The organism is Pseudaminobacter soli (ex Li et al. 2025), from assembly GCF_029892515.1.
Taxonomy (GTDB): Bacteria; Pseudomonadota; Alphaproteobacteria; order Rhizobiales; family Rhizobiaceae; genus Pseudaminobacter; species Pseudaminobacter soli_A.
Genome location: NZ_JARXVF010000012.1, coordinates 57672 through 100441 on the forward strand (window position 1 = coordinate 57672; position 42770 = coordinate 100441).

The 42770-nt window shown below is 61.9% G+C and carries 43 protein-coding genes (1 of these 43 only partly in view); 27 read left to right on the forward strand and 16 right to left on the reverse strand.

Features of this window, described 5'->3' with window-relative positions; translation table 11 throughout:
- Positions 1-539, reverse strand: partial view of an NCS2 family permease gene (locus tag M2281_RS27580; protein ID WP_280824406.1) — the beginning only. Its footprint begins 865 nt before the window's first position; the window shows 539 of its 1404 coding nt (coding positions 1-539); it begins with the start codon at positions 537-539; its stop codon lies beyond the left edge, outside the window.
- A gap of 44 nt (positions 540-583) precedes the next feature.
- A complete protein-coding gene (locus tag M2281_RS27585) occupies positions 584-2383 on the reverse strand; it encodes an adenine deaminase (protein WP_280824407.1) in 1800 nt (599 codons plus the stop codon).
- 121 nt (positions 2384-2504) lie between these two features.
- Between M2281_RS27585 and M2281_RS27590 the strand changes: the two genes are divergently transcribed.
- The 6 genes from M2281_RS27590 to M2281_RS27615 all read left to right on the forward strand — a co-directional run bounded on the left by M2281_RS27590 (position 2505) and on the right by M2281_RS27615 (position 8222).
- Positions 2505-3443: a LysR substrate-binding domain-containing protein gene (locus M2281_RS27590; RefSeq protein ID WP_280824408.1), complete on the forward strand. Its 939-nt coding sequence runs from the start codon at positions 2505-2507 to the stop codon at positions 3441-3443.
- Between the two features lie 255 nt (positions 3444-3698).
- Positions 3699-4559, forward strand: a complete 861-nt coding sequence (locus tag M2281_RS27595; RefSeq protein ID WP_280824409.1) for a cytochrome c oxidase subunit II — start codon at positions 3699-3701, stop codon at positions 4557-4559.
- Positions 4560-4619: 60 nt separating this feature from the next.
- Positions 4620-6392 (forward strand): cbb3-type cytochrome c oxidase subunit I, encoded by a 1773-nt coding sequence (locus M2281_RS27600; RefSeq protein ID WP_280824410.1) that lies wholly within the window; start codon positions 4620-4622, stop codon positions 6390-6392.
- Entirely contained in the window at positions 6389-7093 is a 705-nt protein-coding gene (locus M2281_RS27605; RefSeq protein WP_280824411.1) for a cytochrome c oxidase subunit 3, read from the forward strand. Before M2281_RS27600 ends, M2281_RS27605 begins: the two co-directional genes overlap by 4 nt.
- A gap of 13 nt (positions 7094-7106) precedes the next feature.
- The gene (locus tag M2281_RS27610; protein WP_280824412.1) at positions 7107-7829 is read left to right on the forward strand and encodes a heme-copper oxidase subunit III family protein; all 723 of its coding nucleotides are present in this window, start codon (positions 7107-7109) and stop codon (positions 7827-7829) included.
- 9 nt (positions 7830-7838) lie between these two features.
- Positions 7839-8222 (forward strand): cytochrome C oxidase subunit IV family protein, encoded by a 384-nt coding sequence (locus M2281_RS27615; RefSeq protein ID WP_280824413.1) that lies wholly within the window; start codon positions 7839-7841, stop codon positions 8220-8222.
- A gap of 24 nt (positions 8223-8246) precedes the next feature.
- Here M2281_RS27615 and M2281_RS27620 read toward each other — a convergent pair whose 3' ends face one another.
- On the reverse strand, positions 8247-9167 hold the full coding sequence (locus M2281_RS27620) for a LysR substrate-binding domain-containing protein (RefSeq protein WP_280824414.1): 921 nt from the start codon (positions 9165-9167) through the stop codon (positions 8247-8249).
- Positions 9168-9290: 123 nt separating this feature from the next.
- Here M2281_RS27620 and M2281_RS27625 point away from each other — a divergent pair, with 123 nt between their 5' ends.
- From M2281_RS27625 to M2281_RS27680, 12 genes are all read left to right on the forward strand, one after another.
- Positions 9291-10331, forward strand: coding sequence for an aromatic ring-hydroxylating dioxygenase subunit alpha (locus tag M2281_RS27625; RefSeq protein WP_280824415.1), 1041 nt, complete (start codon positions 9291-9293; stop codon positions 10329-10331).
- Positions 10328-11443: a 2Fe-2S iron-sulfur cluster-binding protein gene (locus M2281_RS27630; protein ID WP_280824416.1), complete on the forward strand. Its 1116-nt coding sequence runs from the start codon at positions 10328-10330 to the stop codon at positions 11441-11443. The genes M2281_RS27625 and M2281_RS27630 overlap by 4 nt, the downstream gene beginning before the upstream one ends.
- A 55-nt stretch (positions 11444-11498) precedes the next feature.
- A complete protein-coding gene (gene hisC, locus M2281_RS27635) occupies positions 11499-12626 on the forward strand; it encodes a histidinol-phosphate transaminase (RefSeq protein ID WP_280824417.1) in 1128 nt (375 codons plus the stop codon).
- Positions 12623-12781 (forward strand): hypothetical protein, encoded by a 159-nt coding sequence (locus M2281_RS27640; protein ID WP_280824418.1) that lies wholly within the window; start codon positions 12623-12625, stop codon positions 12779-12781. Before hisC ends, M2281_RS27640 begins: the two co-directional genes overlap by 4 nt.
- Positions 12774-14735 (forward strand): DUF2817 domain-containing protein, encoded by a 1962-nt coding sequence (locus M2281_RS27645; protein ID WP_280824419.1) that lies wholly within the window; start codon positions 12774-12776, stop codon positions 14733-14735. The genes M2281_RS27640 and M2281_RS27645 overlap by 8 nt, the downstream gene beginning before the upstream one ends.
- Positions 14736-14807: 72 nt before the next feature.
- A complete protein-coding gene (locus M2281_RS27650; protein ID WP_280824420.1) occupies positions 14808-15605 on the forward strand; it encodes a transporter substrate-binding domain-containing protein in 798 nt (265 codons plus the stop codon).
- Positions 15606-15718: 113 nt separating this feature from the next.
- Complete coding sequence (locus tag M2281_RS27655; RefSeq protein ID WP_280824421.1) at positions 15719-16426, forward strand: ABC transporter permease; 708 nt, start codon at positions 15719-15721, stop codon at positions 16424-16426.
- 4 nt (positions 16427-16430) lie between these two features.
- Positions 16431-17117 (forward strand): ABC transporter permease, encoded by a 687-nt coding sequence (locus M2281_RS27660; RefSeq protein WP_280824422.1) that lies wholly within the window; start codon positions 16431-16433, stop codon positions 17115-17117.
- A gap of 332 nt (positions 17118-17449) precedes the next feature.
- Positions 17450-17830, forward strand: coding sequence for a GtrA family protein (locus M2281_RS27665; RefSeq protein ID WP_280824423.1), 381 nt, complete (start codon positions 17450-17452; stop codon positions 17828-17830).
- A complete protein-coding gene (locus M2281_RS27670) occupies positions 17827-18807 on the forward strand; it encodes a glycosyltransferase family 2 protein (protein ID WP_280824424.1) in 981 nt (326 codons plus the stop codon). Before M2281_RS27665 ends, M2281_RS27670 begins: the two co-directional genes overlap by 4 nt.
- A complete protein-coding gene (locus tag M2281_RS27675) occupies positions 18788-19528 on the forward strand; it encodes a ChbG/HpnK family deacetylase (protein WP_280824455.1) in 741 nt (246 codons plus the stop codon). The genes M2281_RS27670 and M2281_RS27675 overlap by 20 nt, the downstream gene beginning before the upstream one ends.
- Positions 19525-20931 carry an ArnT family glycosyltransferase gene (locus M2281_RS27680; protein WP_280824425.1) on the forward strand — a complete coding sequence of 469 codons (1407 nt, stop codon included), beginning with the start codon at positions 19525-19527 and terminating at the stop codon, positions 20929-20931. Before M2281_RS27675 ends, M2281_RS27680 begins: the two co-directional genes overlap by 4 nt.
- Positions 20932-20941: 10 nt before the next feature.
- Here M2281_RS27680 and M2281_RS27685 read toward each other — a convergent pair whose 3' ends face one another.
- The 4 genes from M2281_RS27685 to M2281_RS27700 all read right to left on the reverse strand — a co-directional run bounded on the left by M2281_RS27685 (position 20942) and on the right by M2281_RS27700 (position 23145).
- Positions 20942-21295: a hypothetical protein gene (locus tag M2281_RS27685; RefSeq protein ID WP_280824426.1), complete on the reverse strand. Its 354-nt coding sequence runs from the start codon at positions 21293-21295 to the stop codon at positions 20942-20944.
- Positions 21296-21485: 190 nt separating this feature from the next.
- Positions 21486-22202 (reverse strand): MgtC/SapB family protein, encoded by a 717-nt coding sequence (locus M2281_RS27690; RefSeq protein WP_280824427.1) that lies wholly within the window; start codon positions 22200-22202, stop codon positions 21486-21488.
- A 134-nt stretch (positions 22203-22336) separates the two neighbouring features.
- Entirely contained in the window at positions 22337-22804 is a 468-nt protein-coding gene (locus M2281_RS27695) for a DUF2493 domain-containing protein (protein ID WP_280824428.1), read from the reverse strand.
- Positions 22805-22836: 32 nt separating this feature from the next.
- Positions 22837-23145, reverse strand: a complete 309-nt coding sequence (locus M2281_RS27700; RefSeq protein WP_280824429.1) for a hypothetical protein — start codon at positions 23143-23145, stop codon at positions 22837-22839.
- Between M2281_RS27700 and M2281_RS27705 the strand changes: the two genes are divergently transcribed.
- A complete protein-coding gene (locus M2281_RS27705; protein WP_280824430.1) occupies positions 23144-23272 on the forward strand; it encodes a hypothetical protein in 129 nt (42 codons plus the stop codon). The genes M2281_RS27700 and M2281_RS27705 overlap by 2 nt on opposite strands.
- Here the strand turns inward: M2281_RS27705 and mgtA are convergent.
- Together mgtA and M2281_RS27715 are read right to left on the reverse strand one after the other, a co-directional pair.
- Positions 23269-25983 carry a magnesium-translocating P-type ATPase gene (gene mgtA / locus M2281_RS27710; RefSeq protein ID WP_280824431.1) on the reverse strand — a complete coding sequence of 905 codons (2715 nt, stop codon included), beginning with the start codon at positions 25981-25983 and terminating at the stop codon, positions 23269-23271. The genes M2281_RS27705 and mgtA overlap by 4 nt on opposite strands.
- Positions 25984-26993: 1010 nt before the next feature.
- Positions 26994-27602 (reverse strand): transglutaminase-like cysteine peptidase, encoded by a 609-nt coding sequence (locus tag M2281_RS27715; protein ID WP_280824432.1) that lies wholly within the window; start codon positions 27600-27602, stop codon positions 26994-26996.
- Between the two features lie 259 nt (positions 27603-27861).
- Here M2281_RS27715 and M2281_RS27720 point away from each other — a divergent pair, with 259 nt between their 5' ends.
- The 5 genes from M2281_RS27720 (at position 27862) to M2281_RS27740 (ending at position 31884) form a co-directional block, all read left to right on the forward strand.
- The gene (locus tag M2281_RS27720) at positions 27862-28485 is read left to right on the forward strand and encodes an undecaprenyl-diphosphatase (protein WP_280824433.1); all 624 of its coding nucleotides are present in this window, start codon (positions 27862-27864) and stop codon (positions 28483-28485) included.
- Between the two features lie 307 nt (positions 28486-28792).
- Entirely contained in the window at positions 28793-29296 is a 504-nt protein-coding gene (locus M2281_RS27725; protein WP_425537817.1) for an iron transporter, read from the forward strand.
- A 4-nt stretch (positions 29297-29300) separates the two neighbouring features.
- Entirely contained in the window at positions 29301-29645 is a 345-nt protein-coding gene (locus M2281_RS27730; RefSeq protein WP_280824456.1) for a cupredoxin domain-containing protein, read from the forward strand.
- 5 nt (positions 29646-29650) lie between these two features.
- Positions 29651-30487: an FTR1 family iron permease gene (locus tag M2281_RS27735; protein WP_280824435.1), complete on the forward strand. Its 837-nt coding sequence runs from the start codon at positions 29651-29653 to the stop codon at positions 30485-30487.
- On the forward strand, positions 30484-31884 hold the full coding sequence (locus M2281_RS27740) for a 4Fe-4S binding protein (protein WP_280824457.1): 1401 nt from the start codon (positions 30484-30486) through the stop codon (positions 31882-31884). The genes M2281_RS27735 and M2281_RS27740 overlap by 4 nt, the downstream gene beginning before the upstream one ends.
- A gap of 6 nt (positions 31885-31890) precedes the next feature.
- On the opposite strand, the gene M2281_RS27745 is transcribed toward M2281_RS27740, so the two are convergent.
- The 7 genes from M2281_RS27745 to M2281_RS27775 all read right to left on the reverse strand — a co-directional run bounded on the left by M2281_RS27745 (position 31891) and on the right by M2281_RS27775 (position 38962).
- The gene (locus M2281_RS27745) at positions 31891-32496 is read right to left on the reverse strand and encodes a manganese efflux pump (RefSeq protein WP_280824436.1); all 606 of its coding nucleotides are present in this window, start codon (positions 32494-32496) and stop codon (positions 31891-31893) included.
- 267 nt (positions 32497-32763) lie between these two features.
- The gene (locus tag M2281_RS27750; RefSeq protein ID WP_280824437.1) at positions 32764-34053 is read right to left on the reverse strand and encodes a TadE/TadG family type IV pilus assembly protein; all 1290 of its coding nucleotides are present in this window, start codon (positions 34051-34053) and stop codon (positions 32764-32766) included.
- 152 nt (positions 34054-34205) lie between these two features.
- Positions 34206-34826, reverse strand: a complete 621-nt coding sequence (gene kdpC / locus M2281_RS27755; RefSeq protein ID WP_280824438.1) for a potassium-transporting ATPase subunit KdpC — start codon at positions 34824-34826, stop codon at positions 34206-34208.
- Between the two features lie 11 nt (positions 34827-34837).
- The gene (gene kdpB / locus M2281_RS27760) at positions 34838-36931 is read right to left on the reverse strand and encodes a potassium-transporting ATPase subunit KdpB (RefSeq protein ID WP_280824439.1); all 2094 of its coding nucleotides are present in this window, start codon (positions 36929-36931) and stop codon (positions 34838-34840) included.
- Between the two features lie 29 nt (positions 36932-36960).
- On the reverse strand, positions 36961-38694 hold the full coding sequence (gene kdpA, locus M2281_RS27765; RefSeq protein WP_280824440.1) for a potassium-transporting ATPase subunit KdpA: 1734 nt from the start codon (positions 38692-38694) through the stop codon (positions 36961-36963).
- A gap of 39 nt (positions 38695-38733) precedes the next feature.
- Positions 38734-38820, reverse strand: coding sequence for a K(+)-transporting ATPase subunit F (gene kdpF, locus M2281_RS27770; protein ID WP_425537818.1), 87 nt, complete (start codon positions 38818-38820; stop codon positions 38734-38736).
- Between the two features lie 16 nt (positions 38821-38836).
- Positions 38837-38962, reverse strand: coding sequence for a hypothetical protein (locus tag M2281_RS27775; RefSeq protein ID WP_280824442.1), 126 nt, complete (start codon positions 38960-38962; stop codon positions 38837-38839).
- A 274-nt stretch (positions 38963-39236) separates the two neighbouring features.
- Here M2281_RS27775 and M2281_RS27780 point away from each other — a divergent pair, with 274 nt between their 5' ends.
- The 3 genes from M2281_RS27780 (at position 39237) to M2281_RS27790 (ending at position 42492) form a co-directional block, all read left to right on the forward strand.
- Positions 39237-39974 carry an SIS domain-containing protein gene (locus tag M2281_RS27780; RefSeq protein WP_280824443.1) on the forward strand — a complete coding sequence of 246 codons (738 nt, stop codon included), beginning with the start codon at positions 39237-39239 and terminating at the stop codon, positions 39972-39974.
- A gap of 143 nt (positions 39975-40117) precedes the next feature.
- Positions 40118-41161 carry an AI-2E family transporter gene (locus tag M2281_RS27785; RefSeq protein ID WP_280824444.1) on the forward strand — a complete coding sequence of 348 codons (1044 nt, stop codon included), beginning with the start codon at positions 40118-40120 and terminating at the stop codon, positions 41159-41161.
- Positions 41162-41286: 125 nt separating this feature from the next.
- On the forward strand, positions 41287-42492 hold the full coding sequence (locus M2281_RS27790; RefSeq protein WP_280824445.1) for an HPP family protein: 1206 nt from the start codon (positions 41287-41289) through the stop codon (positions 42490-42492).
- The last annotated feature ends 278 nt before the right edge of the window (positions 42493-42770 follow it).

The window sequence follows — 42770 nt, forward strand, 5'->3', positions numbered from 1 at the left end:
TCGGGGTTGGAGACGATGAACTTGGCATTCTCCAGGCCGATCAGCGCGATGAACAAGCCGATGCCGCAGGCAATGCCGTAGCGCAGGTCGGCAGGGATAGCTTCGATGACCGCCGTGCGCAGGTTGAGAAGGGCGAGGATCGTGAACAGAACGCCGGCCCAGAGAACGCAACCCAGTGCGATTTCGAGCGGCACCTTGGCGCCGATCACCATCGTGTAGGCGAACAGCGCGTTGATGCCCATGCCGGGTGCCACGAGAATCGGGCTGCGCGCATAGAGCCCCATGGCACAGCTGCCGATGAAGCTTACGAGAACGGTCGCGGTCACGCCGGCCGAGAACGGAATCCCGGCGTGCTGCAGAATCGAAGGGTTGACGACGATGACGTACGATGCCGCCAAGAACGTCGTCAGACCTGCAAGAATCTCGGTGCGGACCGTCGATCCGTACCGGCTGACTTCAAAAAAACGGTCGAGAAAGCCGTGAAGCCAGGATTGTTCCTGGCTTCGAGCGCTCACCGCAACATTCGACTGATAGTTCATTTCTCCTCCCATTAGTGAACTTCATCGAGTTGGGCAACAGGTGCCTACTCCGCTGCGGCGGCCCTGCCCTCGCCGATCCCCTCGAGAAGCGGCGAGATGATCTTGAGATTGACGCAGTCCACAACGCCGAGATCGGTGATCGCATAGTCTGGAATCGCGGTGATCTGCAGCACGAACATATACATGAACGGCCACGGCAAATCACAGCCCAGAGTGCGCGCAGCGTCGTCGAGCCGGGTTTCCAGCTCGGCCATCTCCTGCGGGTCGATGTCGGAGACGATGCCGCCGATCGGCAGGTGCAGGAATTCTATGACCTTGCCATCCTTCACCACCACCTGGCCGCCATTGTTGGCGATGAGGTGGTTGATGGCGACGGCCATGTCCTCGGGATTGGCGCCAATACAGATGATGTTGTTGTCGTCCGGCGCGGTGGAGCTGGCGATAGCGCCCGTCTTCAGGCTGAAGCCGCTAGTGAAAGCGACCGGGCGATTCTGCGTCTTGCCATAACGCTCGACAACGGTGACGTACTGGACGTTCTGGTCGAGATCGGCCAGCACCTTGCCGTCCTTGACGGGCAGCTTCACGTCGCGGCGCGTGCGTACGAAGATCTTTTCCGGCGTGACTGCGATGGCCAGCACATCGGCGGTGTCGCCGCTGCCGGTGTAGGGCACAACGATGTCGTTGGCGCTGACCGGCTTCACTTTCACCGACTTCAGCAACCCCTCGCTGCGGGCCGGAGGCGTCAGTTTCACCGCCATCTTGCCGTCGCGCGCGGCAACCGCGCCATTGGCGATGACGGCCTCGATACCGAAATTACGCAGGTCGTCGACAATCAGGATGTCGGCAATGCGGCCGGGCGAGATCGAGCCGACCTTGTGGTCAATGCGCAGCGCCTCGGCGCCGTTGATGGTCGCCATCTGGATCGCCGCCATCGGCGAGATGCCCATGGCGATCGCCATGCGCACCATGTTGTCGAGATGACCACGCGAAAGGATGTCGCTCGCCACCACGTCGTCGGTGCAGAAGCTGATGCGGCGCAGCGCCTTCACGCCCATTTCGGTGACGATGCGCAGATTGTCGTTGAGGAAGTGCGAGATGGAAGATTCGCGCACCACGACATGCATGCCGGCGCGCAGCTTCTCCAGCATTTCCTCGGGCGTGTAGCTTTCATGGTCGGCGCGCACGCCCGACTGCATGTAGCCGTTGAGGCGCGCGCCGCGCGTCATCGGGCAGCAGCCGAGCACCGGCAGGCGGCTCGCCTCGCCGATCTCCAGCGCCTTGAGCACGTCCGCGTCCTCTTCCTGGATGAACTCGCGAACCGTTTCCCAAATGCCGACGCATTCTGGCCAGTGATGCGTGGCCAGATGGTCTTCGGGGCCGAAATAATGGCCGACGGTCGAACGCGGCATCGTGTAGGGCGTCTTGCACGGCGCGCCCCAGAACACTTTCAGTGGCGTCTGCTTGGCTTCGTCCAAAAATTCGCGCGCCGCCGCCGGGCCGCCCACGACGATGATCTGGTCGAGGCCAGAAACGATGGAAGTAGTGCCAAGCGGCACCACGGCCTTGGCGAAGCTGGTCAGCGAAAGCTTCGAGCATTCGACATGCAAGTGGCCGTCGATCATGCCGGGGGCGAGATATTTGCCGGTGGCGTCGACGATCTTCGTGTCAGGTCCAATGTGGTCGGAAATGTCGCCCACCGCGATGATGCGCTCGCCATAGATCGCGATGTCGGCCTGATAGATTTCTTCCGATACGACACTCACCAACCGCCCGCCGCGGATTGCCAGCGTGGCCTTGGCCTCCTTGCCCGATGCCGCACGAATGAATTCCCGAATATCCGTCACTGAGAGTCTCCCTAGTTTGGCCGGGAGTATTTCGACTGCGGATCGTTTGCACAACTGGCCGAAATTGGATATTTGTCGGACAGATCGTCCAACTTCTTGAACGAATGGAGGGCCTCTCCACATGGACCTTTCCGTCATCGATTGCTTCGTGAAGGTTGCCGACGCGCGCTCCATCTCGGCCGCAGCGCGACTGCATCGCCTGCCTAAATCCACGCTGAGCCACAGGATCAGGCAGCTGGAAGACGAGTTCGGCGTCGAGCTCTTCGTGCGCGAGGGGCACAACCTGCACGTCACAGACGCCGGCTCCGAATTGCTGCGCCATGCCAGGCGTATCCAGGCAAGCTGCGACGACGCCGCGACCGCGATGGCCGAGATGCGCCAGGAGGTTGCGGGCACGCTGCGCGTCGGCTCCACCGGCGAATTCGGCACCACGATCACGTCGGAGCTGCTCTACGCCTTCCGCCAGCAATACCCCCAGGTTGCGCTCGACGTGATGTTCCTGACTTCGCGTCAGCCTTTCACCGATGTCACGGAAATGGCACTGGACGGCATCTTCCACTGGGGCGAACCGTCGGACGTCGACTATATCAGCCGGCGGCTGGCAACGGCCTCATACGGCCTTTATGCAAGCCCGGCCTATCTGGCCCGCCACGGCACGCCGCAGACGCCTGACGATCTTGCGACCCATCGCGGCCTGATCTTCCGCCAGCCGACCCGGCCGCAATCCTGGTATCTCGCAAAAGACGAACGCTCGGAGGTGGATGTCCTGCCCCCCGTCACCTGCACGGCCAACGACTACTGGACGCTCAAATACTTTGCCGTGGCCGGCGAAGGTGTAGCCTATCTCCCCGGCTTCTTCGTCGAGACCGAGTGCCAGAGCGATCTCCTGGTTCCCGTATTGCCGCAATGGCGTTCGCCCGAGACGGCGATCAACCTCATCTATTCGCGAAGGCGGCACGTTTCCCGCCGTTTCAAGGCATTCGTGGAGTTCTGCGTCGAGTTCTATCGTGGGCGGGAGAACAAGCGCATTCCAAGGTACTATGTGGAGAAGGTGGGGTAAGACAAACTACGTCGAATGCAGCAGTCACGACATGTTGAGGCACCGTCTCCGTTGTGACTTTTTTGAATGACAGCCGAGGAAATCTCGGCATGTTCTAGGCCGCGGCATCTTATTAGAGCCTGCGGCATATTGGCGACAGCGCGTTACCACACGCGCGCTCGGTTCTTTCTCTAGTACATCCGCGCCATATCAAGCTATAATGCCTCTGGCTTTCCTGCGGGGACGGTGTCTCCGGGATCGCCGGAGGAAGCGAGGATGGCCATTGCGCTTGTGCTCGTTCTGGTCGTAGTTGGCTCAGTTCTTTTCCATGTGCTGAGCCCCTGGTGGTCGACGCCGATAGCTTCCAACTGGAGCTATATCGACAATACTCTTGTCATAACTTTCTGGATCACCGGAACTGTCTTCACTGCAGTTGTGCTGTTCATGGCCTATTGCGTCTACCGTTTCCGCCACAAGGAAGGGGCCAAGGCGGACTACGCGCCTGAAAACCGGAAACTTGAATCCTGGCTGACGATCGTTACGGCAGTTGGCGTGGCAGCGTTGCTGGCGCCTGGGCTCGTCGTCTGGAGCCACTTCATCACCGTCCCCAAGGATGCCACCGAAGTGGAGGTCGTCGCCCAGCAATGGCAGTGGAACTTCCGCCTGCCGGGCGTTGACGGCAAGCTTGGCACATCGAACACCCGTCTGGTCAGCGCCGACAACCCGCTCGGCATCAATCCCGACGACCCAGACAACAAGAACAACATCATCGTTATCGCAGCAGACCTGCATCTGCCGATCGGCAAGCCGGTCAATATGGTGATGCGCTCGATCGACGTTCTGCATGATTTCTACGTGCCGGAGTTCCGCGCCCGCATGGACCTGGTGCCCGGCATGGTCACCCATTTCTGGTTTACGCCGACCAGGACCGGAACATTCGAAGTGCTGTGCGCCAAGCTTTGCGGTGTCGGCCACGCCTTCATGCGCGGTGTCGTGAAGGTAGATACCGAGCAGGACTACCAGGCATGGCTGCAACAACAGCAAACCTTTGCCCAGATGACCGCCGCCGCGCAGAAGACCGGGGCGCTCGAGCACCCGGCAGGATCGACAAACGAGGTGGCGGCAAAGGCGAACTAGCCGTGTCGGCCGAGAGGCGGCCGCGCCGGAAGCAGGATCGCGACAACGAAGAGGTGTTCAATGACCGATGTCACGCCTCAGGAAGCAGAGTTCATCCCGCCCGCAGAAGTGGCCGAGGTCGAACTCTACCATCCTCACAGCTGGTGGACGAAATACGTATTCTCGCAGGACGCGAAGGTCATAGCGATACAGTACGCCAGCACGGCCATGGCCATCGGCTTTGTCGCGCTTGTCCTGTCCTGGCTGATGCGGCTCAAGCTCGGTTTTCCGGACACTTTCTCCTTCATCACGCCTGACGCCTATTACCAGTTCATGACCATGCACGGCATGATCATGGTCATCTACCTGCTCACCGCGCTGTTCCTCGGCGGCTTCGGCAACTACCTGATCCCGCTGATGGTCGGCGCGCGCGACATGGTGTTCCCCTATGTCAACATGCTGAGCTACTGGATCTATCTGCTGGCGGTGCTGGTTCTGGTCGGCAGCTTCTTCGCTCCCGGCGGACCTACCGGTGCGGGCTGGACGCTCTATCCACCGCAGGCCATCACCTCGGGCACGCCGGGCGGGCAAAGCTGGGGCATCATATTGATGCTGATTTCGCTGATCCTGTTCATCATAGGCTTCACCATGGGCGGGCTCAACTATGTGGTGACCGTGCTGCAGGGGCGCACGCGCGGCATGACATTGATGCGCCTGCCGCTGACGGTGTGGGGCATCTTCACCGCGACCGTCATGGCGCTGCTCGCCTTCCCGGCCCTGTTCGTGGCCTGCGTCATGATGCTGTTCGACCGGCTGATAGGCTCGAGCTTCTTCATGCCCGCGGTCGTCGACATGGGCACGCCGCTGGACCATAACGGCGGCAGCCCGCTGCTCTGGCAGCACCTGTTCTGGTTCTTCGGGCATCCAGAAGTCTACATCGTCGCGCTGCCCGCTTTCGGCATCGTTTCCGACCTCATTGCCACCCATGCGCGCAAGAACATCTTCGGCTACCGCATGATGGTGTGGGCGATCATCATCATCGGCGCGCTCAGCTTCGTCGTCTGGGCGCACCACATGTATGTCAGCGGCATGTACCCCTATTTCGGCTTCTTCTTCGCCACCACCACGCTGATCATCGCGGTGCCTACGGCGATCAAGGTCTACAACTGGGTTCTCACGCTGTGGCGGGGCAACATCCACCTGACCTTGCCGATGCTGTTTGCCCTCGCCTTCATCGTCACCTTCGTCAATGGCGGGCTGAGCGGCCTGTTCCTGGGCAATGTCGTGGTCGACGTGCCGCTGTCGGATACGATGTTCGTGGTGGCGCATTTCCACATGGTGATGGGCGTCGGACCGGTCCTGGTCGTTTTCGGGGCGATCTATCACTGGTATCCGAAGATCACCGGCCGAATGCTCAATGAGACGCTCGGCCGGATACACTTCTGGGTCACATTTATCGGCACCTACCTGATCTTCTTCCCAATGCACTACATCGGCCTGATCGGCATTCCACGCCGCTATCCCGAGCTTGGCGACACGGCCTTCATTCCGCCGTCGGTGTACACGCTGAACGAGTTCATCACCGTGGCCGCGCTGGTGGTCGGCGCCGCGCAACTGGTGTTCCTGTTCAACCTCTTCTGGAGCCTGCGCTACGGCAAGGAGGCCGGCGACAACCCCTGGCGGGCGACGACGCTTGAATGGCAGACGGCAGGCACGCCTCCGCCGCATGGCAATTTTGGCAAGGAGCTGCCGGTTGTCTATCGCTGGGCCTATGACTACAGCGTGCCCGGCGCGCCGGAGGACTTCATTCCGCAGAACGATCCCCGCCCGCTGACCCAAGGCGGGCCGGCATGACCGCGATCCTCATTTTCCTCGCCGCCATACTCGCCATTGTCGGCTGGTGGTTGTCGCGCCAGAGGCTGATGTCAAAACCCTGGCTCGAGGCGGGGCCCGTCACGGCCTTTCCGGAAACAGAAGCACCCGACACGCACCCGGCAAAGATCGGGCTCGGCGTATTTATCGCCGTGGTCAGTGCATTGTTTGCGCTGCTGATCGGCGCCTATCTCATGCGCATGGCCTATGCCGATTGGCAGGCGCCGCCGATGCCGCGCCTGCTTTGGCTCAACACCGGCACGCTGATACTGGCGAGCTTTGCGATGCAATGCGCGGTGGTTGCCGCCCATAGAGGCGAGCTCGACAATCTCCGGCTTGCCCTGCTCACTGCCGGCCTGACCTCGATCGCCTTCCTGGCCGGGCAGTTGCTGGCATGGCAGGACCTCGCCGCGCAGGGCTATTTCGTCACCGAAAATGCCGCGGTCACTTTCTTTTATCTGCTGACGGCGATGCACGGCCTGCACGTCATTGGAGGGCTGGTGGCACTGGGCCGGACCAACATCCGCGCGTGGCAAAGCGAAGGGACCGCGGGGCTCGTTCTGTCCACCGAACTGTGCGCGGCCTACTGGCACGCCCTGCTCGTCATCTGGCTGATACTGTTTGCCGTGCTCATGGGCTGGGCGAGCAATTTCATCGACATTTGCCATCGGCTGCTGAGCTAGAAGGAGACGTGGGATGGTCGACACAACGCCTGAACATGCCCCCCACACCGCGTCGCGGCCGCCGGGGCTGCGCGGCATAGCCGCCGACTGGGCGTCGGACCAGCGGGCGTTCAAGAACGTCTCCTGGGGGAAGGCCATGATCTGGATCTTCCTGCTCAGTGACACCTTCATCTTCGGCTGCTTCCTGCTCGGCTATATGACGGTCCGCATGTCGACCACGGTGCCGTGGCCGAATACCGCCGAGATCTTTGCGCTGCATATCGGCGGTCATTCCGTGCCGCTTCTTCTGATCGCCATCATGACCTTCGTGCTCATCTCCTCGAGCGGCACGATGGCGATGGCGGTCAATTTCGGTTACCGCAAGGACCGCCGGAAGACCGCGGCGCTGATGCTTGCAACCGCAGCCCTCGGGGCGACCTTCGTGGGCATGCAGGCCTTCGAATGGACCGAGCTGATCATGAAAGGCGTTCGGCCCTGGGCAAACCCGTTCGGCGCGGCGCAGTTCGGCCCGGCCTTTTTCATGATCACCGGTTTTCACGGCACGCACGTCACCATCGGCGTGATCTTCCTTTTGATCATCGCGCGAAAGGTGCTGCGCGGCGACTTCGATCGCGGCACGCCGGGGTTTTTCACCAGCCGTCGTGGCCGCTACGAAAACGTAGAGATCATGGGGCTCTACTGGCACTTCGTCGATCTGGTTTGGGTGTTCATTTTCGCGTTCTTCTATCTTTGGTGAGGTGGAGCGATGGCACAGGCAGAGGCGCAAGATCAGGGGCTTCAGGCACAGGTGGCTCACGCACCGACGGCAGCGCACGCCGACGAACAGCAGCATCCGATCAAGCTCTATCTCGTCGTCTGGGGCTGGCTGTTCATATTGAGCACCTGCTCCTACCTGGTCGACTACTTCAACCTGCAGGGCTATCTGCGCTGGGCGCTGATCGTCACCCTGATGCTGCTGAAGGCCGGACTGATCGTCGCGATCTTCATGCACATGGCGTGGGAGCGGTTGGCACTTGCCTATGCGATTCTGGTGCCACCGCTTCTGATGATGGTTTTCCTGGTCATCATGGCGCTGGAGTCCGACTACACCTGGCTGACCCGGATTCTGTCGTTCAGCCCGGTGCAATAGCTGCCAGCCAAAGCCGTTATCCGGTCAAACCTGAACCGGGAGCGCTTCCTGGCGGCTGGCGATCGCAACGATCCAGTTGCGAAGCTCCGACCCCAGCGGCTTTTGCAACGCCGAGCGATCCCAGGCGAGAAAATAAGGAAAAGGCAGCCGCATCGGCAGGTTGAAGGGCACCACCAGGCGCCCCGAGGCAATGTCTTCAGCCGCCATGGACAATTGCGCCAGCACGAAGCCGCGGCCATTGATTGCTGCATCAATGGCCGCGCTCGACAACGAGAAGGCCACCTCCCCTGCCGCCCGGCGGTATTTTTCGCCAATGCTTGCCGCCCATTCGGCCCACGCCGGCGGCGAGCGGTGGTCTTTCGCCCATTCGATGCCGAGCAGCGGGCGATCCAGTATGTCGGCGGGCCTGCGCAGCGGCTGCCGTTCCAGCAATGCGGGCGAACAGGCGGGAACCACCCAGTCCGTGAAGAGCTCCGTATAGTGGGCGTAGTCGCGGATCTTGGTGCCGTAGGAGATGCGGAAATCGACCTGCTCTTCACCGAGTTGCGGTTCGACTTCGGCGCCGATCAGCCGTACGGTCGCGCCGGTATGGCGTGCTTGCCAATCGAAAAGCTGCGGCGCCAGCCATTTGCTGGCGAGCGAAGGCAAGCACGAAATGGTGAGCGCTCCCTCGGACCGCGCACGCTCCAGCGCCTCCTGCGCACCCCTGATATGATCGAAGCCGACCGAAATGTCGGCGTGATACATGCGCCCCCAGGACGTCAGCTTCACGGTCCGACCGCGCCGCTCCAGCAATTGCAGGCCGAGCGCCTCCTCCGCCTTGCGAATCTGCTGGCTGACCGCACCGGGCGAGACGCCGAGCTCCTCCGCCGCACCCGTCACGCTGCCAAGCCGGCCGAAAGCCTCGAAAGCTTGTATTGCGCGCAAGGGAGGCGATTTCGTCATGACATTCCAAACTGATTTGCTTTAGTTTTTCTAAAATAGAACGCAGGTGCAAGCCCTTTTTGCGCGGCCGCCGCGACATTAGCCTTTCCCCACTTAGACCAGGTCTCGAGGGAGGAAGCGGCCATGTATCTGAGGAATTGCTGGTACGTTGCCGCGTGGGACCACGAGGTCGGCCAAAACGAGCTGAAGCCCGTGAAGCTATTGGGCGAGGAGATCGTCCTCTACCGCAAGTCGGACGGCGTCGTGGCCGCGCTCGAGGACGCCTGCCCGCACCGCAAGCTTCCGCTGTCGATGGGCCGCATCAAGGGCGACAATGTCGAGTGCGGCTATCATGGGCTGACCTTCGACTGCACCGGCGCTTGCACCCGCGTTCCCGGCGCCGAGAAGATCCCGCATGTGGCGCAAGTGCGCAGCTATCCAATTGCCGAGCGCTACGGCCTGCTCTGGATCTGGATGGGCGACGCCGCGAAGGCAGATCCGGCGAAGATCTTCGAAGTCGAGCATTGGGGCGACCCGGCTTGGGGCGTCAATCGCGGCGAGTCGATGCTGCTCGAATGCAATTACCTCTACATGACCGACAATCTGCTCGACCCATCGCATGTGGCCTGGGTCCACCAGAGTTCCTTCGGCAATGCTGCGGCCGGGGAAGCCCCGCTCGAAACCACGGTCGGCGAGGACGGCGTCACCGTCTGGCGCTGGATGATCGACGTCGAGCCCGCTCCGTTCTACGCGCCCTACCTCAAATTCTCCGGCAATTGCGACCGCAAGCAGCACTATGAGGTGCGCTACCCCAGCGCCGCCATCATCAAGGCGATCTTCGTGCCGGCCAACACCGGCGGCGAAGGCAAGCCCCGCCATAAAGATGTCTTCCTCATGGACAGCTACAACTTCATGACGCCGGTCGATGAGAGCCACACCAGATACTACTGGTTCCAGATGCGCAATTTCGCGCCCGACGACGAGGAGGTCTCGCGCCAGTTCGCCAAGTCGGTGCGTGGCGCCTTCGACGAGGACCGTGTCGTACTCAATGCCGTGCAGAAGGGCATGGCCAACATGCGCACGCCCAATCTCGACCTGAAGATCGACGTCGGCCCGCTCCGCTTCCGCCGCAGCCTGGCCAAACTGATTGCAGCCGAAGAACAGCAGCTGGCGGCCGCCGAATGAACGCCTTCGCCACGCCGGCCAGCGCAAGCAAAAGCCGGTTTCGTGAGCTGAAGGTTGTGACGAAGGTGCGCGAAAGCAGCATCATCACGTCCTTTCACCTCGAACCGGTCGAGCCGGAAGGCTGGCGCCCCTTCGAAGCCGGACAGTTTCTCGTGTTCCGGTTTCCGGTGCGGGAAGGCAAGGATTTCGTTCTGCGGAATTACAGCGTCTCCAGCTCGCCGGAGCGCAAGGGCAGCTACCGCATCACGGTTAAGCGCGAGGCGGCGCCGCGTGCCGACGTGCCCGGCGGCGTCAGCTCCTGCCATCTGCACGACCACGTCGAGGTTGGCGATGTGCTTACGGCTGAAGGGCCGCGCGGCGACTTCGTGCTCGACCGGCAAAGCAGCCGTCCCGTCGTTCTGCTCAGCGGTGGCGTCGGACTGACGCCGCTTGTCTCGATGCTGCATGCGCTCGCAGGTACCCAGCGCCGCGTATTCTTCATCCACGCCTGCGAGAATGGCGAGGTGCACGCACTACGTGATGAGGTCGAGGCGCTGGCAGCATCGCGGCCAGGGATGGCGGTGCATTTCTGCTACCGTTTTCCGACGGACGCGGATCGAGCCGCCGGATGCCACCACAGCGAGGGCGTTATCACGCGCGAGTTGCTGCAAAGCTTGCTGCCGCTCGACGACTACGACTTCTATCTGTGCGGCCCTTCGCCTTTCATGCAGGCCGTGCACGGCATACTGCGCGGGTTGGGTGTTCCGAGACAGCGCATTTCCTACGAGTTCTTCGGTCCGGCGACCCTGCTGGAAGCGCCGGCCGAGCCAGCGCCGGTTCAAACGCCGCCCCTGGCACCGGCGGCGGTTCTGGACGGGGCAATGACGGTGGAATTCCGCAAATCCGGCCGCAAGGGCGTGTGGAATCCGGCAGCAGAGTCGCTCCTCGCCTTCGCCGAGGATCAGGGTCTCGAGCCCGAATTCAGCTGCCGTGCCGGCGTCTGCGGCACCTGCAAGTCAAAACTGCTCGCCGGCGAAGTCGCCTATTTCGAAGAGCCGCTCGACGATCTCGCCCCAGGCGAGGTGCTGTTGTGCTGCTCCAAGCCGCAAGGGCCGATCGTCTTGGACATATGACGGTCTGCACGCAACACGAGCTCCAGGCAGAAACCCAGAGAACGGAAGCATTGGCGTGGACAAATCGGTCGATGAAGCTTCGAAGCACGGGCTTGCGTTCAATCCGCATGTCGCCGCCCTGCCGCCTTACAATGCCGGCATGAGCATTGCGGTCGCGCGGTCGATCTCCAGCCGCGACGACATCGCCCGCCTCGCCAGCAACGAAAACCCTGATGGCTGCTCGCCGGCGATTCTAGTTGCCCTCGCCTCGCCCGGCTTGGAGCCTTGGCGCTATGCCGATCCCGCCTGCACCGCGTTGCGTGCTGCGCTTGGCCGCAAACTGGATGTGGCACCCGACACCATCGTCGTCGGCAACGGCTCCGAGGAAATGATCGCCGCGATATCACGCGCCATGCTGGTGCCGGGATCGTCCGTCGTCACCGTGGTCCCGAGCTTCGGCCTGCATGAGATCGAACCACTGGCGCAGGGTGCGAAGGTCACCAAGGTGGCGATGACGGAAGATCTGGGCTTCGACCTCGACGCCCTTGAAAAGGCAATTGCCGCCGCTCCGCAAATCGTCTTCCTGTCGTCGCCGTGGAACCCGGTCGGGCCGGCGCTCGACAGGCCATCCTTGGAGCGGCTGGTCGCGGCGGTCAGGCCGGGCACGCTGTTCGTGCTCGACGAGGCCTATTTCGAGTTCGCCGATGCCAGCTGCCCGAACGGGCTGGAGGTGTTGCGCTCAAGCGGCATTGCCTTCGCCTTGCTGCGCACCTTCTCCAAGGCCTATGGACTCGCCGGTCTGCGCGTCGGCTATGCCGTCTGCTCGCATCCCGAGCTGGCGCGGGTGATCGCCGCCGCCAAGACGCCCTTCAACGTCAATGCCGCCGCCCAGGCGGCGGCCCTCGCCGCCCTCGGCGATGAGGCATGGATGCAGGCATCGGTGGCCCGGCTGCGGACCGAGCGCGGGCGAGTCGCAGCGGCCCTCGAAGCGCTTGGCTTCAAGGTCGCCCCCTCCCAGACCAACTTCCTGTTCTTCGATTGCGGCGGGGACAGCTCCGCCCTTGCAGCCAAGCTCCTGCAGGAGGGAATCATCGTCAAAGCGTGGCGCGAGAGCGGAAACGAGCGATACCTGCGTGTGACCATCGGAACGCCCGCCGAGAACGACCGCCTGATCTTTGCGCTCAGGAGGGTGACACCCCGATGAAACGCACACTGCGCGCCTTTTCCCTGCACGATCACGCCTCGCTGCTGCGGGCGTTGTGTGCCCTCAACGCATCCACGAAATCGGGAAAGGTGTCGGCCCTTGCTTCACTGCCTGCCGACGACCGCAACCAGCGCGGAGCCGAAGCCCATGCGTGACGTGTCCGCCCCCCGGTCCTACTCCGTGGGCTTTGCCGAGCTCAGGCAAAGGTTTCGCAATGCCGCCGAGAGGGCCGGCGCGGAACTGACCGAATATGTACATCCGCTCCATGGCCCGGCCGGCGAAGTCCTCGCCACCGACGTCGCCTTCATCGGTCGCCGCAACGCACCCAAGCTGATGGTGCTTGTCTCTGGCACCCACGGCGTCGAGGGCCAGTTCGGTTCAGCCTGCCAAACGGCCTGGCTCGAAGAGAACACGCCTTGTCGACTGCCGGAGGACACCGCGGTCCTCGCGATCCACCTCATCAATCCCTGGGGGACGGCGTGGTCGCGGCGGGTCAACGAGGACAATGTCGACCTCAACCGCAATTTCGTCGACTGGCAGGCCGGCACGCCGAAAAACGAGAAATATGCGAGCCTGCACGAGGCGCTTGTCTGCCGCGAATGGGAAGGCCCGGTCCGCATCAAGGCCGACGAGACATTCGCCGAAGCCAAACGGAAGCTCGGCGGTCATGCCGGGCTGGCACCGATCGTCGAGGCCGGCCAATATGAGTTTCCGGACGGGCTGTTCTACGGCGGTTCCGGGCCTGTGTGGTCGAACCGTACGCTGCACGCAATCCTCGAGAGCTTTGCCGGACACGCCCGCCATGTCGTCGTCTTCGACCTTCATACGGGAGCCGGGCCCTACGGCTATCCGGCACTGCTTTCGGTCGGCGAAAGCGAGCACCCGGGGCTGGCCTGGGGCCAGTCGATCTTCGGCCCCGCCCTTTCGGTCGTGCTCACCGGCACGGACGCCACCACCGATACCGGAATTGCCGCCACCGCTACCGGCTACGTCTCGGCGGCGGTCCGCAAGGCGATGCCCAACGCGCACGTCCTGCCTTTGGTGATCGAATGCGGCACGCTCGACGGCACCGCCGTCATGGACGCCGTGCAGGCAGACAACTGGCTGCATCTATACGGCAAGGTCGACTCCGCGCTCGGCCAGCGCATCAAGGCGACTTTGCGCGCGGCCTTCATACCTGAGGACCCGGACTGGCAATGGAATTGCCTGGCGACCAGCCTGCGCTATTTCGACCGGGCGCTGAGCGACCTCAAGGCGGTCGACGCAGCGACGGACGGGAAACAGCCAGCGCAGCGGGATGTGCCGGTCGCACCGATCGTCCAAGCCGAACCGGCACCGACGCGGTCGATCCCGGCCATCGAAGTTGTCGATCTGCACAAGCGTTTCGGCCAGCTTGAAGTGCTGAGCGGGGTCGGCCTGTCGGCGAGTGCCGGTGAGGTCGTGTCCATGATCGGCTCGTCCGGTTCAGGCAAAAGCACATTCCTGCGCTGCATAAACCTGCTCGAACAGCCGAACGACGGGCGCATCATCGTCGACGGCGAAGAGATTAGGATGAAACGAACCCCGGACGGCGGTGCGCTGCCGGCCGACATGCGCCAGGTCGAGCGCATTCGCGCCCGCGTCGGCATGGTGTTCCAGAGCTTCAATCTCTGGCCGCACATGACCGTGCTTGAAAACATCATCGAAGCGCCGGTGCATGTGCTCAAGGAGCACCGCGACGAGGCGGTCGACCGCGCCCACGCTCTGCTGAAGAAGGTCGGGCTTTCCGAGAAACACGGCCAATATCCGGGCCAGTTGTCAGGCGGCCAGCAGCAGCGCGCGGCCATCGCCCGCACGCTCGCCATGCGGCCGAAGGTCATTTTGCTCGACGAGCCGACATCGGCCCTCGATCCCGAACTCGTGGGCGAAGTGCTGCGCGTCATCCGCCAGCTCGCGGAGGAAGGCAACACCATGATCCTCGTGACGCACGAAATGCAGTTCGCGCGCGAGGTGTCCCACAAGATCCTCTTCCTGCACCGCGGCAAGGTGGAGGAGGAGGGAGCGCCTGCGGAGATGTTCGCCAATCCACGGTCCGAACGTCTGCGTCAGTTCCTGGCAAGGACGTTGTGAGGCGCAGCCAAGAAGCAAACGGGCCAATGGCCCGATGCAAACCAATAAAGTTCAACAAAGGGGAACATATAAATGAAACTAAAGGTATTTTCGCTGCTCGCCTTCCTCGCCGCAGGCGTCAGCGGCTCGCTCGCTGCGGAAGGCGAACTCTCCATCGGCACCGAGGGAGCCTATCCGCCCTGGAGCATGTCCGACGCCGCAGGCAACGTCACCGGCTTCGATGCCGATGTCGGCGCCCTGCTCTGCGCCAAGCTCGACAAGAAATGCCACTTCGTGGTGCAAGCCTTCGACGGGCTGATCCCCGCGCTGAAGGCCAAGCGCTTCGACGTCATCATTTCCGGCATGTCGATCACGGCAGACCGCAAGAAGGAGATCAATTTCTCCGTCGGTTACGCTGAACTGGCCAACATGTTCGTGGCACCCAAGGATTCCGACCTCGTCGGCATCAAGGACATCGACACGCTGCTTAAGTCGCTCGACGGCAAGAAGGTCGGCGTCCAGGCCGGCACCACCCATGCGCACTTCCTAGAAAAGCGCGTGCCCGGCGCTGACCTCAGAACCTACGACACTCTCGACCAGATGCAGATCGACCTGGCTACCGGCCGCATCGATACGGCCTTTGCGGATCTGTCGGCGCTGCAGGACTTCCTCGCCAAGCCGGATGGCCAGAACTTCCAGCTCGTGGATGTGAAGATCCAGAGCACCTTCGATCCGTCGCTCGGCGAAGGCATCGGCGTCGGCATCGCGCAGGACAACACGGCACTCAAGGCCGATATCGATAAGGCGCTGTGCGAACTCGTTGCCGATGGCTCGATCGGCAAGGCGAGCGAGAAGTGGTTCAAGTCAGACATTTCTCTTCCCTGCCACTGAACACCTGACCTGGGCGATCGCCTGCGCGGACGCGCCGGCGAGCGCCTGACCGGCTTCGGGCGGCGGCGTGCCGCCCAAGCCACACAAGCATCAAACAGACTTGGGCAGTTCCGATGGAATTCGGTCTCTTGCAGGTATGGGAAGGCGGCTGGGTAGGCGCCATCATGCGTGGAGCGGCGATCACCGTTGCGGTGGCCGTCGCCAGCATGCTGGGCGGCTTCGTCGTCGGCGTCGTCTGCGGTCTCATCAAATGGGGTCGCGTCCGCCCGCTGACCTATCTGGTGGACGGCTATACCGCCGTTGTGCGCGGCGTGCCGGAGCTTCTCATCATCTATCTCTTGTTCTTCAGCTCGGTCGAGTTCGTCACCAGGGTAGCGACGGCCTTTGGCTACGCGGGGTTCGCCGAAAGCGGCTATGCCTTCGTGATCGCCGTAATCGCCATCGGCGCTATTTCCGGCGCCTATTCCACAGAGGTGGTGCGCGGTGCCCTCGCTGCGGTTCCGCGCGGGCACATCGAGGCTGCACGCGCGCTCGGCATTCCGGGCTTGCGCATCTTCCGACGCATCATCCTGCCGCAGATGCTGCGCATCGCCATCCCCGGCATGAACAACGTCTGGCAGGTTACCATCAAGGACACCGCGCTGGTCTCGGTCGTCGGGCTCCAGGAGCTGATGCGGACAGCGTTTGTCGGCTCCAACACGACCCGCCATCCGTTCATCTTCTATCTCATTGCAGCCGTGGTCTATCTCGCGATCACGCTGGTCAGCCAAGCCGGCATCGACCAGGCCGAACGCCTGCTCAGGCTCCGTTCAAGGAAGTAGCCCGATGGATATCGAACTCTTCTGGCAGGCGGTTCCGGTCCTGCTCAAAGGCTTGAAGATCACCGCGATCCTCACCTTCCTTTCGGTGCTGATCGGCTTCAATCTCGGCCTTGGGCTGGCCATCATGCGGCTGTCGTCGAACCGGATCGTCTCCGGCTTTGCCAAGGGCTACAGCACCGTGTTCCGTGGTACGCCGCTTCTGGTGCAGATATTCCTGCTCTATTACGGTCTGGGGCAGCTCTCCTTCATCAAGGACAACGCCGCCCTGTGGTGGGTGGTCAGCGACGGCGCCCGCTGCGCGGTTCTGGCACTGGCGCTGAACACTGCCGCCTACACCTCGGAAATCCTGCGCGGCGGCCTGATGTCGGTGCCGGCGGGCCTTGTCGAGGCAGCACAGGCCTGCGGCATGTCGCGTGCCCTGCGTTTCCGCCGCATCGAGTTTCCGCTCGCCATCCGCCAGGCGCTGCCTGCTTACGGCAATGAGCTCATCTTGACGGTGAAAGGTACCAGCCTGGCTTCGACGATTACCGTGCTGGAAGTGACCGGCTACGCCAAGCGGCTGATGAGCCAGACCTATGCGGTCTTCGAGATCTTCGCCATTGCCGGCGTGCTCTATCTGGCGACCAACCTGGTGTTGATCACCCTGATCCGCGGTCTTGAGCGCCACCTGACGCGCTACCAGGCTCGCTAGAACTGCAGTTCGCGCATTCTGCGATTGCGGTGCCAGCCACAATCACTTCGGCAGGGCCCTTTGCTCTCATTGGCCGCGCCCAAATAGCGCCTGAAATTCGCAGGATTAGTCCGCGTCCGCAGCTCCGACCCTTCATGGCGGCGGCTCGAGCGTGAAACCGATTTGACCTGCCCGAACCACGATCTGAGGCATTCGGCTTCGCATCGGGTATGACCTCCACAGCCAATTCGTGGTGAAAAAGCTAAATGAAGTCGGAAACGGGAGCCTCAGCCTCTCCAAGGAACCGACGGCAACTGGTATTGCAGGTGTAGAAAACCAGATTCAGTCAGGCCATGCTAAAACGCTTTTCCATCTTTGCTGGCGGCTCCACCATTGGCGCGGCGATCGATTACGTGGTGACGCTGGCCGCGACCAGTTGGTTGAAACTTGATCCGGCCTTGGCACTGGGGCTGGCGATGATCATCAGTGCATCGGTCGTGTTCTTCTTCCACGACCGCGTCACTTTCCGGGGCGCAACGAGCAACGTCGTCCGGCGATACGTCATGTTCATGGGCTGGAGCGGCCTGATCTACATCCTGCGTGCTTTTCTGCTGAAGGCGTTCCTGTATATAGGCCTGCCCCTGGCGCTGGCGCTTCTTGTCGCAATCGGGTTGGCCTCGATCATTAATTTCGCCATTTCGTCGGCGGTGATTTTCGCAAAGAACCCATCATGACCGCAAAGACCCTCTGCATCATCATTCCGGTATACAACGAGGCCGAGGGCTTGCCGCATCTTCTCGATCGACTGAATTCGATCGCAGACCGGATTTCAGCCGAATTTCCTCTCGAGGTCGGCTACATCTTCATCGACGACGGCAGCAGCGATGACAGCTTTGCCCTGCTGAAGGGCCATGATTTCGGCGCGCGACCCGTTCGGCTTCTGCAGTTTTCGCGCAATTTCGGCAAAGAGGCGGCACTGTCCGCGGGTATCGACGCCGCGGGTAGCGCCGATGCGGCGGTCCTGATGGACGCTGACCTCCAGCATCCGCCTGAAATGATCCTCGATTTCGTTCGCATCTGGCTGACCGCCGGGGTGGACAGCGTCTATGCCTACAAGGCAAGCCGCCGCTCATCGGAAGGATTTATGAAAGCCGCCTTTGCACGGCTGTTCTTCTGGACCATCAATCGTGATCTTCGCTACGAGATCCCGCCGGGTGCAGGCGATTTTCGCCTGATCAACCGTCGCTTCATGACCGCTCTGCGCAGCCTGCCCGAGAGCGACCGGTTCATGAAGGGTCTCTACGGCTGGGTCGGCTTTCGCCAGAGCGGCCTCCCGCTCGATCCGCCTCCGCGCACGAGCGGCAGGAGCAGCTTCAATCCGCTGCGCCTGTTGACGATGACGCTCGACGCGTTCACGAGCTTCACCACGACCCCGCTGCGTCTGATGGCTCTGGCGGGCATCGCCATTGCCATGCTCGCCATCGGATATGGCATCTATGTCGTGGTCCAGCATTTCTTCTTCCCAGGCGTCCCCACCGGGATCGCCTCGGTCCTGGCGCTGATCTCGTTCTTCGGCGGCATGCAGATGATATTTCTCGGCCTGTTGGGCGAGTATGTCGGCAAGGCCGTTTTGGAGGCCAAGAAGCGTCCCCCTTACATCCTGGCCGAAGACATAAGCCGCAAGGGGGAGCCTGGTGCGGATCGCGGATGATTTCGGACTGGGCCGCAGGCACGACAAGGTCATCCTCTCATTACTGGAGGCCGGACGGCTCGACAGCACGTCCGTCATGGTCAACGAAGGGATCGACCCCAGCGACATAGACCGATTGCGGGAACTGCGTGAAGCAGGTGTACAGGTCGGACTGCATCTGAACCTGACGCAGGCATTCCCCAAGCAGGGGCCGGTCTGGCCTCTGGCCACGCTGATGGGCGTTCGTTTGCCCGATGGCGTCGCTGCTTCGCTCGATCGGCAGGTGAATGAGTTCGTCGCGCTCTTCGGCAGCCTGCCCGACTATTACGACGGCCATCAGCACTGCCATAGCTTTCCGGCAATCTCGCCGCTGGTGACGCGTTTGCCATACGGACCCCAGACATGGGTGCGTGTGCCGCTGCCCGCCACCTGGGCGGGACGCTGGACCAATCTTCGAGCAGGCGGCGCCAAGGTATTGGCGATCATGGCGTTTGCGGCGCGCGCGCGAAAAGTTTTCGCCCGCGCGGGGCTGCGAATGAATGTCGACTTTTCAGGTTTTCTCCGCCTCGATGATCCGACGAAGGTTCGACTGTGGCTCCCCCGCCTGCTATCGGCGGCGGGACCGGACTGCCTGATGATGCTGCATCCGGGCGACGCCACAGATTTGATGCAATGCTCCGGCCATGCACCTGAAAGCCGTGCAGCCGAAACCGAAATCCTGATGGAAAGCGCAAAAGCATGACCAGAAATCGCGCCATCCTCTGGGGCTTGATCTTGCTGCTGGCGGTGCGACTGCTCGCTATGATCTGGGTGCCGCTGACCGACCCGACCGAGGCGCGCTATGCCGAGATCGCCCGCAAGATGGTCGAGACCGGCAACTGGATCACGCCGCAGTTCGATTATGGGGTTCCGTTCTGGGCCAAGCCGCCGCTCCACACATGGCTGTCCGCGGCGGGCATCCTGATCCTCGGCCCGACGGCGTTTGCCGCGCGACTGGGAATTCTGCTCTCGGCCGTCGCCACGCTGGCGATCCTGTGGCTTTGGGCATGCACTGTGACCGAACGCTGGATCGCCGCAGCCGCAGTGCTGATTGCCGCCAGCTCGGTGCTGTTTTTCGGCTCCGCGGCCTTCGTTCAGACCGATATGGTGCTGGCGCTCGGGGTCACTGCCTGCATGGCCGGTTTTTACGGCGGTTTGCAAGGAGACCGGCGCTGGGGGTGGCTGTTCTTCCTCGGGCTTGCCATCGGGCTTTTGGCAAAGGGACCTGTGGCGACCGTCCTGTCGCTCATGCCAATCACGGTATGGATGATATGGCGCGGCGGATGGAAAGACCTTTTGCGCTTGCCGTGGATTGGCGGCGTCGCCTTGGTCCTAGTGCTGGTCATCCCCTGGTACGTTGCGGCAGAGATCGCAACGCCGGGTTTCCTGAACTATTTCATCATCGGAGAGCACATCCAGCGCTTCCTGCAGCCTGGCTGGACAGGTGACCTTTACGGTGCAGGACGTGCCCATCCGAGGGGCACGATCTGGCTGTACTGGCTTGCGGCCACCCTGCCCTGGAGCCCGCTGCTGCCTGTGCTGATCTGGCGGCTGCGCAAGGGCATACCCGACGGCGGCAGCGGCGGGCTGTACCTCTACCTGTTCCTGTTTGCGCTTTCGCCGCTGGCGCTGTTCACCCTGGCGGCGAATGTGCTGTGGGCATATGTGCTGCCCGGCCTGCCGGCTGCCGCACTTCTGGCCGTGATGCTATGGGCCCGGACCGGCCCGGCGCGTGACTTCTGGCTGAAGATAGGTATAGCGGAAGTTGTGGTTGTCTCGGCCGGCATAGTGGTTGTCGCCGCGTTCGGCCTGGACCGTTCGGCCCTGCCTTCCGAAGCCCGCCTGATCAAGGCCTTCCCGGACTCGGGCCGTCTGGCCATCCTGGATTCGCGCAGCTTCTCGGCCGAGTTCTACACGCAGGGCAAGATCGCCAGGATGAAAACCCTGGAGACGCTGGCCCCCTGGCTTGCTCCTGGCGATGGCGTTCTGGTGCCCAAGGGGCAATATGACGGGTTCCTCGCCCGTTTCGGAGAAGCGGTCAAACCCATAGCCGAGGACCGAAAATATATGCTTTTCGTTCCGATACCGGCAGATCCGAAGACCTAGCGGAAGGCGGTCAGGCGCGGCCTGACACGACCTCGACCGGGCCGTGGTCGTCGCAATGATCGCCGTGTGGATGTTGAAGTCGCCCTTCAACGATGTAGTCGACATGATCGCCGTGCGGAACTGCCTCATGGCCGCAGCCGGGCCCGTGCACGTGGCCGGCAGCGCCGGAACATCTGTGCTCTGGTGAGCACCGGTCGGGATTGCGCTCGCTGACCTCGATCACATGCTCATCGTTGCTCTTTCCGTGCGGGTGCTCGAGATGCCCTTCGCGTAGATAGTCGACATGACCATGGTGGCGGATCGCGGTGTGGCCGCAGCCCGGTCCGTGCCGATGCGGCTCGGCATGAGAGGCTTGGTTTGGCATTGTTTTTCCCTTTGCGCTTGCCTGCTCGTCACGGTTCGCAGGGTCATTGAGGGGAATGGCGGCAAGTCCGCCTCGGGTCGCTGCTGGCTTGTCCGCTCCGGACAAAAGGCGACCAGAGGATATCTATCGCCCCCCCTCCAGCCGACAAGAGGCGCGCCTTGGGAAGAACTGTGCCGCACCGATCGATGGGCTAGTCCTTCGTGCTCCCCTCCCAGGTCGCATTGGCGATTTCGGGCCGGGTTTCCATATAGGAGGTAACGGCATCGATCTCCTCGGGATCGACAGCGGTGCTGACGAGCGTGGCGACGATCTCTACGCTGTCTCCGCTTCGATCGGTAATCTCGACGTCACCGACCGGATAATCGGCATCTTCTAGCCGCTCGACCAGAAGGTCGCGCATTTCCGGCATCGCGTCGCGGCTGGTAATGACCTTGACTTCATAGGTTGCTTCCGCTGCCTGTTCGTCGATCGGGATGCGGTTGATGACGTTGACCAGCGGCCGCAGCAAGGTGTTGCCGGCAAGGACGAACACCGTAAGCAGCGCTGCTTCGGCGAGCATGTCCGTTCCGGCACACGCACCCACTGCCGCCGAGCACCATAGGGTGGCGGCGGTGTTGAGGCCGCGGACATTCATGCCCTCCTTCATGATCACGCCGGCGCCGAGAAAGCCAATTCCCGAAACGACGTAGGAAATCACGCGAACGGCTTCGGCGGTCCCCGCGATGCGCTGCGCCAGATCCACGAAAGCCGCAGAGCCGACCGCCACCAGCACATTCGTGCGCAGGCCCGCCGTGCGTTGGCGATACTGACGCTCGGCGCCAATCAGCGTGCCGAGGATGAAGGCGGCAGTAAAGCTGACGGCAGTGTCGAGGAACGGGTAGAGCTCGAACGTATGGACGAATTGCATGAAAAGAGCTTCCCCAAAGGATGCTTAGCCGGAATTTCCGGGGCAGCTAACATGCGGCTGCCAACGGGAAGATGACAGGCCGATCTACCTGGGTGGTCGGGGACAAAGCCCGGTCGGAGGAGCGAGTCCGACTTTCAGTGAAACGCCGCAACCGCGGTGCCCGACCTGGGCGTCATGCACCACCGTTTGTCCCCCTCCGGATCATCGACGCAATCGCTCGCCATCGAGGAATCCGAGGTTTCAGCGTCCCGGCTGGTGGCCTTTGCCACGATGACAGGGACATTGATGCTGCGAGCCCGTAGGAGCATGTCAGTGGTATGCCTGCCGCCGGGAAATGCCAGGAGCATGTCCGGCCGGCTGTCTTCGAGCATGAACAGGTTGCGCCTGGTATCTGCCTGCTTGCCAAGAAGTGTCCAGTTGGCGGGATAGCGGATGACATGGACGTCGTTCTGCCGAGCCCATGCCTCTGCCGGCGTCCCGATCAGGGGCAAGCCGCCGTGGATAAGCACTGTGATTGGTCGGTGGGCGTGAAGACGGTTGAGTTCATCGAGAATGGTGGCGGTTTCGTCGAAATGCCGACCACCGCAAATCAGAAGACGCATGGTTTTGCTCCTCTTCAGATGTCAAATCGAATTTAGCCGCGGCCGCTGCGAAGCAGGCGCATGGCGGCCTGGTCGAGCCAGGACGAGCGGCGAACGAGGCGCCCGGCGTTGTGCCAGCTGACGACGCCCCAAATTGCGAGCCTGACCGAGACCTTGAGCAGCAGCGCGGAAAAGGCTCTGAGCAACCAGCTCGCGTAACGCAGCGCCTGCTCCTTCAGCCAAGCACCCGGCCGTCCCCGCCAGGAAGGCGGATGGCCGGAAAGCCGCGGATTCGACCTGCCCCGCCGGCGATTGACTGAAATGCATGGCGGCCAGCGGCGAATGGAGATGGGAAATGCCATGAGAATTCTCCTTCGGTCTCTTCCCCCCAGCCGTGCCGGCGGACCGGCCACGGCGCAGGGCATGATCCAAAACCCGGACGTGATGGGCGGCCCCGACGGGCCACCCATCCTGTCCGGCAGTGCTTAGAACCATTGGCCGAAGCGACGGATGTAGAACGACTTCATGGTCTGGGCGACGACGCAGTAGCCGAAGAGCGTCGCGACCAGCCAGGGGAAGTACTCCCACGGCAGCGGCTGCAATCCGACCATCGCGCCCAGCGGCGAGAAGGGGATGTAGATGCCGAGCGCGCAGATCAGCCCGGTCATCAGCATCACCGGCAGCGCCGCAGCGCTCTGGATGAACGGAATCTTCTGGGTGCGCAGCAGGTGCACCACCAGCGTCTGTGACAGCAGCCCCTCGATGAACCAGCCGGACTGGAACAGAGCCTGATGCTCGGCCGAGTTCGCACCGAAGACGTACCACATCAGCGCGAAGGTCGTGATGTCGAAGATCGACGACGTCGGCCCGATCCAGAGCATGAAGCGACCGATGTTCCGTGCGTCCCACTTGCGCGGCTTTGCCAGGAACTCCTTGTCCATGCGGTCCCACGGCAGGGAAAGCTGCGAGATGTCGTACATCAGGTTCTGGATGAGCAGGTGGATCGCCAGCATCGGCAGGAACGGAATGAAGGCGCTTGCCACCAGCACCGAGAACACGTTGCCGAAGTTCGAGCTGGCGGTCATGTTCAGGTACTTCATGATGTTGCCGAAGGTCTCGCGTCCCTTGATGACGCCCTCCTCCAGCACCATCAGGCTCTTCTCCAGGAGGATGATGTCAGCCGATTCCTTGGCGATGTCCGTCCCGCTGTCGACGGAGATGCCGACATCGGCGTCGCGCAGGGCGGGTGCATCGTTGATGCCGTCGCCCAGGAAACCGACCGTATGGCCGTTGGCCTGCAGGGCCTTAAGCACGCGCGACTTCTGCAGCGGCGTCAGCTTGGCAAAGATCGTCCTTTCCTCGACGGCGACGCACAGCGCGGCATCGTCCATCTGCTCGATCTCCCGGCCCAGGACAGGAATACCCGGCTCAAGCCCCACCTCGCGGCAGATCTTGGTGGTGACGACCTCGTTGTCGCCGGTCAGGACCTTCACCGCCACACCATGTTCGGCAAGTGCTGCGATGGCGGGGCCGGCCGTCTCCTTGGGCGGATCGAGGAAGGTGAGGAAGCCCTGGATGACCAGCTCCTTCTCGTCGCTGATGCCATAACGAGCCTTGGACTGGACGCCGGGGATCTCGCGCGTGGCCACGACCAGGACGCGGAAACCGTCGGCGTTGTAGGCGCGTGCCATGGCCGCCAGCCTCTTGCGCTCGGCATCGTCCAGATCGCGGGTCACATCCCCTTCCCGCACGCGGTTCGAAATTGACAGCATTTCCTCGACGGCGCCCTTGCAGACGAGCAGATGGTCGCCCTTGTCGCCCTCGACCACCACCGAAAGCCGGCGGCGCACGAAGTCGAACGGCAACTCATCGACCTTGCGATAGGCCGACGCCAAGCGAAGCGTCTCCGGCGCCTGTTCGGCAAAGCGGACGACGGCCTGGTCCATCAGGTTCTTCACGCCGCTCTGATGATGGCTGTTCACCCAGGCCAGCCGCAGGACGCTGTCGTCGCGATCGCCGCGGGCGTTGACGTGATGCTCGAGGATGATCTTGTCCTGGGTGAGCGTGCCCGTCTTGTCGGTGCACAGCACGTCCATGGCACCAAAATTCTGAATTGCGTTGAGACGCTTCACCACCACCTTGCGACGCGCCATCGCCACCGCGCCCTTGGCGAGGTTGGACGAGACGATCATTGGCAGCATTTCGGGCGTCAGACCCACGGCGACCGCCAGCGCAAAGAGCAAGGCATCCATCCAGTCGCCCTTGGTGAAGCCGTTGACCAGCAGCACGATGGGCACCATGACCAGCATGAAGCGGATGAGCAGCCAGCTGACGCTGTTGACGCCGCGGTCGAAAGCCGTCTCGGCGCGCGAGCCGACGATCGCCTTGGCGAGCGAGCCGAAATAGGTGCGTGCGCCGGTGGCGACGACGATGGCCGTCGCCGTGCCACTGACCACGTTCGTGCCCATGAAGCAGACATTCGGCAGATCCAGCAGATCCATCTGGTCGCCAGCGACGACATTGGCCGACTTCTCGGAGACGGCGCTGAGCGCGTCGTATTTCTCGACGGGCAGAGCCTCGCCGGTCAACGCTGCCTGGCTGACGAAAAGGTCCCGCGAGTCGAGCAGTCGGATGTCGGCCGGAATCATGTCGCCAGCAGAAAGCCGGACGATATCGCCGACCACGATCTGCGACATCGGCACTTCCAGCACGGCCGGCTGCGAAGCCGAGCTGGCACGGCGCAGAACCGTTGCCGTGGTGCGCACCATGGCTTTCAGCGCCTCGGCCGCCTTGCCCGAGCGATATTCCTGCCAGAAGCGCAGCAGACCGCTGAGGATCACCATGGTGACGATGATCGTAACGCCGGTGTAATCAGGATCCTCGCCATCGCGAAGCGGCAGTATGATGTCGGTGATGGAGCTGACCGCCGCCAGCGTTAGCAAGACGGCAATGAAAGGGTTCTTGAAGGCCAGCAGGAGTTGAACAAGCGCATGCGGCCGCTTGTCGTGCGCAACCTGGTTCGGGCCTTGCTCTGCGAGGCGGATACCTGCCTCTGCCGTCGTCAGGCCCTTGAGGCTTCCTTTGACGCTGGCGAGCGTCGTGTCGACGCTGTTACGGGCTTCCTTGACCGCCCGCATCGAAAGTTTTCTGTTGTCTTTCCGCTCAGTGCTGAGAGCGGAGTCCTTGATCATGACATTCATCGTCTTGTCCTCCTGCCGTGCAACAGCGGCAGAGGCACAAGACTTCGGTCACCCCAAGCGAGGGCGCAGAAACCCGTGCCGAGCCGTCATGTTCACGGTCGGTTTGTTATGAATTGCGTTGAAATCGATTGCCCGCTGCACCCTGCCATCGCTGAAGGGCACAGCGGGCCTACTAGGATAGTCGTCCATGATGTTGCTCCCTCGGCTTGGGCATCGCCCGCCCTTGCGAATGAAATGGAGGCACAACTGTCCGTCGAAAGCTCACTATGCGAGCGGGAATCGATGCGGATGATTGGCCGGAAATGGAAATCTGGAACGGAAGGTCATGCGACGGGCTGCTTTAGGCAGCCGCGTATTCGCTCAACTTCGCTCTGGAAACAGGCGTGACAGAAGCCGCCCCGAAGCGGGGTCGAAATGCCAGGTCAGATAATGGCTGCGCGTGAAGCCGCCGCTTGCATAGATCGGCGTGCCGCGAACGCGGGAGGTCCAGACAAGCTTGCCCGGTCGAGTGGCAGCCCGTCGCTCCGTGCGTATCGGACGGACGCGAGCGCCAAGAAGCTTTGCGAATATGAAGTTCATAACTCACCTCACCGATCGGACCACTGCCGACCGAGGGCGAGCAACGAAGGAACTAGGCCCGAACGTCGCCCATCCGAAGGATCGGATTGAGTCCTGTCTCGTCAATCATTTCTGACGCCCGGTCTGCCGCGTTGCGGGCAGTCCAGGCGCAGCTAGAGCTGCTGTCCATCGTTTGCTTCGTTTCTTGAAAAATGACTCGACCAAGCCGAGCTTTTTGGAATTGGATCACTTCTTGATCCTTGTCAACCCGCAAGCGCCTGCCAGCCGAATTAACAATGCCTAGAGCATTTTGCAGCCAGACGGAATCGTCTGGCGTCGCAAAAATGCGGCTAAGAAACGGCTAGAGCGGCGGAATAGCATTCGTCAGAATGCCCGTCGCTCTAGCCGGCGGGCTTCAGGCCCGCCACCGTGCATATCGTTCCGAGAGCGGCCTATTTGACACTGCCGACATATTCATCCGGGCGTTCCTTGATCGACACCCAGCGCCCGGTATGGAGTTCCGACTGGCGCTTGAGGTACTCGTAGTCGGTATCCGTCCACAGCAGGATTCGCGGCTCGAGATTGTCGAGGATGAAGTCGCCAAGATCAGTCGTGACGGTCAGGATGGCATGGCCCTCCCCGTTCTGCAGCCGAACAACGGTGATCAGGAGATCGTTCACCGGTATGCCGCGCTCGAGCAGGAGCCGGCGCTTTTCCAGCACCATGTCGTCGCAGTCGCCTTCGCCCTTAACCGGATAGCCCCAATATTCCTCCTGGCCCCACACTTCCATGTCGGTCTTGGGGATGATGGTCGTGTTGACGTGATTGTTGACGTCCACCAGCGTTTTCCACACGCTTCTGGTCAACTCCAGCGGACGAGCATGAGCGGTGCGGATGGCGCACTCGGCAGGAAGACGCTGACAAAACTCATAATGCCCGATCGGCTGCGACGTGTATCCGCCCGTCGGCATGAACAACTGCTTGGCATTCGCCTGGCCCGCCAGGCAGGCCGCAAAAATTATTACTAACGAAATGAAAAGATTGATCTTATTGTTTTGCATGATGCCGTCCCTAAGTGACGACACCATTGCATGCGGCGATTTCGGTCAGGCAAAATCGCGAAGCTACATTTGACCTAAAAACTGCTCAATTTTTTAACGAATTCCCATTGTCGGCAAATCGATCTGTGCCGGCCATAATTCCGCTAAAGCCGGCTTTTACGGCTGAAATCCCACGTTTCGACGAGTGGCATCCACCGCTTGATTGAGCGAAACGCGGACGCCAAATTAGTTGGTCGATTAATGAATTGTTGAGCATCCGGTGACGATCATCGCCGGAGCCTTGGGAAACCGCGCTGCCAAAGACATGCTACAACTCGACAACGATCTCTTCCTGCTCCTGAACGCGGGACCGAACCCCAGCGCAATCGTGGCTGGGCTGGCGCTTTTCGCCACCAAGTTCCTGATGCTGCTGATTCCGATCTACCTCGTTTGGCTGTGGGTAAGCGGCGGGCGTCGGAACCGGTTGACCGCAATAGCCCTGTGCGTCGCGCTCGGGATCGCCATAGTCATGAGCTTCATGATCGGCTTGGTCGCTTTCCGGCCCCGGCCCTTCATGGTCGGCCTCGGCAATGCCTTGGTCGAGCATCGACCCAACTCTTCCTTCCCCAGCAATCATGGACTCGCATTTGCCGTCTGTGCGGTTTTGCTCTTCATGGTGCGGCGCAAGGGAGCTGCCTGGTCGGCAGCCGCAGTGGGCGTCATCGTCGCCTGGTCGCGAATCTATATCGGCGTCCACTACCCGTTCGACATGGTGGGCTCCATCGTCGTCGGCACGATCGCGGCCATGGCCTCGCTCTGGATCATGGATAGATATGGCGCCCCGTTGCTGATGCTCGCCGAGCGCGCGCAAGACCTAGTCCTGGCGCGATTTGCCAAGGCATAGGCCAGCCGAGCCGGATCGGCTGCCCGGTGCTGGCAGGAGACCTTGCGGAAGGACTCTCTGGCCCGCCTCTCACACCTGTCCTGACGGCAACACCTCTAGTTTAGAATTGATCTAAACTACTGTTTTTACTTGACTCATCGCCGGCAAACGAGGAAAAGCTGCATAAACCTGACCGTTTGAGGCAGGTATTGAACCGCCTCAGACCACCGAGGCGAAGCCTCGAACACGAAGAAGCTGACCCACTCCAATAGCGAGCATGCCGATGAGAATCTCGATCAACAGGGGCGCACTCATTCTCCCCCTCCTCATGCTTGGTTCCGGCACCGCTCTGGCGAAGGAAATTCCGGTGGGAAAGCCACAAACCGTTTCCGGCATGGAAATCGGCGCGGTCTATCTGCAGCCGATTGAGATGGAACCGGAAGGCATGATGCGGGCCGCCAAGGATTCGGACGTCCATCTGGAAGCGGATATCAAGGCCGCCAAGGACAACACCAACGGCTTCGCAGAGGGCGACTGGATCCCTTACCTCGTGGTTTCCTACGAGCTGACCCATCTCGACAACGGCCAGACGCAGAAGGGCGACTTCATGCCGATGGTCGCCAATGACGGCCCCCACTATGGCGACAACGTCAAGCTCGATGGCCCCGGCAAGTACAAGCTCAAGCTGACGATCTCGGCGCCTTCGGCCAATGCGCACGCGCATTTCGGCCGCCATGTCGACAAGGAAACGGGCGTTGGCGAATGGTTCCAGCCGTTCACCGTCGATTACGACTTCGTCTATGCCGGAACGGGCAAGAAGGGCGCCTACTGATATTATGGTCTTGCGCGGACATATAACTGCGGTTCTGGCCGGATTATTCCTGGCATCGGCATCGGCGTCCGTCGCTCTGGCGGACGATCCGACCTTTCGCATCGAATTCAAGGATGGGGCGATCAACCCGCAGCGCCTCGAGGTGCCGGCCAAGACGCGCTTTCGGCTGGAGCTGGTCAACCTTGGCGACACTCCGGCCGAGTTCGAGAGCCTCGAGCTGCGCAAGGAAAAGGTGATCGCACCGCAGGCCGAGACCGTGATGGTGATCCGCACGCTGGACCCTGGTGAGTATGCGTTTTTTGACGACTTCCACCCAGGCCAAGCGCCTGCGGTTCTCGTCGCGAGATAACGGCGATGACCACGCAAGACTTCAACATCCTGTTCGTTATCTGGCGAGAGTGCATTGAAGCGCTGCTCGTCGTTGGCATTTTGAATGCCTGGCTGGCACATCGCCCACCGGCCGAGCGCCGGGTCGGGCGCATGTGGCTTTGGTCGGGCGTCGGCGTTGGTTTGATCGGCGCCGTGGCGCTCGCTGCGACCTTGCTGATGATCGGCGACGCGTTGAGCGACGAGGCGCAGGAATATTTCCAGACGGCGATCGTGCTTATCGCGGCTGCCCTGATCGTCCAGATGGTGTTCTGGATGCGCCGGCATGGCCGCACCTTGAAGTCCGACCTGCACGCCTCGCTCAATCAGGTCGCCGACAAGTCGAACTGGTTCGGTGTGTTTGCGCTGGCAGCACTTGCCGTGCTGCGCGAAGGCAGCGAGGCGGCCGTTTTTCTCTACGGAACCATGGCCAGCGTTTCCGGCTCGAATTTTGGCGCCGCTATAGCCGCCGGCCTGGGCCTTGTTGCGGCATTCGCGACCTATTGGCTGCTGCAGGTGGGCAGCAAGGTTCTGTCGTGGCGGACATTCTTCCGCGTCACTGAAGTGATGCTGCTATTCCTGGCCGCTTCGCTGCTGATGTCGGGTGTGGATCACCTCATCTCGCTTGACGTGCTGCCGACGCTATCGCCGCGCCTGTGGGATACGTCGCGACTGATACCCGACAACGGCATGCTTGGCGGCCTGATCGCGGGATTGACCGGCTATCGTGCCCAGCCGGTTCTGATGGAACTGCTTGTTTACGCTGCGTACTGGACTTTCGTGTTATGGATTCTGTATCGGCCCCGGGCGCTTCGACCGGCATGAACGCCCGTCCGGGCGCCGGCAAAGTGCGGGTACTGACGATGCGCGCGGGCGAATGGCTCCGCGATCATCAGCGCGCCATCCGCTGGCTTCAGTGGGGCATCGTCGGGTCCTATGTGGCCCTGCTGGTGATTCCGGCGCTGGCGCCGATGCCCACGCGGCTGTCGCATATCTGGTCCGACGTCGTCCTGTTCGCCCAGTTCGCGTTCTGGGGGATCTGGTGGCCCTTCGTGCTGGTCAGCATGGTGCTGGTCGGCCGCTCCTGGTGCGGCCTGTTCTGCCCGGAAGGCGCACTTGCGGAAGCGGCCAGCCGCCACGGGCTGGGGCGCGCGATACCCAACTGGATCAAATGGAAGGGCTGGCCCTTCGTCGCCTTTGCCTGCACCACGATCTACGGGCAGATGGTCAGCGTCTATCAGTATCCCATGCCGGTGATCATCGTGCTTGGCGGCTCCACTTTCGCTGCCGTCGTCGTCGGCCTCCTGTACGGACGCGACAAGCGCGTCTGGTGCCGTTATCTCTGCCCGGTCAACGGCGTCTTCGGCCTTCTCTCGAAGCTCGCGCCCCTGCACTACCGCGTGGACAAGGAAGCCTGGAACGACTGGCGTCGCGAACCCGGCACGCCGCCTCCCTTCGTCAATTGTGCCCCGCTCGTGCCGATCCGGACGATGCGCGGCGGCTCGGCCTGCCACATGTGCGGACGCTGCGCGGACTTCAAGCAGGCGGTCGCGCTCGAACCCAGGTCGCCGTCCCATGAAATCGTGAACGTCGCCGGCGACGAGCCGAAGCCATGGGAAACCGTTCTCATCATATTCGGCCTGATGGGCATTGCCGCGGGCGCTTTCCAGTGGGCGTCCAGCCCGCTTTACGTGACAGCCAAGCAGATGATCGCCGAATGGCTGGTCGAGCATGCCGGCACTGTGCTCCTTGAGCCTCGGCTTCCCTGGTGGATCCTGACGAACTACCCCGACCAGAACGACATGATGACGCCGCTCGATGGCGGCCTCATGATCGCCTATGTGCTCGTCACCGCCTGCGTGACAACCATCGCGGTGGGTGGCGCGCTGGCCTTGGCGGTAGGCGCCCTCGGCTCATTCCAGGCTCGCCGCTTCCATCACCTGGCGCAGTGCCTGATACCGATGGCCGGTTGCGGCGTCTTCCTCGGCCTTTCCATGACCACCGTCACCCTGCTGCGCTCTGAAGGCCTGTCGCTCGACTTCGTCGACCTGCTGCGCATGGGTCTGCTGGCCGGCGCCGCCTTATGGGGCGTCTGGCTGATGTGGTCCGTGATCTGCCGCTATACGGCGTCGACCTGGCGCAGGGTTGCCGCGACCGTCGCCGGCTCCGCAGCAATCCTGTTCGGGACCGTCAACTGGGTCGTGCTGTTCTGGGTTTGGTAAGCCAGCCTACCAAATCTGGCCAATGGCTAGACCGACGAGGATCATGCCGCTGATGAGCGTTCCGAAGCGGCCGAGATCGAACCGGCCGATGCTCACGTGCATGGCGCGCAAGCCCAGCGCGACGCCAAGCGAGATCGTGAGCAGGCTGCCTATAGAGGCAGAGAGAGCGATCGCGAAGGACGGCATGTGAAGGAGCCCGGCGCCGACGGCGTTGGCGAGAGCATTGGCGGACAGTGCCACCCCGAGAACCAGCGCTTCGACCAAGCCAATCCGCCCGTTCTCGACTGCGAGCACGCGGGAGAACCAGCCAGCAATGCCGCGCGATGTAGCTGAGCGTGCCGCCTTCTCCCGCGGCAGAACCAGCAGCAGAATGCGAACGCCGATCAGGAACAGGAGTACCGCGCCGACGATGTCGGGCAGATCGCCGGGCAGGACCGCGCCGATCCACTCGCCAAACAGGATACCGGCTTCGCTGAGCACGAAGCAGATCACGGCAATGATGAGATTGGCGCCTAAGCCGATCCGAATACCCCGCACGCCGTAGGACAGGCCAACGGCGAGGTTGTCGATGCTTGAGGCAATTGCCAATCCAGTGATGAAAAGCCAGTCCATTTTATCTCAAGGCGTTCGCGGGCTCGGCCGAAGCGGCAAGCACTCAAAAAAACTCTGACCGTCTACATTGACGATGAAGCGCCGAGAAGGTGCTTTTTAGGCGCCACAACCCATCTGGTAGAAAAACATTCGGGTCTGCCAGGTCCAAGACTACCCACTTACGGCAAGGACACCGCGCTGCGCCTGCTTCATCTTGGCGCACGAAACAAAAACCCGCCCCAGACATAGGACGGGTTCTGATGTTCGTCATCTGCGCCGGTAGACGGCTCAGCCGGTCAGGCGCGGGTTGAGAACGATCTTCTTGAACAACTTGTTCATGGCGTCCGAAATGCCCTCGGTGGGGCTCACCTCGAAATAGAGACCGTCCGATGCGCAGGCCTGCATCCTTTGACCGATCTCGCTTTGGAACGGCTTGATCCAGGTGTTCCACCAGCTATTCGTCGGAAGATCGAGATAGGTGGTGTACAGCACGGCGATGTTGATGCCGCGGCTCTTGAGCACATCGCAGTATTTCGTGTCGATCGGCTCCTGGCAGCGCCCGTCTATGGTTTTCTTGGTGCAGGTATTGGGCTTGTAGCTGTCGCCGACACCATCGGCGACGAAGAAGACATACTTTGCGCGATTGGTGTTGGATGTGCCGGTGCCGGGCGTGTCGATCTTAGCGTTCAGCTTGGTGAACGCATCGTCGAAGCTGGTCATCTGGTCGTTGTTGTAGCCCTGAGAGGGAATCGTCATCAGGTCGATTTGCGCGGCCTTGACCTTCGCGCCACTCAGATCTGCGGTGATGGGGGTGATCTCATCGAGCTTGGTGTCGGTCGCCGACTGGCCGAACGTATAGATGCCGGCGCGGAACTGGTTGGAAAACTGCTGGGTCGTGCGCGCCGTATCCATGAGCGCCTGCGTGGCTTGACGCACGACGTCGATGCGCATGGTCACACCAAGTTTTTTCGCCAAGTTGTAGTAATTGTTGGGGTTTTTGGTCTCATGGCATGCAAATGCGCATTTGTCCGACGTATTGTCGACCATCTGTTTGACATCCGCCGGCGTCGCACCGATGCCCATCGACGGCGTGTTGTCCAGCAGCATGTAGAAGTCGGCGAAGAAGTCCGTGCGGATCGACGCCGATGCGGTTCCCGAAAGGTTGACCTCATTGATGCCGATAATCCGCAAGAGCGTGGTCGGCATGCTCGCGTTGAACACGACGTCGGCCACCACCTCCCCGCTGGTCTTCCTGACATTGGGCGTGAACTTTAGCACCTTGTCGATGTCAGTGCCCGTGAGATTGGCTCTGAAAAGCATCGAGGCGTCGTCGTTGCCCGCATTGATGGGTCCGTCGCCGGTCATCTGCAGAGCGGCCTGAACCCCGGGAGACATCTTTGCGATCGCACCCACGGCGGCGGCGTCCGCTGCATCTTCAAGGCGCGACTTGAGACTATAGGCATCCGCCAGATCGAGCGCGACCCCGGCGCAGGCAACAACCGGGATCATCAAAATTGCAGCCATGGTGGCAAAATTGCCTGACCTGCTGCGGCCGAACCTGTGCAAGAACGCTAACATGGCTACCCCCCGCTATCAGGGGCACCAAGATGGCAGGAAACTGAAAAAGATTCGGTAATTTCCTGCGGAAAATTCTAATGAACTAAATCAACCGAGCGTCTTACACGCCATCATTGCTGTTGCTTGCTACAATAGGCGAAAGCAAATCTACCCTATTTCATCGGGAACTTCTGCTGCAACGCAAGATTGAGCTCCAGAACATTCACCCGCGGCTCCCCGAGAATTCCCAAAGTGCGACGACTGGTATTCTGGCTGACGAGCTGCGTGATCTCATCCGGCGTAGCCCCTCGCGTCTTGGCGACCCGCTCGACCTGCAGCGCGGCATTCGCCGGCGTGATGTCCGGGTCGAGCCCGGAAGCCGAAGTCGTCAGCACATCGGCCGGAAGCACCTTGCCGGCAAGGTCGGGCTGCGCTTCATCCAGAGCCTTGCGATCTGTGGTGAGGCGGTCCTGCAGCGCCTTGCTGGTCGGCCCCAGGTTGGAGGCTGTCGTGTTGGCCGCATTGTAGGGAGCCGGGATGGTCTTGTTCGGATCGTTTGGATCTGTCGTCGTCGTCGCCGAGGGACGACCATGGAACCATTCCGGTCCCTGCCATTGCTGACCAACCAGCCGCGAGCCGAGAACGCCACCCTGACCATCCGTCACCAGGCTTCCATTGGCCTGATAGGGCAGGATCAATCGCGCCACCACGGTCAACGCGGCCGGATAGAGGCCCCCGCACAGAATGAGTGTGACCAGCGATACACGCAGTGCGCTTCCAACTGTGCTCAGCATGACGCGCTCCATCAGGCGAAGGGCGAGATCAGCAGGTCTATCAGCTTGATGCCGATGAACGGGGTGATCAGGCCGCCCACGCCGTAGATCCAGAGGTTGCGATAAAACAAGGTTTCCGCCGACTGTGCCCGGAAGCGCACCCCTCTCAGCGCCAGCGGGATAAGGAGCGGAATGATCAGCGCATTGAAGATCAGTGCGGACAAGATCGCGCTTTGCGGCGTTGCCAGATGCATCACATTCAAGGCGGCCAGGCCTGGCAGCGCGCCGATGAACATGGCCGGGATAATGGCGAAATATTTCGCCACGTCGTTGGCGATCGAGAAGGTGGTCAGCGCGCCGCGCGTGGTCAGCATCTGGCGTCCGATCGCCACCAGGTCGGTAAGTTTCGTCGGGTCGGAATCGAGGTCGATCAGATTGGCCGCTTCCTTGGCCGGCATGGTGCCCGAATGCATGGCCAGGCCGACATCCGCCTGCGCCAGTGCCGGAGCGTCGTTGGTGCCGTCACCGGTCATGGCCACCAGCCGCCCCTCGCTTTGCTCCCGCTGCACCAGGCGAAGCTTTTGCTCCGGCTTGACCTCGGCGACGAAGTCGTCGACCCCGGCCTGGGCGGCAATCGAAAATGCCGTCAGCGGATTGTCGCCGGTGACCATCACAGTCCGCACCCCCATTTTGCGCAGTTCCTGCATGCGCTCGGGAATACCCGGCTTGAGCACGTCCGACAAAACGACGATGCCGAGTATCTGGCCGTCGATGCTTACGGCCAGCGGCGTCGCGCCCTCTTTCGCCACCTTGTCGGCAATGACTTGGAGATCGGGGGGCGGCTCGCGCCGGAAGGCTTCACGTGCGGCCTGGACAACGGCACTGACCGCGCCCTTGCGGATGATGCGCCCATCGGGCAGATCGCTGCCGCTCATTCGGGTCTCGGCGGAGAAATCCAGCCCTTTTGCCGCATCGAGACCGGGGACCGGCTCGGCGCCGTGCGAGAGGCTGTAGGCGACCACCGAGCGCCCTTCCGGCGTCGTGTCGAAATAGGAGGCGAGGAAGGCTGCCTCGACCAGGGCGGACTGCGTCTGCCCCGCCACGGGCAGGAAATCGGTCGCCTTGCGCTCGCCCATGGTGATGGTGCCGGTCTTGTCGAGGATCAGGGTCTGAACGTCACCCGCAGCCTCGACCGCCTTGCCGGAAGTCGCCAGCACGTTGAACCGCATGGTGCGGTCGATACCCGCAATGCCGATGGCCGAGAGCAGCGCGCCGATCGTCGTGGGGATCAGCGCAACCAGCAACGCAACAAGATCGGCCACGTTGATGTTTGCGTTGAGGTATGCGGCAACGGGCGCGATTGATGCGACCACGATGAGGAAAATGAGCGTCAGGACCGAGAGCACGACCGTGAGCGCGATCTCGTTTGGCGTCTTCTGCCGTTTGGCGCTCTCGACGAGGCGGATCATGTGGTCGAGGAATGTTTCGCCCGGATTGACGCTCACCCGAATGCGCAGCCAGTCGGAGATCACCGTGGTGCCGGCGGTGACCGAAGAGAAGATGTCGGTACCGGGCTCCTTCAGGACGGGTGCCGATTCACCGGTGATCGCGGATTCGTTGACATAGGCGACCCCGTCCACCACTTCGCCGTCGGCCGGTATCGTATCGCCCTTCTCGACATGCACCAGATCGCCACGCCGCAGATCGGATGCGGGAACGGTTTCGCGACGCCCATCCTCATCAACGCGCACACCTGAGAGGTGCGCGCGGGTCTGGCGCAAGGTGGCCGCCTTGGCCTTGCCGCGCCCTTCCGCCAGCGCTTCGGCGTAGTTCGCGAGCCAGACGGTCAGCACCAGGATGATGGTGACGACGCCGTTATAGAGACGGGAGGCGCTCGAAGGGCCGAACAGATTGGGGGCAACGGTAAGGGCAAGGGTGACGAGCGATCCTACCCAGACCACGAACATAACTGGGTTGCGGATCTGCACGCGGGGATCGAATTTGGCGATCGAATCCTTGAAGGCCTGCCAGAACAATTCGAAATTGTACCCGCCAGCGACACGGACGCCGCGAAATTCCGGCCCCAATACCCCAAGCTTGGAAGTGCCTTCACGCAAATTTGCCATCGAAAGCCTCCTGGAGGGACACGTGTCCGTCAGAACACCAGTCCACCCCGCATAGCCGCCTGCTCGGCGATGGGGCCAAGCACGAGCGCAGGGAAGAAAGTCAGTGCGCCGACGATGAGGATCGTCGCGAACCAGAAGAATCCGAACGCAAGGGTGTCTGTGCGCAGCGTCGCCGTGGTCGCCGGCGTGATGGGTTTGCGCGCGATGGAGCCTGCCACGGCCATCAGGAAGATGATCGGCGGATAGCGCCCTATCAAGATGACCGCTGCGGTGGCCAGGTTGAACCAGGGTGTGTTCGCATTCAGGCCGGCAAAGGCCGAGCCGTTATTGGCGGCCGAGGACGAGAAGGCGTACAGGATTTCGGAATAGCCATGTATGCCGTTGTTGCCTAGCGAGGACAGCGCATACGGTGCCAGGATCGACCAGCCCGTCGGCGCCAGGATGACGAGCGGGTGAATGAGCAACGCCAGCGAGACGAGAATGATCTCCTGCTTCTCGATCTTCTTGCCCAGAAATTCCGGCGTGCGTCCCACCATGAGGCCGGCGATGAACACCGCGATCAAGCCGTAGATCAGCGCGTTCAGGAACCCGACGCCCTTTCCGCCGAACACGCATTGCAGCATCATCTGGCCGAGCATGGTGACGCCGGCAAGCGGCGTATAGCTGTCATGCGCCGAGTTGATGGCACCGGTCGTGAAGGCCGTGGTGATGGCTGCAAATAGCGCCGAGCCCGAAATGCCGAAGCGGACCTCCTTGCCCTCCATGTTGCCGCCTGGCTGCGTCAAGCTGTAATGCGTGTCGATGCCGGCATTGGCCAGTATCGGTGTGCCCTGCTGCTCGGGAATGACGCATGTCAGCATGAAAAGGATCATCAAGGTTCCCAAGACCCCATAGAGGATCCAGGCCTGGCGCCGGTTCCCGATCATGTCGCCGAAGGTGATGATGATGGACGCCGGCAGCAGCGCCATGAGGACCATGAGCACGACATTGGTGAGCGGCGTCGGGTTCTGGAAGGGATGGGCAGCATTCACATTGTAGAAGCCGCCGCCATTCGTGCCGAGCAGCTCGATGGTGCCCTGCGACGCGACGGGCCCCACCACGATCGTCTGATCGCCGCCTCCCTGGATCGGGTGCGCCGAGACGCTGGCGTCAAATGTCTGCACAGCGCCCTGCAGCACCATGAAGAGGGCGACCACGAAACAGACCGGTATCAGGACGCGGGTGATGAAGCGTATGAAGTCTCGGTAGAAATTGCCCAGGTTGCTACTGCCGTCGCGGATTGTGAAGGCACGGATCCAGGCCATTGCCACCACGAAGCCCGTCGTTGCCGAAGTGAACATCGGGAAGGTGATGGCCGCCATCTGGCTGAAGTTCGACAAGGTCGTTTCACCGCCATAGGCCTGCCAGTTCGTATTGGTGACGAAGCTGACCGTTGTGTTGAAGGCAAGCAGAGCATCGACGCCCGGAAATTTCAGCTGGTTCAGCGGCAGGAAATTCTGGAACGACAGGACGAGGAAGATGATGATCGCCATCATGAGATTGGTGACGAGCATGTGGATCGTGTAGGTCCGCCAATCCATTGCCTGGCTCGTCGCTGATCTGCCTATGAGGCGGTAGATGAAGTTGTCGATAGGGTCGAAGAATCCGTCCCATGTTGTCTTTTGGTTGGTGAACACACGGGCCATGAAGCGCCCGACCGGTATGCTGAGCAGAACGACCAGCAGCAGTGTGAGAATGATCTGGAGCCAGAATTGTACGGACATAGGAGCTTCTCCGAATCCGTGCGGGGACGCCTCCGGCGTTCAGAAGCGTTCCGGGTTCACCACCGCGTAGAAGAGATAAAGCACGAGAAGCACGACGATCAGGGCGAGTATGTAAACCGCAACCATCACTGCCTCCCTCGTCTCAACGTATCTCCCTGCCTGCCCCAGTATCGCGCGGGCGGATCACGCGCCCGGCAAAACCAACCAGGCTAAGCAGAAGTAGATAGGAAATGATCAGAATAAGCAGCATCAGAAATGTTGCGAACATCGATGCCTCCACTAGACCGAACGGCATGTAAAGCGTCCGATCTGCTAGTGGGATATTATCTATCCTCCGAACATAAAAAGGCAATGTGGGCGCCGGAAAGCACTCATAGGAAAACCATAAGGACTGCGAAGGCCTCCAGGGACACCGCAAGATCCTGACAGGCAAACGGAAATCCGCTTTACAGTCTCGATCCAAGTCGTACACATCGGGGATAGTCTCGGATCATGGACTCATGATCCGGCGACACGGGACCTCCTCACAGTCGGAAAATCAGATGACCAAGACCCCGACCGCCGCCGCCTACATGACCGAGCTTACCGCCCGCATGGGGAGGCTCGTCGAAGAAAATGCCGTTTCGATCGCAGCCGCCGCGGACGCGGTGGAACATGCCGCCAAAGCTGACGGCCTGGTCTACATCTTCGGCACCGGCCACAGCCACACCATGGCCGAGGAGGCGCACTACCGCGCCGGCGGGCTGGCGCTGACCGTCCCGATCCTGTCCACCCCGCTGATGGTGCACGAAGGCGCAGTGGCCAGCACCGCATTTGAGCGCATCCCCGGCGTGATCATCCCGGTGTTCGAGCATTACCCGATGGGGCCGAACGATGTGCTGATCATCGTTTCCAACAGCGGCGTCAACACCGCCACCGTCGAGGCGGCACAGCTCGGCAAGACGCGCGGCGCCACCGTCATCGCCATCACCTCGGTGGAGTATTCGAAGCAGGCCGCCCGCGGCCGGACGCGGCTTGCCGAAGTCGCCGACATCGTGCTCGACAACGGTGCGCCTCCCGGCGACGCGATCATGAATGTCCCCGGCAGCGAGCTTCGCGTCGGGCCGATCTCGACTTCCATCGGCGCGGCACTGATGAACGCCGTTTTCGCCGAGGTGGGGGTGCGGCTGCAATCGTCGGGCACCGATGCCCCGATCTATCTCAGCGCCAATATGCCGGGCGCCAAGGAGGTCAACGACGCGCTGATCGCGCGCTATCGCCCGCGCAACCGGCATCTTTGATCGCTGCCGCATTGAACGGGCGGGCTCGGCCTCGAGCAGCCAACAAGGACGCTCAGGGCAATCATGAAGCTGGAGCCGTTGAGCGAAGCCGCTCCAGCTGATACCCATTTGCCAGGCAATGCGCTCAGGCGTGGAGAGAAAGCATGGCGGGAATAGCCGGTGGACGCTCGATAAGCCCACTGTCGACGGGCATTCTCGTCATCGCGCTTCTTTACTTTGCCCACTCAATATTCGTCCCGCTCACCTTCTCTCTGTTCATCATCGCGCTGGTCTGGCCGATTCAGGCGGCGCTGAAGCGGCACATGCCGCAACTTTTGGCGCTCCTCATCACGCTCACCGCAACCATCGTGGTGATCATCGCCGTCGGCTCCTCGGTCATCTGGGGTTTTGGGAAGCTCGGCCATTGGCTCATCGTCCATGCCGCGCGTTTCCAGGCGATATATACGGACTGGACAGACTGGCTCGACGAGCGCGGCATCGCGGTCGCCGGCCCCCTGGCCAATCATTTCGACGTGTCCTGGCTTATCGGGTTCACGCAAGGGGTGGCCGGACAGCTGAACGGCTTTGCGGGCTTTGCCATCCTTGTGTTCATCTTCGTCATGCTCGGCCTGCTCGAGGTCGATGACTTCAACGAAAGACTGCGCTCGCCTGCCGCCCAGCCCTATGGCGAGAAGATATTGCTGGCCAATCGCGAAATCGGCATCAAGCTCCGGCGTTTCATGGTGGTGCGCAGCCTGGCGAGTATCCTCACCGGCCTGGTCGTCTGGGGTTTTGCGCTGGTCGCCGGGCTCGAACTGGCCGCCGCCTGGGGAACCATTGCCTTCGCGCTGAACTACATCCCCTTCGTTGGTCCCTTCATTGCCACGATCTTTCCGACGCTCTTTGCCATCGCCCAGTTCGGTTCGTGGCAGACGGCCCTCGTCATTTTCCTCGGCCTCAATCTCATACAGTTCATCATCGGCAGTTATCTTGAGCCGTTGCTGACCGGCGCGTCGGTGGCGATCTCACCTTTTGCCGTCATCTTCGCGGTGTTCTTCTGGAGCTTCATGTGGGGCATTTCGGGCGCATTCATCGGCGTCCCGATATTGATCGTCTTCATGGTCTACTGCGCGCAGATCCCATCGAGCCATTGGATCGCCGTGCTGCTGTCAGCCGATACGTCCAACTTCAAGAAAGCCGAAAGCTGACCGGCCGAAGCGGCCGATCTGGCTAAGGTCACAGTTGCTGAAAATCGGCTGAAAACGCAAAATCGTGCCTTGCGACAGAGGCACCGGCAGGCATAACTCACGCGCCGCATATCGAGCCGTCGCAGATGCCTGACTTCCTGAGTTCATTGAAAAGGCTGCTTCCAGCCCTGCCGCAGATCGGCAACGCCGAACGGCTGCGCATTTTCTGCGGGGCACTCATCGGCATCTTCGTCACCGGGCTGCTTACCAAGATAGCCGCCGGCTCCACCACGGCCTCGCCGCTGCTGATCGCACCAATGGGCGCGTCGGCCGTGTTGCTCTTTGCGGTTCCGTCTAGCCCGCTGGCGCAGCCCTGGTCGATCATCGGCGGCAACACGGTCGCGGCCTTCATCGGCATCACCTGCGCCTTGTGGATCGACGACCTGCTCATCGCCGCCGCCCTCGCCGTGTCCCTCTCGATCGGCGCCATGCTGCTGCTGCGCTGCCTGCACCCGCCAAGCGGTGCTGTGGCGCTGACGGCGGTTCTCGGCGGTCCGGCTGTTCACGCGGCCGGCTATGGTTTTGCGCTCTGGCCAGTAGGCGTCAATTCCCTGCTCATGCTGACCGCCGCGCTCGTCTTCAACAATCTCACCGGCCGGCGCTATCCGCATCTAACTCCGCTGCCGGCTGCCAACCCGCATGGCACCGCCGACCCTGTTCCGACGCAGCGCGTCGGCTTCACCGCCGCCGACCTCGAAGCGGTATTGAAGCGCCATGGCGAAGTCATCGACGTGGCGGCAGACGACCTCGACACGCTGCTGCACGAAGCCGAAATGCAGGCCTACCACCGCCGCTTCGGCGAGATCCGCTGCGCCGACATCATGTCGCGCGACGTGGCGACTGTCGCACCGCAGGCCCCGCTGCGCGACGCATGGGCGCTGCTTTGCGAGCACCGCATCAAGGCGCTTCCGGTCGTCGCCGAGAACCACAGCGTCGTCGGCATCGTCACCCAGACAGACTTCATGGAAAGCGCCTCTTGGGGACCGCACGGCGAGCTGCATTTCGGCTGGGGACGCCGTCTGCGTCACGCAATGCGGCCGCGAAAGGGTCTCAAGCAGACCGTCAGCGAAATCATGAGCACGCCGGTTCGCTCAGCCGATCCGGACACCCCGATCGCAAGGCTGGTTCCGATGATGGCTGACGCGGGTCTGCATCATCTTCCTGTTGTCGACGCCGCCGGCAAGCTGGTCGGCATCGTCACTCAATCGGACCTGATCGCTGCGCTCTATCACGGCAGCCTCTCGGAAACTGATCTGGCGGCCGAGCCGCCCCTGCGTGCCGTAGCAAGCTGAGCCATTCGGGCTTTTGCGATAATTCTTGAAATGAAATTTTCTTTCATTTCAGTTGACGCCTGCAGCACATGATGGCTTACTGACCTCGGCCGGACACTTCGCATTGTCGTGCAGTTCTTCAGGCAATCTGGCGATTGCCTCTGCCGCGTGGTGGCCAATGAATGGTTCACTTCGAGGGGGGACACCAATGCCCGAATTCAAGACTGACATCGAGATCGCGCGCGGCGCGAAGAAGCAGCCGATCCAGGCGATCGGGGCGAAGATCGGCATTGCCTCGG

Coding starts and splice junctions, on each gene's coding strand:
- M2281_RS27590 (WP_280824408.1), top strand. CDS start 2,505: ATGGACCTTTCCGTCATCGATTGCTTCGTGAAGGTTGCCGACGCGCGC.
- M2281_RS27595 (WP_280824409.1), top strand. CDS start 3,699: ATGGCCATTGCGCTTGTGCTCGTTCTGGTCGTAGTTGGCTCAGTTCTT.
- M2281_RS27600 (WP_280824410.1), top strand. CDS start 4,620: ATGACCGATGTCACGCCTCAGGAAGCAGAGTTCATCCCGCCCGCAGAA.
- M2281_RS27605 (WP_280824411.1), top strand. CDS start 6,389: ATGACCGCGATCCTCATTTTCCTCGCCGCCATACTCGCCATTGTCGGC.
- M2281_RS27610 (WP_280824412.1), top strand. CDS start 7,107: ATGGTCGACACAACGCCTGAACATGCCCCCCACACCGCGTCGCGGCCG.
- M2281_RS27615 (WP_280824413.1), top strand. CDS start 7,839: ATGGCACAGGCAGAGGCGCAAGATCAGGGGCTTCAGGCACAGGTGGCT.
- M2281_RS27620 (WP_280824414.1), bottom strand. CDS start 9,167: ATGACGAAATCGCCTCCCTTGCGCGCAATACAAGCTTTCGAGGCTTTC.
- M2281_RS27625 (WP_280824415.1), top strand. CDS start 9,291: ATGTATCTGAGGAATTGCTGGTACGTTGCCGCGTGGGACCACGAGGTC.
- M2281_RS27630 (WP_280824416.1), top strand. CDS start 10,328: ATGAACGCCTTCGCCACGCCGGCCAGCGCAAGCAAAAGCCGGTTTCGT.
- M2281_RS27640 (WP_280824418.1), top strand. CDS start 12,623: ATGAAACGCACACTGCGCGCCTTTTCCCTGCACGATCACGCCTCGCTG.
- M2281_RS27645 (WP_280824419.1), top strand. CDS start 12,774: ATGCGTGACGTGTCCGCCCCCCGGTCCTACTCCGTGGGCTTTGCCGAG.
- M2281_RS27650 (WP_280824420.1), top strand. CDS start 14,808: ATGAAACTAAAGGTATTTTCGCTGCTCGCCTTCCTCGCCGCAGGCGTC.
- M2281_RS27655 (WP_280824421.1), top strand. CDS start 15,719: ATGGAATTCGGTCTCTTGCAGGTATGGGAAGGCGGCTGGGTAGGCGCC.
- M2281_RS27660 (WP_280824422.1), top strand. CDS start 16,431: ATGGATATCGAACTCTTCTGGCAGGCGGTTCCGGTCCTGCTCAAAGGC.
- M2281_RS27665 (WP_280824423.1), top strand. CDS start 17,450: ATGCTAAAACGCTTTTCCATCTTTGCTGGCGGCTCCACCATTGGCGCG.
- M2281_RS27670 (WP_280824424.1), top strand. CDS start 17,827: ATGACCGCAAAGACCCTCTGCATCATCATTCCGGTATACAACGAGGCC.
- M2281_RS27680 (WP_280824425.1), top strand. CDS start 19,525: ATGACCAGAAATCGCGCCATCCTCTGGGGCTTGATCTTGCTGCTGGCG.
- M2281_RS27685 (WP_280824426.1), bottom strand. CDS start 21,295: ATGCCAAACCAAGCCTCTCATGCCGAGCCGCATCGGCACGGACCGGGC.
- M2281_RS27690 (WP_280824427.1), bottom strand. CDS start 22,202: ATGCAATTCGTCCATACGTTCGAGCTCTACCCGTTCCTCGACACTGCC.
- M2281_RS27695 (WP_280824428.1), bottom strand. CDS start 22,804: ATGCGTCTTCTGATTTGCGGTGGTCGGCATTTCGACGAAACCGCCACC.
- M2281_RS27705 (WP_280824430.1), top strand. CDS start 23,144: ATGAGAATTCTCCTTCGGTCTCTTCCCCCCAGCCGTGCCGGCGGACCG.
- M2281_RS27700 (WP_280824429.1), bottom strand. CDS start 23,145: ATGGCATTTCCCATCTCCATTCGCCGCTGGCCGCCATGCATTTCAGTC.
- mgtA (WP_280824431.1), bottom strand. CDS start 25,983: ATGAATGTCATGATCAAGGACTCCGCTCTCAGCACTGAGCGGAAAGAC.
- M2281_RS27715 (WP_280824432.1), bottom strand. CDS start 27,602: ATGCAAAACAATAAGATCAATCTTTTCATTTCGTTAGTAATAATTTTT.
- M2281_RS27725 (WP_425537817.1), top strand. CDS start 28,793: ATGCTTGGTTCCGGCACCGCTCTGGCGAAGGAAATTCCGGTGGGAAAG.
- M2281_RS27730 (WP_280824456.1), top strand. CDS start 29,301: ATGGTCTTGCGCGGACATATAACTGCGGTTCTGGCCGGATTATTCCTG.
- M2281_RS27735 (WP_280824435.1), top strand. CDS start 29,651: ATGACCACGCAAGACTTCAACATCCTGTTCGTTATCTGGCGAGAGTGC.
- M2281_RS27740 (WP_280824457.1), top strand. CDS start 30,484: ATGAACGCCCGTCCGGGCGCCGGCAAAGTGCGGGTACTGACGATGCGC.
- M2281_RS27745 (WP_280824436.1), bottom strand. CDS start 32,496: ATGGACTGGCTTTTCATCACTGGATTGGCAATTGCCTCAAGCATCGAC.
- M2281_RS27750 (WP_280824437.1), bottom strand. CDS start 34,053: ATGTTAGCGTTCTTGCACAGGTTCGGCCGCAGCAGGTCAGGCAATTTT.
- kdpC (WP_280824438.1), bottom strand. CDS start 34,826: ATGCTGAGCACAGTTGGAAGCGCACTGCGTGTATCGCTGGTCACACTC.
- kdpB (WP_280824439.1), bottom strand. CDS start 36,931: ATGGCAAATTTGCGTGAAGGCACTTCCAAGCTTGGGGTATTGGGGCCG.
- kdpA (WP_280824440.1), bottom strand. CDS start 38,694: ATGTCCGTACAATTCTGGCTCCAGATCATTCTCACACTGCTGCTGGTC.
- kdpF (WP_425537818.1), bottom strand. CDS start 38,820: ATGGTTGCGGTTTACATACTCGCCCTGATCGTCGTGCTTCTCGTGCTT.
- M2281_RS27775 (WP_280824442.1), bottom strand. CDS start 38,962: ATGTTCGCAACATTTCTGATGCTGCTTATTCTGATCATTTCCTATCTA.
- M2281_RS27780 (WP_280824443.1), top strand. CDS start 39,237: ATGACCAAGACCCCGACCGCCGCCGCCTACATGACCGAGCTTACCGCC.
- M2281_RS27785 (WP_280824444.1), top strand. CDS start 40,118: ATGGCGGGAATAGCCGGTGGACGCTCGATAAGCCCACTGTCGACGGGC.
- M2281_RS27790 (WP_280824445.1), top strand. CDS start 41,287: ATGCCTGACTTCCTGAGTTCATTGAAAAGGCTGCTTCCAGCCCTGCCG.